The following is a 46,787-nucleotide window of genomic DNA, read 5'->3' as shown; positions in this document are numbered from 1 at the left end:
CCGATCTTCGAACTCGTCGACTTCGGTGTCGTCGGCGACCTCTTCGACGTCGTGCCCCAGCTCACCGAGGAGATCAACACCCGCAAGAACTGAACCCACCGCCCCGGCTGCGGACACGCGGGGACGGCACGACGGCCACGGGCCGGGACCACGCGGACACCCCCGCACGGCCCCGGCCCGTCGCCGTCCCACGGCTCTGGATGCCGCTTCGGGCGGCGGTGCCCGCGACTGGTCGGCCCTCGTGCACGGTGCGTGTCCGACCGGGTCGCAGACGCCGCCACGCCTGGGGCTCAAAGTGGGGCGAGGCGCGTTCCGGCCGTATCCCCCGGTCCGATTCGCGCGTCATCCCTGCACCGGATCCTCCGTCAGAACGGCGGGGGAATCCGGCGGAATGCATTCCCGGCACCCCACGGGCCACTGGCCCAAGAGCCGGCCGCACGACGTCGTTCGCCTCGGCGGTCGGTGACGTCCGGGCTCCGAGAACCCTGCGGCCGCTGCCGTCGAAACGCTGTCGGACGCCGCACGCCCCGGGCCGTGGAGGACCCCCCGCACAGTGAGGTCCTCCACGGCCCGAACGGGAGCGGCGGAGCGGGAAGCCCAGGAAGGGGCACCCGCCCCTCCCTCAGCCCGCCGCGAGCGGCTCCGGCGGGGTGATGCCGAACCCGGCGGCGCGCTCGCCGAGTTCGCGCCAGACCTTCGGGGCCACCGGCAGGCCCTTCTCGCTCCGCTCGACGGCCAGGGCCGCGCTCCGCTCGCCGGGGTAGAACACGCCGGAGGCGTCGTCCGCCCGCGGCAGGCCCTTGAGGGCGGTCAAGGTGGTGTCGACAGCGGTGGTGAAGGCCGCCGGGTCACCGAATGCCGCCGGGTCCAGGGCGATGAGCAGCGCGTTCTGGCGGTGCTTGCGCCCCTTCGGGTCGTCCGAGTGGAAGGAGGCGAAGATCGGCGCGCCGACGAGCACGCTGGTGAGCAGTTCGAAGGTGATCGACATGCCGGAACCCTTGGCGCCACCCAACGGCAGGGGCATGACGGCCTGTTCGGGATCGGTGGTGGGGGTGCCGTCGGCGGTGGCCGCCGCCCCCTCGGGGAGCGGGATGCCGCTCGCCTTGGCCTGGCGGATCTTGCCGAGGGCGATGGTGGCGGTGGCCATGTCGAGGACGAGCGGCGCGTGGGCGTCGGCCGGTACGGCGATGGCGAGCGGGCTGGTCGCGACGGCGGCGCCCTTGACGCCGGTGTAGCCCATGTTGGGCATGCCGGAGACGAACCCGATGCCGATGAGGCCCTGTTCGGCGATCTTCGACACGTAGTAGCCGATGGCGCCGGTGTGGACGGTGCGGCGGACGGCGACGGCGGCGATGCCGCTGGTACGGGCCCGGCTCACCGCTTCGGCGGCGGCCGCGGTGAGGGCGACCGGGCCGGGCGCGTGGTCGGCGTCGATGACCGTGGCGGCCGGCGTCGAGGACTCGACGGTGAGCTCGGCCTTCGCGTTGGCCACGCCCTTGGCCAGCAGGTCGAGGTAGGCGGGGACCCGGGCGATGCCGTGCGAGTCGACGCCGCGCAGCGCGGCCCAGACGAACACGTCGGCGGTGGTGCGGGCGGCCTCGGCGGCGAGGCCGCCCTTCTCCAGGAGGGCGGCGGAGAAGGTGCGCAGGTCCTCGGCCGGAACGAGGACCTTGCCCGGCTTGGGGGTGGGGTGGTCGGTCATGGTGGCGGTGCCTCCTGGGTCAGCGGGTGACGAGTACGTCGACGACGGCGGTGGTCCCGTCCGCGACGGCCTTGAGCGCGCGCTCCAGCGCGGGCGCGAGGGCGTCGGTGGTGTCGACGGTCTCGGTGTGCATCCCGAACGGCTCGGCGAACGCGGCGAGCCGGGGCAGCCGGTGCAGGTCGGTGCCGAGCCATTCGCCGGTCTGAGCGGCGGCGCCTCCGGGATAGAACCTGCGGTGGTTGAGGTTCATCGACTTGTAGACACGGTTGTTGAACACCACGATGAGCAGCGGCAGTCCGTACGTCTTCGCGGCGTCGTACGACTGGATCACCGGGTTGTAGGTGAAGGCGCCGTCGCCGACCGTGAGGACCACCGGCTTGTCCCCGGCCGCGAGTTTGACGCCCAGGGCGACCGCGATGCCCTGCCCGAGTCCGCCCTGTACGTAGAAGTACGCGTCGGGCTCGGAGGTGCGCAGATGGCGCTTCACGACCCGGCTGTGGGTGATGGTCTCGTCCACGACGATCCCGCCGGTCCCGTCGAGCAGTCGGCGCAGGGTTGCGGCGACCAGGACCGGGTCCACGCCTTCACTCTCCTCCGCCTTCGCCTCGGCGGCGGCGACAGCCGCCCGCTCGTCGGCGTACCGCTCCTCCTGCGCGGCGCGGCGCAGGGCGACGGCGGCGCGCTGGACGTCGGTGAAGTCCGTCGCTCGCTTGGTGAGTTGGCGCAGGGTGTTGGCGACGTTGCCTTCGAGGTAGGCGTCCGCGAAGAGCACCTGGTAGACGATGTGCGGCCGCTGCGGCACCTCGTCGACGACGACGACCGTCGCCTTCGAGGGCCGACGGCTCGGCGGGTAGAAGGGGACGCGGCAGTTGACCAGGAGAATCAGGTCGGCTTCGTCCATCCAGGGGCCGATGTCGCTGCCGGCGTGCAGCGGGTGGGTGCGGGGGAAGTTGCCGCAGACGGCCGAGTCGGGTTCGACCACCGGGATGTTCCACGCTTCGGCGAAGGCGACGAGCGCCTCGAAGCCGCCCGCCTCGCGGCCCGCCGTCTCCGTGACGATCACCGGGTTCTTCGCGTCGCGGATCAGCTGCGCGACGGGGTCGACCTCTTCGGGCGAGCTGTGGGTGGAGCCGGGCGCCACGATCGGCTTGGCTCCCCGGCCGTCCCACTCCTCCAGGAGGATCTCCAGGGGGATGTTGAGATAGGCCGGGCCCGCCGGTGCCCGCCAGGAGAGTTCCGCCGCCCGGGTGATCATGGTGGGCAGGGTGTGCACGCTGGCGGCCTCGGTGGCCCACTTCGTGAAGGGCTGGGCGACGCCGTGCGGGCCGCCCACGATCGAGAGGTTGCGGTACCACTGGCCGCCGGGGTCCTGCCCGGGGCCGTCGCCGTAGGTGCTGGACTCCGAGGAGGTGACGACCATGGGGACGCCGGCGAGCAGCGCCCCGTGGATCGCCATGGAGCCCTGGAGCAGGCCGGGGGCCGCGTGCAGGAGGACTCCCTGCGGGCGGCGGGTGACGAGGCCGTAGCCGGTGGCCATGCCGACCGCGACCGTCTCGTGGGTGAGGTCGAGGTAGTGGGGGGCCGGGTCACCGTCGCGGTGACGCCGGGCCAGTGACTCCCACACCGGGGCCCATTCGGACCCCGATGAGCAGAAGAGGTAATCGGCGCCGACGGCGTTGAAGGCGGAGACGACGGCGTCACCGCCGTCGACGCCTGGCGTGTTGCTGCTGTCCGTCATCTCAGGTGTTCCCTCAGCCCTCGACCGGCCAGCCGAGGACCTCGCTGATACCGCGGCCCATCATCCATTCGAGCTCTTCGGGGGTGAAGTCCCAGTGCTTGGTGAACTGCTCGATGGTGTCGGTGTAGGTGATGCCGTGGCCGAGCAGGCGGGTGATGTCGGTGCCGTAGAAGCAGCGCTGCGGCCCCATCTTGTCGACCATCTCGCGGACGTACTTCTCGATGTTCTTGTTCGGGAAGGGCTCGGTGGAGTAGCCGGGCAGGGCCGAGACCTTGACGTAGATGTTGGGGTACTGGGCGAGGTCGGCGGTCTCGGAGACCCAGTAGCCGATGGAGTCGTCCACGCAACGGGCCATGATGCCCATGTGGTCGATGATGATCTTCAGCTCGGGGTGCTTGGCGGCGATCTGGCCGAGTTCGCGCTTCCAGATGGGCGCGTGGACCATCGTGGGAACGCGGAGCTCCTCGGCGATCGGCCAGTACCAGTCGTTGGTGCCGTCGATCATCCAGTTGCGGTCCTGCGGCCGGTGGAAGGTGAGGCGGGTGCCCTTGATGTGCGGGTTCTGCGCGAAGTCCCGCAGCATCGCGGTGCCTTCGGCCTCGTTGTCCTGGGGGACGCGGGCCATGATGCCGAAGCGGTCGGGGTGCGCCTCGCAGGCTTCGAGGGCGTAGTCGATGCGGTTGCCCTCCCACGACGGCGGGAGGATGAGGGCGCGGTTGACGCCGGCCTCGTCCATCAGCTCCAGCGCCTCTTCGTAACTGAAGGCTTCCTCGCGGTGGCCGTTGAGGCGGATGCGCTCGCGGGCTCCGGGAACCCAGGGGCGGTCCGGGGCCTCTTCCTTCCAGATGTGGATCTGGGTGTCGACGACGAACATGGGGAGCCTCTTCCGTTGCGGGGCGGGGTGGTGTGCGTCAGACGTTAGAGCTGGTGGAGACGTTTGCTAAGACCTCTGGAGCGCAAGCAGTTGTTGCGCGAACCGGCAGGTCGCAGACGGTCATGCCGGGCCGAACACGACCTCGGTGATGTGCTCGGCGATGGCCATGGAGGCCGTGGCGGCCGGCGAGGGTGCGTTGCGCACGGCGGTGACGCGGCCGACCCGGTGGATGCGGAAGTCGTCCACGAGCGAGCCGTCCGGGTCGAGTGCCTGGGCGCGTACGCCGGCTCCGCCGGGAACCACGTCGGCGGCGCCGACGCCGGGGACGTACGCCCCCGCGTCCTTCATGAAGGCCCTCGTGGAGAGCGAGCCCCGGTACTCCCTGATGCCGGTCCGCCAGTGCTGGGCGGCCATCCGCCAGGCGCCGGGGTAGGCGGCGAGCCGCGCGAGGTCCTTCACGGAGACGTCCGAGAGCCGGTACCCCTCCCTGGCCAGCGCCAGGACGGCATTGGGGCCGACCTCCACCGAACCGTCGACCCGGGGGGTGAAGTGCACCCCGAGGAAGGGGTAGCGCGGGTCGGGTACGGGATAGATCAGGCCGTGCACCAGACCGGCGCGCTCCGGTTTGAGCAGCATGTACTCGCCCCGGAAGGGGACGATCCTGGGCGCCTTGTCGTCCCGCGCCAGCCGGGCGACGGAGTCGGACTGGAGGCCCGCGCAGAGGATCAGCCGGTCGACGCGTACGTGTTCCTCGCCCGCGGCGACCTCGATGCCGCCGGTCACCTCGGTGAGCGAGTCCACCGCGAAGCCGAGCCGCACCTGGCCGCCCGCGGCCTCGATGTCCTCGGCGAACCGGCGGGCGATCGCCGGGTAGTCGGTGATCGCGGTCCGGGGCGAGTGGAGGGCCGCGATACCGCCGGCGTGCGGCTCGATCTCCTTGATCCCGTCCTGGGAGACCTTCCGCAGGTCGGGCACGTGGTTGTTCCTGGCCCGGTCGTACAGGTTCTCCATGCGGCCGAGTTCGTCCTCGCGCACGGCGACGACGAGCTTGCCGGTCTCCTGGTACGGCAGCTTGCGGTCCTGGCAGTACTCGCGCAGCAGGGCCACGCCCCGTACGCACAGATCGGCCTTGAGGCTGCCCGGGGCGTAGTAGATGCCGGCGTGCACCACGCCCGAGTTGTGTCCGGTCTGGTGGACCGCGACCTGGCTCTCCTTCTCGAAGACCACCACGCGGGTGCCCGGGCGGCGCAGCGCGATGTCGCGGCCCGTCGCCAGGCCCACGATGCCTGCTCCGACGATGCCGACCGTTTCGTCTGCCATCGGCATCCTCCTTTCTCAGTGGTGACGCTGGGTGGAACGGGGTGGAGTCCGATGATTCCGGGTGGCCGCGCGTCAGGGACCGAAATGGAAGGCGACGGTCTTGACACGGGTGTAGAAGCGCAGGGCCTCGGTGCCCTGCTCCTTGAACGCGGAACCCGAGTCGCGGAAGCCGCCGAAGGGGTGGTGCACGTCCCAGCCGGTCGTCGTGGTGTTGACGGCGACCTGCCCGCAGTCGGCCTCGTCGGCGAAGCGGTGGGCGGCGCGCAGGTCGCGGGTGAAGAGGGCTGCGGCGAGTCCGAAGTCGGAGTCGTTGACCTCCTCGACGGCCTCGTCGAAGCCGTCGACGGCGCGGACGACGACGACCGGGCCGAAGACCTCCTCGCGCCAGACGGTCATCTCCCGGGTCACGTCGCCGAGGACGGTCGGCAGGACCCAGCAGCCGTGGGCGTACGCGTCGTCCTTCGGGGTGTCGCCGCCGACGAGAACGGTCGCGCCCTCCTGGACCGCGCGCGCGATGTCGGCGAGGACGCTTCGGCGCTGGCCAATGCTGACGAGCGGGCCGACGGAGGGGGCGGCCGTCTCGCGGGAGCCGAGCCCCAGGGCGGCGACGGCATCCAGCAGCAGGCCGGTGAACTCCGCGTACACGGAGCGCTCGACGAGGACGCGGCTGGTGGCGGTGCAGCGTTGACCGGTCTGTCCGAACCCGGCGGCGATCACTGCCTTCACGGCGGCCGTCAGGTCGGCGTCGGCGAGGACGACGGTGGCGTTCTTGCCGCCCAGCTCGCCCTGGAAGCGGACGTTGCGGTCGGCGAGCGAGCGGCGGATGGACTCGCCGACCGCGTTGGAGCCGGTGAAGGTGACGGCGGCGACGCGCGGGTCGTCCAGCAGCGGGGCGGAGATGGAGCCGCCGCGGCCGGTGACCACGCCCAGCACTCCGGCGGGCAGGCCGGCGTCGTGCAGGGCGCGGGCCAGGTGGAGCGCGGACATCGGGGTCTCGGAAGCCGGCTTGAGGACGACCGCGTTTCCGGCGGCGAGGGCGGGGGCCAGCTTGCGGGCCGGGGTCAGCAGCGGGTCGTTCCACGGGGTGATCGCGAGGACGGTGCCGAGGGGCTCGCTGTGGAAACTGGTACGCGTCCCGGGCCGGGCGTCGTGGACGAGCGTGCCGTAACCGGTGCGGGCGAGTCCGGCGTAGTACTCGAAGAAGTCGGCGGCCTTCTGGACCTCGCCGCCCGCCTCCTGGAGGGTCTTGCCGTTCTCCGTGACCACCGCGTCGGCGATCCCGTCGGCCCGTTCGCGGAGCAGCCGCGCCGTCTCGTGGAACACCCGGGCCCGCTCGAAGGGGCTGGTGCGCCGCCAGAGCGCGAAGCCCTTTTCGGCCTCGTCGTACGCGCGGGTGACCTCGCGGGCACCGAGTGCGGGCACCCGGGCGACCGGGGTGCGGGTGTCGGACGGGTCGTGGACCTCCAGCCACGCGTCGGCCGCCACCCACTGTCCGCCGAGAAGGGTTTCCATGGTGCGCATCTGGATCATTGCTCCCGTCCGACCGCGGCTGCTGCGCGCGGTGTTACAGAGGTGTCGGCGTGGTCGTCACGACAACACCGCAAGTCCGCGGGGGTGACCAGGCCCGCGGCGGCAGACATTGCTTGCACTCCGCGCACGGGCCCCCGCGCGTCGGCTGTGCTGGAATCGGCACCGCCGAAGGCACTGACGAAGGCCCTGACGAAGAAGGAGGCCGCACCATGGCATTCGCCGTGATCGCCCACTACACCTGTGACCCCGCCGACGAGGACACGGTGCGCGCCGCGCTGCTGAAGATGCGCGCGCACACGCTGACGGAGCCGGGGAACCTCGGGTACGAGGTGCACGCGGAGGTCGACCGGCCGGGCGGGTTCGTGCTGTACGAGCGGTACGCCGACCGGGCCGGCTTCGACGCCCACGCGGCGGCGGACCACTTCGACGAGCTGATCGTCAGGACGGTGCGACCGCTGCTGACGGACCGCGTGGTGACGTTCGCGCAGGTGCTGTGACGACCCGCGGACGGGTGCGGCGGGGGCCGGGACGCGGAGGCGTTCACCGGCCCCCGCCGCCGTGGGCGTGTGCTGATCCCCCGCCGCCGTGCGCGGGTCAGAACTCGTTGCCCCAGCAGTAGCGGGCGAGGGTCTCCACCTGGACCAGCTTGCGGTGCTGGTCCCCCGCGCTCAGCAGGGGGCGGGAGGCCACGTCCGCGAAGCCCCGGGAGGGCGAGAGCGCCATGTCCTCCAGCTCCTTGACCTCGGCCGCCGCGTCGATGCGGGCCATCACCGCGTCGATCTCCTCCATCGCGGCGCTGGTCGCGTCCACCGCGCCGAGGCAGGCGTCGCGGTCCTCGGGGAGGGCGCGCAGCAGATCGAGTTCGGCGTCGGTACCCCGGTCGAGCGGCAGCACCCAGCGGTCGGCGGGGACCGCCGCGTACAGCCGCTCGGCGCGGGCGCGGTCCACCGCGCGGGGGGCGGCCCAGCCGGGCGCGACGGCGATCCGTACGCCTTCCGGGCGCTCGTCGAGCCGCACCGCGAGGGCCTCCACGGCGAGGGCGTCCTCGAAGGAGAGCGCGCCGGTGACGCCGGGTTCGGCGGCCGTGTGGGTGAGCAGCAGTGGGTTGTTCAGCTGGATCAGTCGCACCCCCTTGGCGACGAGCAGCCGGATCTCGGCCTGGATGATCTCCGCCAGGGCCTCGCCGAGTTCGCGGGCGGAGGCGGGTCCGCCCGAACCGGCCGCATCCCGGTCGAAGGTGGTGGCGGCGAGGTACGCCGGGGAGGGCAGCGCGACCTTGGGCGCGACGACCGTGAGCTCGCCGAGCAGTCCGGCCCACTCGGCGACCAGCGGGCCGTCGGCCTTGGGGTAGGTTTCGGCCACCCAGCGGGTGAGGCCGTCGCTCTCCTCGCCGGTCCGCCGGAATCCGGTGACGCGGTCGAGGACGGCGCTGCGGAAGTCCTCGCGGGGCAGGTCGCCGTCGGTGACGACGGTGGAGCGCAGCCGGCGCTGGAAGACCACCGCTTCCTTGACGGCGGCGCGTTCGGCCTCGCGCAGGCTCCCGGCGTCGGTCTCCGCGCGGGCGGCCAGCAGGGCGGGCGGACGGACCAGGCTGCCGTGGTGGTCGATGCGGTAGTTGAACGTGTCCGCCATGGTTCAGGCGTCCTTTCCGGCGTTCGGGACGGGTTTGCCGGAGACGCCCCAGGCGGCGAACTCCAGTTCGTAGCCGAGGGCGGCGAGCGTTTCGTCGGCGATCCGCTGGTCCTCGTCGGCGGTGCCGCCGGCGATGCCGAGGCCGCCGATGATCTCGCCGTCCTTCTTGATGGTGACGCTGCCCTCGGTGGCGAGGATCGGCATCGCGGCGCCGGGGAGCTGGGAGAGCTGGGAGAAGAAGACCGGCTGGCTCTCCTGCCACTTCTTCAGCATCTTCCCGGGGCGCTGCATGATGGCGGCGGTGTACGCCTTGGCCCGGGCGATGTCGGGGGTGAGGGGGCGGGCTCCGTCCGGGCGGCGGATGGCGACGGGGAAGCCTCCGGCGTCCACCACGGCCACGCTCACCGCCTTGCCGAGGGCCTGGGCCCGCTGGTGGGCCTCGGCGATGATCTCTTCGGCGGCGGCGAGGGTGAGGGCGCTCATGCGGCTTCCTTCGGGGCGGTGAGAGTGCGGCGCAGCCGGGCGACGGCGGCGTTGTACGGCTCCGGGGTCTCCCAGTACATGGAGTGCGGGGCACCTTGGACGATCTCCAGGTGCGAGCCCGCGACGAGTTCGTGGGCGCGGGTGACGGTCTTGACGCTGAGCACCGCGTCCTTCTCGCCCGCGAGGAAGGCGACGGTGACGCCCGAGTCCCGTATCTCGTCCAGGCCGGGGCCGTCGGTGTCGAGGTTGCGCAGATCCTGCATGGTGGCGGTGTTGAACGTGCCCATCTGCTGGAAGAGGAAGGTGAGGTCCTTCCGTTCCTGCTGGAACTCCTTGGTCAACAGCCGGTCGATGACGGGAAGTTTGACGGCCTCGGCGCGGTCGGCAGCGGCGAGTTCCGTCAGCTCGGGGTGGCTGATGCCGCCCAGCGAGTGGCCGAGGACGACCGCGCCGACGCGCTCGGGGCGTACCAGTCCGGCACGCAGGGCGGCGACGGAGCCGATGGACTGACCCACCAGCATGGCATCGGCCAGGTCCTCCTGGTCGAGGACGGCGACGACGTCTCCGTAGAAGGCCTGGCCGTCGAACTCGGTCTGCGGGGAAGCCAGTTCAGTTCTGCCGAAACCGCGCAGGTCGAGGGTGACGACGGTGAACCCGTCCCGCAGGGCGGACACTTGCTGCCACCAGGCGGCGTGGTGGCCGCCGGAGCCGTGGACGAACACGATCGCCGGGCCGCTGCCGTGGCGCTCGTAGTAGATGGACGCTCCGTCTGAATCGACGTAGGGCATGGAAGGGTCTCCTGGTCGTAGCGGTTCAGTGGGGGCGCTTGCCGTGGAAGACCAGCTCGATCATGGTGTGGTCGGGATCGTGGATGTAGCAGAACTTCGACTGGTTCTCGGGGCGTTCGATGGGGCGGGTGTGCCGGATACCCAGGTCGGCGAGGTGCCCCATGAAGTCGTCCCAGTCGTCGACCTCCACGGCGAAGTGGTAGGGCGCCATTCGGTCCATGTCCTCGACCGGGGTGAAGTGGAGGTCGAAGTTGCCGCGGGTCATCAGCACCACGCGGGTGTTGGACTTCGGCATGATCCGCTTCATCCCGAAGACCCGGGCGTACCACTCGGCGGTCCGGTCGGGGTCGGTGGTGGGGAAGTTGACGTGGTGGATGTAGCGGGGTTCCTTGCTCACGGGGTGCTGCCTTTCGGGTGTGTGTGCGAACTCCGTTCCGCCGGGGGGCGGTCGGGCTCGGCCAGGACGGTGTTCGACAGGACGCCGATGCCGCTGATCTCGACGTCGACCGTGTCGCCCGCCTCGATCTGGCCGGTGGACTCGGCGCCCATCCACAGCACGTCACCGGGGTGCATGGTGATGTGCCGGGTGATCTCGACCATGAAGTCGTAGGGGTCGAAGACCATGTCACCGGTCGGGAACAGGGCGCGGGTCTCGCCGTTGACGCGCAGCGTGGTGGTCTGTGCCAGCGCGTCGACGTCGGTCTCGATCCAGGGGCCCATCGGCTTGAAGGTGTCGCTGTTCTTGGCTCGCCAGAAGGTGCGGTCCTCGTGCTGCCAGGCGCGGGCGCTGACGTCGTTGCCGATGGTCCAGCCGAAGACGGCCTCCCGCGCCTGCTCGTACGTGGCGTGCCTCAGCGTCCTGCCGACGACCGCGACCAGCTCCGGTTCGGCCTCGAACCGGCCGCGCACTCCTGTGGGTTTCACGATCGCCGTTCCGTGGCCGGTCAGCGCGTTGTTGGCGCGGTAGCCGGCCTCGGGGCGCCCGGGCATGACTCCGGCCTTGTCCCCGAGCAGCCGGGCGTGCTCGATGTGGCGCGGGTAGTTCATGCCGGCGGCGTAGAAGACGGGCGGGACGACGGGCGGCAGCCAGTCGGCTTCGGCGAGCGGGATGGTGCCGATGACGGTGGGGACGCCGTCCAGCGGGGAGTCGGAGAGCAGGCGTACGGAGTCCTCCTCCACGCGGCCCCAGACGGCCCGGCCGCCCACCCGGACTCGGGTGTATCGCATGGCGGCTCAGTCCGTCAGGAGGTGGGAGACGCGCTTGGTGACCAGGTAGGCGTCCAGGCCCTCCGGGCCGCCCTCGCGCCCGTAGCCGCTGGCCTTGACCCCGCCGGACGGTGCCTCGTGGACGGATCCGCCGCAGTGGTTGATGGAGAGGATGCCGGCCTCGAACTCGCGGGTGAGGCGCTCGGCGGTGGCGGCGGAGCGGGTGAAGCCGTAGGCGGCGAGGCCGTAGGGGAGCGCGTTGGCGATCCGCAGGGCTTCGTCGAGCTCGCGGAACGCGACGATGGGCGCGAGCGGGCCGAAGGGCTCGTCGGACATGAGCGCGGCGTCCTCGGTGACGTCGGTGAGGACGGTGGGGGCGAAGAACCAGCCCGCACGGTCCAGACGTTCGCCGCCGGTGCGGATCTTCGCGCCCTTGGCCACGGCGTCGGCGGTGAGGGCCTCCATCGCCCGCAGTCGCCGCTCGTTGGCGAGGGGGCCCATGGTGACGCCCTCGTCGAGCCCGTCGCCGACGACGATCGCCTCGGCGGCGCGGACGAACTCCTCGGTGAACTCCTCGACCAGGCTCTCGTGGACGAGGAAGCGGCTGGGCGAGGTGCAGACCTGGCCGGCGTTGGCGAACTTGGCGGCGGCGGCACGGCGCGCGGCGGTGACCGGGTCGGCGTCGGCGCACACGATGACCGGGGCGTGGCCGCCCAGCTCCATGAGGGACGGCTTCATCTCGGCTCCCGCGGCGGCGGCGAGCAGCTTGCCGACCGGCACCGAGCCGGTGAAGGCGACGAGCCGGGTGGCGGGGTGCGCGATGAGGTGGGCGGAGACCTCGGCGGGCTCGCCGAAGACGAGGTTGAGCACGCCCGCGGGGAGCCCGGCGTCCTCGAAGCAGCGGACCAGCGCGACGGCGGTGCCCGGGGTCTCCTCGGAGGCCTTGATGACGAGGGAGCAGCCGGCCGAGAGCGCCGCGGCGATCTTCCGCATCGGTGAACCGGCGGGGAAGTTCCACGGGGTGAAGGCGGCGACCGGGCCGATGGGCCGGCGGCGGACGGAGAGCAGGGTGCCGTCCTCGGAGGGGATGATCCGGCCGTAGGCCCGGCGGGCGTCGTCGGCGTCCCAGCGCAGGGCTCCGGCGACCCGCTTCGCCTCCCCGGCAGCTTCGCGCAGCGGTTTGCCCTGTTCGCGGGTCATGATGCGGCCGACCTGGTCGGCGCGGGAGACGAGCAGGCCGGCGGCCTCGTGGAGGATCGCGGTGCGCTCGGCTATCGGGGTGTCGCGCCAGAGCGCGAAGCCGGTGGCCGCCGCTTCGGCGGCGCGGTCGAGGTCGGCGGTGGTGGCGAGCGGGACGTGTCCGATCACGGTCCCGGTGGCGGGGTTCACGACCGGTGCGGTCGCTCCGGCCCCGCCCTCGCACCATTCGCCTGCTATGTACATGCGGATGGCGGGGTAGTCGTCGTGGGTCGTCATGGGTGCGTGTGCCCTCTCACGCTCGGCGGTTGGGTGTCGGGAGGCGGTGGGGTTCTCGGGTGCCGGGAAGCGGTGGCTGCCGGGAGGCGGCGTCGCGGCCCCTCAGGAGGCGGGGGTCCCGGACCCGTCACGGGAGGTGCGCAGGGTCCAGATGTGGTGCGGCGGGGTGGTCTCGTGGACGCGGGTCCCGTACGAGGCGTCGACGCGGTCCATGTCCGCGGCGTACTCGACACGGCCGCCGCAGGGGGCGTGGACGAAGCGGAAGACGTTGGATCCGACGGTGTGCCGGCCGAGCCTGCGGGCTTCCTGCCAGCCCTGGGCGATCATGTGGTTGCCGCCCTCGATCACGTCGTCGAACCCGGGGACTTCGTAGCTGACGTGGTTGACGCCGGCCCGGTCCGGGCGGTGGCAGAGCAGGAAGTTGTGCTGGTCGTCGTCGCCCTCGCACTGCATGAAGGTGCCCATCGGCTTGACGACGTCGGTCGCCCGGAAGCCGAGCCGGTCGAGGTAGAAGGCGACGGCCTCCTCCTGTCCGGCCTTGGGGATGTTGAGGGCGACGTGGCACATGCGCAGCGGGCGGACCTGGCCGACCGGTTCCAGCGGGGTGTTCCAGCGGCGCACGCTGCCGGAGACGTTGGCCTCGCGCGGTCCGTCGGCCGTGCCGGGCGTCTTGGGGCGGGCGAGGGCGAGGCCGAGGCCGAAGCCGGTCTCGTCCCGGGTACGGTGCACCCCGTCCCCGGTACGGGTGACCTCTCGGTCGGCGGCGACCCGGGCGACGAGCTTCGCCAGTTCCGCCTCGGTGTCGACGCCCCAGACCACCTCGCGGAGGGTGGGCCCCTCTTCCAGGGCGGGCGGCAGGGAGGGATCGGGGACGGTGTCGAGATGGAGCGTCTGACCCGCCAGGGTCTCGAAGGTGGCGCGGGTGTCGGTGCGTGAGACCGGGGTCAGCCCGAAGTCCGTGTAGAAGCGGACGCATGTGTCGAGGTCGTCGATGCCGTAGGTGACCGACTCTATTCTCTGAATTCCCATGAACTCCTCGTTCCGCGGGCTGCGGGCGCCGGACGCGTGACACCGGCCCGGTCAGCCTAGAAATCGGGACGCACGGCCTCAATGCCCCGGCATTTCGGATGATGCAATCATTTCTTGCACGGACGGTCGCGTCGTCCGGTTGCCGCCGAGGGGGGTGGGCCTCACATGGCGGGAATCGGGTTCTCCGAGAACCACTTGGCCAGGAATTCGAGGAATACGGTCACCTTGCGCGGCGTCTCCTGGCCCGGGCCGTAGATCGCGTACAGCGGCCGGTCGGGCACCGCGAGTTCGGGCAGCAGCACCCGGAGCGCGCCGGAGACCAGGTCGTCGTAGGCCGGCCGCTGCGGGAGCAGGGCGATCCCCCGGCCGTGCACGGCCGCCTTCTGCAGCGCGATGTAGGAGTTGGACGAGAACGCCACGTTACGGATCTTGTGCAGGGTGCTCGCACGGCCGTGCCCGACGCGCCAGACGGGATCGTTGACGTGGACCAGGCAGTCGTGGACGGCGATGTCGTTCGGGTGGCTCAGCGTCCCGTGCTTCTCCAGGTACTTCTCCGACGCGCACAGCACGAAAGGCAGTGAGGCAATTTTCTTCAGCCGGACACTGGAGTCCCGCAAGTCGCGTGTATGGAAGGCGATGTCGAATCCGCCGTCCAGGAAATCGTAGGTGCGGTCGGAAATTCCGCCCAGCTCGAAACGGACGACGATTTTCGGATGGGCGACGGAGAACGCCGATATGGCGTCGCCGAGATCGAGGCTGCCTATCCACTTCGGACAGATGATGTTGAGCGACCCCTCCGGCCGGTCGTGGAGCTGCGCGATGTGCGAGTCCTCGGTGGAGATCTCCTCCAGGATCCGCGCCGCGAACTCCGCGTAACGGAGTCCGGGCTGGGTGAGGCTGACGGAGCGGGCCGTGCGGTTGACGAGGCGGACCCCGATCTGGCGTTCCAGTTCCGCGACGTGGCGTGAGATGAGTGATCCCGAGGAGCTCAGCGCTTTCGCCGCCCCGCTGAAGCTGCCGATGTTGGCGACGGTGACGAAGCTGCGCATGAGGAGCAGACGGTCCATGGTGGTACCTCCGGCCGTTCACGGCCCCGGTGGTGGCCGGGCCGTGTGTGGCGGGTTGTGCGGGTGGAGCCTCCGCGCGGCGCTCCGGAACGGGATCACTCAGTGGGTGCGCGGAATGGGGTGTGCCGGAACGGGGCGTCTCGGAACGAGGTGCGTCGGACGGTGTCGCGGGCTCCGGTGCCCGGAGTCCGCCGGTGGCCCTCGATCGCCCGATCGGAGGTCGCCCGGCGCGGACTCAGGGGCAGTACTGCGGAGCCTTGTCCAGGTTGTCCTTGGCGACCAGCAGGATCGGCGTCTTGTCGATCTTGCTGATCTTCTTTTTGTCGAGCAGTCCTATCGCATTGTTCACCGCGAGGGAACCCGTACTCATGGCCGAGTTCGCCACGGTTGCGGAGAGTTCGCCCTTCTCGACACCTTCGAGCCCCCGGTCGGTCCCGTTGACGGTGACGATCTTGACGTCCGCGCCGGCCGACGTGAAGGCCGTACGGGCGGCGAGCGCCATCTCCTCGTTGGCGACGAAGGCGTAACCGAGGTGCGGGTGCGCCTGGATCATGTTCTCGGCGACGTCCTTGGCCTTGGCCGCGTTGAACATGCCCGGCTGGTTCGCGACGACCTTCGCGGTGGCGGGCAGTGCCTTGGTGAATCCGGCGACCAGCATGTCGGAGGCGGCCCCGGGGGCACCGGCGATCACGCCGACCTCCACGGACGTGCCCGCGGCGTCCTTCTCGACCCAGCCCGCGTCCAGCGCGCCGACCGCGCCCAGGTCGACGACGACCGCGCCGAGGATCTGGGAGGGGTCGTCCGTGACGACGGAGGTGAGGAAGATCGGTATGCCGGCGCTCTTCGCCTTGGCGATGTCGCCCTTGAGCGCGTCGACGTTCACCGTCTGCACGATGAGCGCGTCGACGTTGCGCGAGATCATGTCCTCGATGTTGGACAGTTCGGTGCCGGGGTTCTGGTGCGAGTTGGCCGTGTAGATCTTCGCGTCGCCGTTCTTGGCCGTGTCCTCCACCGCCTTCTGGAGGCAGGTGTGGAACTCGGTGTCACCGCCGTTGACGAATCCGAGGGTGACGGAGTCGCCGCCCTGGCCGGACTGGCCGCTGCAGCCGCTGAGAGCCAGCGCGGCTCCCACGACGGTCGTGGCCAGCACTCTTCGCGGGTGGGTGGACAGGCTCATGGTGTATCGCCTTTCGTGGCGTGCGTGGGACATCGGTGGCCGTGCACGGAGGTGGGCCGCGGTACGGAAGTGCCGGACCGCGTCACCGAGTACGTCAGGGGTGGGACTTCTTGTGGAGCTGGTTGGCGATCGCCGCGATGAGCAGGACCGAACCGACCGAGATCTGCTGGAAGTAGCTGGACACCTGCAGCAGGTTCAGGGCGTTGGCGACGACGCCGAGCAGCACGACGCCGAGGGCGGTGCCGACGACGGTGCCGCTGCCGCCGGCGAGCGAGGTTCCGCCGATGACGACGGCGGCCACGGCGGTGAGTTGCAGGGTGAGGCCGCCCGTTCCGGGGCTGCTCGCGCCGAGCCGGGACAGCAGCATCAGCCCGGCGAGTCCGGCGAGGGTGCCGGCCAGCCCGTAGAGCAGGAGCTTGTTCCGGTTGACGCCGATGCCGCTGAGGCGGGCGACGTGTTCGTTGCCCCCGATGGCGAAGGCGTCGCGGCCGAAGACGGTGAACTTCATGACCAGACCGGCGACCACCAGCACCAGGAGCGCCACGAGCAGCAGGTACGGGATGCCGAGGATCTTGCCGTTGCCCAGCGAGGAGAGGTGGGTGCCGATCGACACGCTCAGACCGTCCAGGACGAGCAGCGCGACTCCGTCCAGCAGGGTGGCCGTGGCCAGCGTGGCGACGAACGGCGCCACGTTCGTGTAGGTGACCACGAGCCCGTTGACCAGGCCGATGAGGGTGGCCAGCACGAGGGAGACGACGACCGTCACCGCGGTGGACTCGCCGTGTGCCAGCATCTGGGCGGCCACCGCCGTGACGACGGCCGCGTTGCTGCCCATCGAGAAGTCCATGCCCCCGGCCGTCATGAGCAGGGTGAGACCGGCGGCGAGCACCGCGGACACGCTGACCTGGCGGAGGATGTTGATGAGGTTGGTCGAGGTGGCGAACGAGTCCGTCTCCAGGCTCGCGAACACCACGACGATGATCAGCACCGCGAAGAGGCCCGCGTGCGGGACACCGAGGAGGGACCGCAGCGAGGTGCGTGACCCGGAGACGGTGTCCGGGGCGCCTTTCTTCGCTCGGGGCTGTACCGGGGGCGCTTCGAGGCTCACGTGCTCTGTCCTCCGAGGGCGAGGGCGACGAGTTGGTCGCGGGTGATGGTGTTGACGTCGTGTTCGGCGACCGCCCGTCCCCCGCTGACGACGATCACCCGGTCGGCCAGCCGCATGACCTCCTCGGCGGAGGAGGAGGCGAGCAGCACGGCGACACCGCGGGCGGCGAGGTCGTCGACGAGGGTGTGGATGTCCGCGATGGCCGCGATGTCGACGCCGTTGGTGGGGTCTTCCAGGAAGCAGGCGACGGGCGCGGTCTCCAGCCACTTCGCCAGCAGGACCTTCTGCTGGTTGCCGCCCGAGAGGCGGCCGACGGCCGGGTTGCGGGTCAGGGAGACGACTCCGTAGCTCTCCCGCCGCGGTGCGGCCCGGCGGGTGAGCGCGGACCAGCGCTGGAGACGGCGCCGCTCCAGGCGGTCGCTGGCCAGCATCAGGTTCTCGTCCAGGGAGAGTTCCGGGATCAGGCCGAGGGCCCTGCGGTCGCCGGTGACGCAGCGCAGACCGCTGGCGAGCGACCGGGCTATCCGGCCGAAGGGGACCGCTCTGCCGTCCACGCTCATCTCGCCCGAGTCGGGGCGCCGGCGGCCGGAGAGCAGGTCGAAGAGGCGGGACTGCGCGTCGCCGGCGGGGCCGAGGACGGCCACGATCTCGCCCTTGCGTACCTCGACCGCGAAGTCCTCGATGGTGCGGCCGTGCGTGAGTCCCCGGACCGCCAGCCCGGTCTCTCCCGAGGGCGCGGGGCGTTCGGGGCGGGTGGAGACGACGTCCCGGCCCACCATGTCGCGTACCAGCCCCGCGGCGTCGGTGCCGGCGGCCGGCCCGCTGTGCACCACCGCACCGTCCCGCAGGACGGTGACGTGGTCGGCGACGGAGAGCACCTCGTCGATGTAGTGCGAGATGTAGACGACGGCCATGCCCTCGTCCCGCAGGGTCCGTACCAGCGCCCTGATCCGGTCGGCGGCCTCGGCGCCCAGACAGGCGGTCGGCTCGTCGAGGATGAGGACCTTGCCGCCGCGCCGGACCTCGCGGGCGACCTCGACCATGGTCTGCTCCGCGACGGTGAGCCCGCCCGCGGTCCGCTCCACGTCGATGGCGATGCCGAGATCGGCGAGGGCCTTGCGGGCCTGTTCCCGGACCGACTTCCAGGCGACGAACGCGCGGGGGGCGGGCAGGTCGCCGAGGAGGATGTTCTCGGCGACGGTCAGCTCCATGACCAGTTCGCGGCGCTGGGGCACGGTCGAGATGCCGAGCCGCCGGGCCTGCCGCGTCGACAGGCCGGGCTGCGGCCGGCCGTCGATCTCGACGGTGCCGCCGTCCGCCTGGTGGACTCCGGCCAGCACCTGGACGAGGGTGGACTTGCCGGCCCCGTTCATCCCCATCAGGGCGTGGATCTCGCCCGGCCTGATGTCGAGGGAGACTCCTTTGAGGGCGGCGGCGCCGCCGAAGCTCTTCCTGAGGTCGCGGATGCGGACCACCGGCTCCCGGGGCGCCTCGACGGAGGTGGTGGTGCGGTGCAGCGCGGTACCGGGTGTCACGTCACAGCTCCCCTCGGTACGTCGGTCGGCGGGCGGAGTCACGACTGTGACCGCTCCCCGTCACCGGCGACGCGGGCGAAACCGCGGATGTCGGGGAACGGCGGCTCGCGGTCGGCCTGGAGATCCACCTGGAAGGTGTTCAGGCACATGCCGAGCATCGTGAAGTTGCCCAGCGAGCCGATGGCGTCGACCAGGCCCTGGGAGCCGAAGTGCTCGTGGGCGGCGGCGAAGGTCTCGTCGGAGACGAAGTGCTTCTCCAGCACCTCGTGGCAGAAGGTGTAGAAGGCGGTGTCCGCCTCGTCGTCGAACTCCGGGGTGCGCCGCTCGGCGATCGCGTCCACGGCGGCGGCCGGTACGCCGGCCTCGATCGCCGCCTTGACGTGGGCGTTCCAGGAGTACTGGGCGTCCCAGTTGCGGGCGGCCATCAGGAGGGTCAACTCCCGCAGATGCTTGGGCAGGTCCGAGTCGAAACGGACGAACGCCCCGAGGGACTCCACGCGTTCGCAGAGTTCGGGGCTCTGGAGCCAGACCCGGAACGGTCCGCGCACCCCGCCACGACGAGCGGTGATGCGGGCGTGGAGCTCCTGCTGGTGCTCGTTCATCTCTTCGGTACGGAGAACGGGGAGGCGCATGGCCGGTCCCTGCCTTTCGATCTGCGACACAAACTCGAAATGTGCGATGGCAGCAGACCGTACATCCGGCTGGTAGAGGCTCACCCTTCTCGGAACGCAAGGTAAAGGTGCGCATCCGGGGGCTCTCGGCGGGGCCCGTTTCCCATAACGTCGGACGACGCCTCTCGCCGTCGAAAGGGTTTGCGCATGAGCGTCATCATCAAGGCAGCCTCCGTCCCGCTGCTGGACCGGGGAGGTTCGATCGTGACGACCCCGCTGGTCACGACCGTCTCGGCGGCCGGCGAGAATCTGATCACCAGCGGAATGAGCGTTTATCCGGTCGGCTCCGGGGCGCCGATGCACTCGCACAACTGCGACGAGCACGTGACGATTCTCGAAGGAGAGGCGGAAGTGGTGGTCGAGGGCTCCGTGACGCGTTTGGAGCGCTACGACACCACGTACGTCCCCTCTCCCGTCCCCCACCTCTTCCGGAATGTCGGGGACACTCCGCTGCGCATCCTGTGGGTGTATACCTCCGGGACGGTGACACGCACGTTCACCGACACCGGGGTGACGGTCGAACACCTTTCGGCGGAGGACCAGATGGGGCGATGAGCGCGGGCGTCCAGCCGTGCGGGAGCGGGGCGGCCCGGTCGGGGGCCGCCCGTACTCCTCGCTCGCTCACGCCGAGGGCGGCTTCTCCTCCGCGTCCGCGCGCGAGAGCGCTTCGGAGATCAGCCGGGTGGCGAAGTCCGGGTCGTCGGTGATGCGGTTGATGTGCTCCGCGAGCAGGAACGCGGTGGCTTCCAGCGGGTTCATCTCCACCCGGGTCCACTCCCCGAACTGACCGCGCCACAGGCTGGGGCTCAGTCCGGTGGCTGCCGCGACCACCAGGCCCGCCATGGTGGGGATGGTCTCGGGCCGGATGCTGATGGGCATCATGCGCATCGTGGCCACGAGGTTGGGCACCACGTACTCGACGACGTCCTTCTCGTGCTCCTCGTGGGCCTTCCGCAGCCAGGTCATGAACATGTAAATCAGCGTGCACGCGCCGTCCAGTACGTCCCTGGCTCCGTCGGGCCCCAGGGAGGCGGCGAACTGGTCGCTCAGTTCCCGCTGTTCGGGATCGGTCTCACCGTCGCGGTCGTGGATGGTCCTCAGCCGCGAGTCGATCATCATGAGCGCCGCGCCCACGTCGCCGGCGGGGGCGTGCTCGGGGCCGTAGAGCGATGACACAGGGGTCCTCCTCGGGGGGTCGGCCCGCGGCCGGCATGTCCGTACGGCGGACGGCCGGGTGGTGTCCGGCCGCGATGCGCCGGACACCGCCCGGGGGAACGCGGCCCGCGGGTTTGCGGAGACCATCACCCGGCGGTGGCTCCTTCCGTCACCGCCGTGCGCGCCCGGGCGACCACGACGGGCGATGCGTCCACCGGTGCCCGAAGGACGTCGGCCTCCACCCCGTACAACTGGCGGACCAGGGAGGCGGTCACGGTGGCGCGCGGGTTTCCCCGGGCCACGACACTGCCGTCCCTCATCGCGACGATCAGGTCGGAGTAGCGGGCTGCGGCGGCCAGGTCGTGCTGGACCATGACGACCGTACGTCCGGCGCGCGCGACCTCGCGGACGAGTTCCAGAACCTCCACGACGTGCCCCAGGTCGAGGGCGCTGGTGGGTTCGTCGAGCAGGACCACGGGGGTCTGCTGTGCGAGCACCATGGCCAGCCAGCAGCGCTGACGCTGGCCTCCGGAGAGCCGGTCGAGCCGCTCACCGGCCAGGTCGGTGGTGCCGGTGGCCTCCAGCGCCCCGCGCACCGCGTTCTCGTCCTCGCGCGACCACTGCCGCAGCAGGCCCTGGTGGGGATGGCGGCCGTACCGTACGAGCCCCGCGACGGTCACCGCCTCGGGGGCGCGGGGCGACTGGGGCAGCAGGGCGACGCGGCGGGCGGCCGGGCGGCGGCCGAGCATCCAGATGTCCGCGCCGTCGGCGTGGACCGTACCCGACTCCGGCTGGTGGAGCCGGGCGACGGCACGCAACAGGGTCGATTTCCCACAGCCGTTGGGGCCCACGATCGAGGCGACCTGGCCTGCGGGCACGGTGAACCCCGCGTCCTTGACGACGGCACGGCCGGGGTACGAGACGTGGAGCCCGCGGACTTCGAGGCCACCGGACGCGTTCTCCGTGGAGGCGTTCGTGCCGGCGGTGTTCGCGCCGGCGGCGTTCGTGCTGGTGGTGTTCATTCGGGGGTGCTCATGCCTTTGCTTCCGTGCGGTCCGAGCGGAAGAGGACCCAGAGGAGGAAGGGCCCGCCGAGGACGCTGGTGACGACGCCGACGGGGAGTTCGACGGGGGCGGCGACACGGGCGAGCGCGTCGGCCGCGGTGACGAGGGCGGCTCCGGCCAGGCCCGCGCCGAGGACCGGTACCCGGGTGGGTCCGGCCAGCCGCTGCGCGAGGACGGGGGCGCCGAGCGCGATGAAGGCGACCGGCCCGCCGACGCCGACGGCGACCCCGGCGAGCAGGACGGCCAGGGCGAGCGCGGCGGCGCGCACCCGGCGCAGGTCGACGCCGAGCGTCGCGGCCGTGTCGTCGTCGAAGCGAAGCAGCTGAAGCCGGTGTCCGGCCGCGAGGGCGAGCGGGACGAGGAGGCAGAGGGCGATCAGCAGGGGCGTACCGGCTGCCCAGTCACGGCCGTTGAGGCTGCCGACGGCCCAGAGGAACACCCCGCCCGCCGAGTTGTCGTTCTCACGGGACATCACCAGATCGCTGACGGCCCCGACGAAGGTGGAGACACCGATGCCGGTGACCAGGACGCGGTAGCCGGCGCCGCCGGCTCCGCCCGCGCACAGCACGACGAGCGCGGCGGCGCCGACGGCGCCGACCGGGCCGAGCCACCACATGCCGACCATGCCGGTGGAGGTACCGGCGGCCGCGGCGACGACCGCCGCCGTGGCCCCTTCGTTGACGCCCACCAGGTCGGGAGTGGCGAGCCGGTTTCCGGCGAGGGTCTGGGTGAGGCAGCCGGAGATGCCGAGCGCGGCACCGACCATGATGCCGACGAGGACACGGGGCAGCCGGAATTCCCGGATGACCATCACGGTGCCCGCGTCGCCGGTGCCCAGCAGCCCGGAGAGGGTGCGCGTCGGGCTCATGCCGGAGGAACTGGCCAGCACGGCGAGCGCGACGAGCAGGGCGAGGACGGGAACGAGGAGCGCCGCGACGAGGGCGCTGCGGCGCGGGAAGAGCCAGGAGAGGCCGCCGGTGCGCAGCACGGTGGAGTCGGGCGGAGTGAGGTCCGGCGGGGCCGGTTTCCGCTCGGCGTTCATGCGGCAACCCCGGCGGTGGAGAGGCGGGACGAGCGGGCGATCCAGACGAGCAGGGGGCCGCCGACGAAGGCGAGGAGCACGCTGACCGGGGTCTCCCAGGGGCGGATGACGATCCGGGCGAGGATGTCGGCGAGGATCATGACGTCGGCGGCGATCAGTGCGGAGAGAAGGAGTTGGGCCCCCATGGACGCGCCGGCCACGGTGCGCGCGGCGTAGGGCGCCAGCAGTCCGAGAAAGGCGATGGGCCCCGCGACCGCGACCGCGCAGCCGGCGAGCAGGGACACGGCGACGGCCACCACGATGCGGATGCGCCCGGGGTGGTGGCCGAGCGAACGCGCTCCGTCGTCACCGAGGCCGAGGGCGGCGAGCGGTCGGACGCAGCAGCCCGCGGTGAGCAGGCCGAGCGCCACCAGCGGCACGAGGGGCGCCAGTTGGCCGGTCTCGACGCCGGCGAGCGATCCGATGGTCCAGTAGCGGTAGGTGTCGAAGGTGGACTGGGTACCCAGCAGGACGTACGAGGTGAGGCCGTGGAAGGTGGCGCTGAGCGCGGCACCGGCGAGCACCAGCCGCAGCGGTGAGCCCGCGGCCCGCCCGGAGGCGGCGAGCAGGAGGACGACCGCGCTCGCCGCCATGCCGCCGAGCAGTGCCCAGACCAGCAGGGCGCCGGAGGATTCGGCGTGGAAGAAGGTGAGTCCGAGGACGACGGCGAACGCGGCGCCGGAGTTGACGCCCAGCAGTCCGGTCTCCGCGAGGGGGTTACGGGTCGCTGCCTGGAGGAGGCAGCCCGCGGCGCCCAGGCAGAGGCCCACCAGGATCGCGGCGAGGGTGCGCGGGAGGCGTACGTCCATGACGGCGAGGCGCAGTTGGGCATCGGCGCGGGCCGACGGGTCGCCCCAGAGATAGTCCCAGGCCCGGGTGGGCGGGGTGGAGCCCGTGCCGGTCAGCAGGGATGCGAGGGCCAGGCCGAGCAGGGCGACGAAGGTCGCGGCGGCCCACCTGGCCGGATGACGACCCCCGGCCTCCGCTCCGGCGTTCCACCTGGAAGGACGCGGGTCTCCGGTCTCCCCTCCGGCGGCCGGGGCGGGGCGCGGGTCTCCGGTCTCCACTCCGGCAGCCGGGGCGGGATGCGGACCTCCCCCGTTCCCCATTCCGGCCCGATTCCCGCGAAAGGCCCTGGATGTCCGGGTTTTCACCCTCCCTGGAGGGCCCTCTTGCGCATTGAACATATGGTTAGCCTAACCTAAGTACCGATGACCGGGTCAGGACCCCCCACGCCGATCCGGCCGGTACTCGTCGTGCCCGCACGCGCCCGTCCCTCATGACGGGACATCAAGCACCAGCCCGCCCCACCCTTCCTACGGAGGTTTCCGGCCATGACGCCGAACCAGTCCCCCACTCCCCGCCGCACCGTCCGCCCGCTGGCCGCGGTCGCCGTTCTCGGCCTCTGCGCGCTCACGGCGACCGCCTGCGGCTCCTCGGACGCGGGGGCTGCGTCCGGTGGTTCCGGCAAAAAGGGCAGCACGACGGTCACCGACGCGGCGGGCACCGAGGTGACCGTCCCCGCCGATCCCTCGCGGGTCGTCGTCCTGAGCGAGATGGACCTCGACTCCTCGCTCACCCTCGGCGTGAAGCCGGTGGGCCTCACGGCGGGGCGCGGCCAGAAGGGTGCTCCGGCGTACCTGGCCGAGAAGGCCGAGGGCATCCCGGTGGTGGGCGCGGTCACCGGCCCGGACATCGAGAAGGTCGTCCAGGCGGACCCGGACGTGATCCTCGCCGGTCAGATGACGGACACTCAGGTGCTGTCCCAGCTGCGGAAGATCGCGCCCACGCTGATCACCATCGGCGACGACAAGGATTGGAAGAAGTCCCTGTCGCTCACCGGCGAGGCGCTCGGCAAGGCCAACGCGGCCGACGCCTTCCTCGCCGACTACGACACGAAGGTCGCCGCCCTCAAGAGCGACCTGGGGACGGAGGCCGGAGCCAAGGTCTCCGTGGCCCGCTACTCCCCGCAGGGCTCGGCCGTCATGCAGCAGGGCGTGTTCATCAGCGACGTGCTGAACGACCTCGGCTTCACCCGGCCGGGCATCCAGGCCGAGAAGGGAGAGGGCCACTCCACGCCGATCAGCGAAGAGAACCTCGCCGAGATCGACGGTGACTGGCTCTTCATCGGCACCCTGACCTCGACCGGCACCTCCGGCGTGGTCGGCCAGCTCTCCGCGAAGCCCGCGTACCAGCAGCTCGGCGCCGTCAAGGCCGGTCATGTGACCGAGATCGACGGCTCGATGTGGACGAGTCTCGGTGGCGCGGAGGCCGCCGTGAACGTCCTGGCCGACCTCCGGAAGGCCATGGTCAAGTGAGCACCGGGTTCGACGGAAGGCTCGCGCTCGTCACGGGCGCCGGGCGGGGCATCGGCGAGGCCGTCGTCACCACGCTCGTCGAGCGCGGCGCCCGGGTGGTGGCCACCGACGTCGCCTCCGACGGGATCGAGGCCCTCGCACGGAAGTACGGCTCACGGGTGGTCGCCCGCCCGCTCGACGTCACCGACGCCGAGGCCGTCGAGGCGGCGGTCGAGGAGGCCGAACAGGCTCTCGGCCCATTGGAGTTCGCGGTCAACGTGGCCGGTGTGCTGCGCAACGCCGACGTCCTCGACACCACCGACGCGCACTGGGCCGCCACCTTCGCCGTCAACGTCGACGGGGTGTTCCACGTCTCGCGTTCCGCCGCCCGGCGGATGGCCGCGCGCGGCCGGGGCGGCATCGTCACGGTCGCCTCCAACGCGGCGGGCATCCCGCGCGCCGGCATGGCCGCGTACGCCGCGTCCAAGGCGGCCTCGGCGATGTTCACCAAGTGTCTCGGTCTGGAGATGGCCGCGCACGGTGTCCGCTGCAACAGTGTCTGCCCCGGCTCGACCATGACCGACATGCAGCGTGCGATGTGGGCCGATCTCGACCCGGCCGACGTGGCGGCGGCAGCGGAACGCGTCGTCGCGGGCGACCTCGCCGCGTACCGGACGGGCATTCCGCTCGGCCGCATCGCGGACCCCGCCGACATCGCCGACGCCGTGACGTTCCTGCTGTCCGACCGCGCCCGCCACATCACCATGCAGGACCTGTACGTCGACGGCGGCGCCACCCTCCGGGCCTGACCCCGGCCCCGGTATCACCGCCCCCTGTCTCACCGCCCCGCCGCCGACCGCGGTGGGAGCCCTCCACCGCAGGAGACGCCCATGTCCACCTCCGTGCACACATCCCCCTCTCCCCCCGGCGCCGCCCCCGCCCTCACCCACCCCGACTCCGCGACCCCCGGTGCGGCGACCGCGCTGCTCGACGCCTACCGACCCGGCACCGACCGCTTCGTGGCCTCGCCGACGCGCACCCTGCTCGGCCGCGGGGTGCTCGCCGAAGTGCCGCACGGTACGGACCCGGTGGAGGAGCGCGTACGCGGCGCGCTGCACGCTCAGCGGCAGGCCGGGAACCCCGCCCCCGTCGTCGTCGGCTCCATACCCTTCGACGCGGACGCCCCCGCCGCGCTGGTGATCCCCGAGTCCGTCGCGTGGGCGCCCGCGCTGCGCCAGGACCCGCTGGTGGCGCTGCCCGCTCCCGCCGCCGAGGACGGCGGCTCGTGGCAGGTGCGCGAGGTCCCGGCCGCCGCCGAGTACGCCGAGGCCGTCGCCTCCGCCGTACGCCGCATGCGTGACGGGGAGTTCGCCAAGGTGGTGCTGGCCCGCACCCTGGAGCTCACCGCTCCCGCCGAGCCGGACCTGCCCGCGATGCTGAGCCGGCTCGCCCGCCGCGATCCCGGCGGCTATACCTTCGCGGTGCCCACCGGCCCCGGTCGCACCCTGATCGGGGCGAGCCCCGAGCTGCTGGTCGCCCGTCAGGAGGGGCGGCTCGTCGCCAACCCGCTGGCCGGTTCCGCGCCGCGCAGCCCGGACCTGGCCGAGGACGTCCGCCGGGCCGCCGCGCTGCTGGAATCCCCCAAGGACCTGCACGAGCACGCGGTGGTGGTCGCCGCCGTCCGCGAGGCCCTCGCCCCGTTCTGCACCCGCCTCGACGTGCCCGAGCGCCCCACCCTCGTACGGACCGCCACCATGTGGCACCTGTCGACGACGCTCACCGGCGACCTCGCCGACCCGGACACCACCGCGCTGCGGCTCGCCGCCGCCCTGCATCCGACCCCGGCCGTGTGCGGCACGCCCACCCCGGCCGCCCGCGCGGTCATCGCCGAGTCCGAGCCGTTCGACCGGGGCGCCTACACCGGCATGGTCGGGTGGCAGGACGTGGACGGCGACGGCGAGTGGGTCGTCACCATCCGCTGCGCCGAGGCGGAGGGCCGCTCGCTGCGCCTGTTCGCCGGGGCCGGTGTGGTGGCCGACTCCTCGCCCGAGGCGGAGACCGCCGAGACCGGGGCGAAGTTCCGTACCTTCCTGAACGCCGTGGGAGCCCAGCTGTGACCGCCACCGAGCACGACCCGCTCACCCCCGGGAGCCCGGACGCGCCGAGCTGGCCCGCCGAGTTCGCCGCGCGCTACCGCGCCGCGGGGTACTGGCGCGGCGAGACCTTCGGCGGCTTCCTGCGCGAGCGCGCCGTCGCGCACCCCGACCGGACGGCGCTGGTCGACCCGGCACCGGTCCGCCGCACCTGGACGTACCGCGAACTCGACGAGAGCGCCGACCGGCTGGCCGCCGGGTTCGCCGCCCGGGGGATCGCCAAGGGCGACCGGGTCGTCCTCCAGCTGCCGAACATCGGCGAGTTCATCGAGGTCGTCTTCGCGCTCTTCCGGATCGGCGCGCTCCCCGTGTACGCCCTGCCGGCGCACCGGGAGACCGAGATCGAGCACTTCTGCGCGTTCTCCGAGGCCGTGGCGTACGTCGTTCCCGACCGCCACGCGGGTTACGACCACCGTGAACTCGCCTCGCACGTACGGAAGCTGACACCCACCCTGCGCGAGGTCTTCGTGGTGGGTGATCCGGGCGAGCACACCGCGCTCGCAGACGTGCCGATCGAGCCGACCGGTCCCATCGAGGGTCCCCGCTCGCACGAACCGGCCTTCCTCCAGCTCTCCGGCGGGACCACCGGCGTCTCCAAGCTCATCCCCCGCACCCATGACGACTACATCTACTCGCTGTGGGGGTCCAACGAGATCTGCGGGGTCGACGAGGGGACCAGGTTCCTCGTGGTCCTGCCGGCCGCGCACAACTTCCCGATGAGTTCGCCCGGTTGGCTGGGCGTTCTGTACGCGGGCGGCACCGTCGTACTGAGCCCCCGGCCTGACCCGGCGACGGCCTTCCCGCTCGTCGAGCAGGAGCGGATCACCATGACCGGCATGGTGCCCCCGCTCGCGCTGGTGTGGACGGAGGCGGGCCCGGCGGCGAAGGAGGACCTGTCGAGCCTGGAACTGGTCCTGGTCGGCGGCGCCAAGTACAGCGAGGAAGCGGCCCGGCGCCTCGGCCCGGCGCTGGGGTGCCGGTTGATGCAGGTCTTCGGCATGGCCGAGGGGCTGGTCAACTACACGCGGCTGGACGACGACGAGGAGACGATCGTCACCACCCAGGGCCTACCGATCTCGGCCGACGACGAGGTCCGCATCGTGGACGACGCCGACGAGGACGTCCCCGAGGGCGAGTTCGGACACCTGCTCACCCGGGGGCCGTACACGATCCGAGGTTACTGGCGGGCCCCCGACCACAACGCGCGGGCCTTCACCGAGGACGGCTTCTACCGGACCGGCGACATCGTGCGCCGCACCCCCTCCGGTCACCTCGTGGTCGAGGGCCGGGCGAAGGACCAGATCAACCGGGGCGGCGAGAAGATCGCCCCCGAGGAGGTCGAGAACATCGTCCTCGCCCACCCGGCCGTCCACGACGTCTCGGTCGTCGCCGTCCCCGACCCGTACCTCGGCGAACGCTCGCTCGCCTACGTCATCCTCCGCGAGGGCGCCGGACCGCTGAAGTCCGTCGAGATCAAGCGGTTCGTCCGCGGGCGCGGCATCGCCGCGTACAAGGTCCCCGATCTGGTCGAGTTCGTCGACGCGTTCCCGCAGACGGGGATCGGCAAGATCAGCAAGAAGAGCCTGCGGTCCGCCGCTCCGGCTCGGCACCACGAGGAAAGGCCCGTTTCCATGGCACTGCCCGCCATCGCCCCGTATCCACTGCCCACGGCGGAGGAACTGCCCGCCAACCGGGTGGCGTGGACGGTCGATCCGTCCCGTGCGGTGCTGCTCGTCCACGACCTGCAGAACCACTTCCTGAAGGCATTTCCGGCCGGCGAACAGCCGCTGACCGGCATGCTGGACAACACGGCCCGGGTGTTGGAGAAGTGCCGCGCCCTGGGCGTTCCGGTGGTGCACTCGGCGCAGCGCGGCGGCCAGACTCCCGAGGAGCGCGGTCTTCAACTCGACTTCTGGGGGCCCGGGGTGGCGGACGACCCGGCGGCCCTCTCCGGTCCGGAGCAGGTGGCGCCGGTCGAGGGCGAGCACACCGTCACCAAGTGGAAGTACAGCGCCTTCGTCCGCACCGAACTGGCCGCGCTCATGCGGGAGCAGGGCCGCGACCAGCTGATCGTCGTCGGCGTGTACGCGCACATCGGCGTGCTGATGAGCGCCGCGGACGCGTGGCAGCGCGACATCCAAGCGTTCGTCGTCGCGGACGCGGTCGCCGACTTCTCCCGGGAGGACCACGACATGGCCCTTCGGTACGCGGCCGGCCGTTGCGCCGTGGTGACCACCGCCGGCGCTCTCTTCCAGGAGGTCTGAACCGATGTCCCTCACCCTTGAGCTGATCCGCGCCGACATCGCCGACTCCCTCGGCGAGGATCCCGAGGACATCCCGGTCGACGAGAACCTCGTCGACTACGGGCTCGACTCGGTGCGCATCATGGCGTTGCTGGAGCGCTGGCGACGCGAGCACGGCGTGGAGGCCGCCTTCGCGGATCTCGCCGAACAGCCTGCCGTGGAGGCATGGCTGCCGCTGCTGGGGGCCTCATGAGCGCTCCGACGACGAGGCTCGACACCCCGGGCCCCGAAGCCGCGGGCGTCCCGGACACCGTACTGCCGTTGACCGCCGCCCAGTCGGGCATGTGGTACGCCCAGGCCCTCGACCCATTGAGCCCGGCGCTCAACACCGCGGAGTGCGTCGAGATCGCCGGTCCCGTCGACCCGGACCACTTCGCCGCCGCGCTGGCTCGGGTGGTCTCCGAGGCCGACGCACTGCGCATCCGGGTGGAGGAGGCGCCGGAGGGACCCCGGCAGCGAGTGCGCCAGTCCGTCGAACTCCCCTTGCACGTAGCGGACTTGCGGGCGGAGAAGAACCCGGACGAGGCCGCCGCAGTGTGGATGCGGGAGGATCTCGCCCGCCCCTGCGACCTGGCCGGGGGCCCGGTGTTCGGGCATGCCCTCTTCCGCGTGGGCGAGGAGCGGTGGCTGTGGTACCAGCGCATCCACCATCTCGCCATGGACGGTTTCGGCTACTCCCTGCTCGTCCGCCGTACCGCCGAGGTCTACACCGCGCTGTCCGCCGGCGAGGCGCCCGCGCCGACGCCGTTCCGGCCGCTCGCCGAACTCGTCGCGCAGGACACCGAGTACCGGGGCTCCGAGGCCCACCCGGCCGACCGGGCGCACTGGAGCGAGGCGTTCGCCGACCGCCCCGAGGCGCCCCGGCTCGCGGGGCGCGGGGCGCTGCCCTCCCGGACCTCGCTGCGCCGCACGGCCTCGCTCCCGGCGGAAACGGCCGAACGCGTGAGGGAGTTGGCGAACCGGCTGCGGGCGACCTGGCCCGAGGTGCTGATCGCCGCCCAGGCCGTGTACGCCTCCCGGGCCACCGGCCGCTCGGACGTCGTACTCGGACTGCCCATGATGGGCCGCATGGGTTCGGTCGCCCTGCGAGTGCCGGGCATGGTGATGAACGTCCTGCCGCTGCGCCTGGAGGTCTCCCCCGAGGCCGGCTTCGCACAGCTGGTGCGCCAGGTCGTCCTGGGCATCCGTACGGTGCGCCGCCATCAGCGCTACCGCTACGAGGACATCCGCCGCGACCTCGGTCTGCTCGGCGAGACCCGCGCCCTGGTCGGCCCGCTGGTGAACGTCATGCCCTTCGACTACGACGTGCGCTTCGCGGGCGCGCCGGTGCGGGCCCGCAACCTCTCGGCCGGCCAGGTCGAGGACCTCACGGTCAACATCTACGACCGGGCCGACGGCCGGGGGCTGCTCGTCGACTACGACGCCAACCCGGCCCTCTACACGGAGGGCGACCTCGCGGCCCACCAGGAGCGGTTCACCGGTCTCGTGGCGCGGCTCGCCGAGGCCGACCCCCACCTGCCGCTCGCCACGCACACCATCGCCACTCCGGGCGAAGTCTCTCTGGTCCTCGAAGAGTTCAACCGCACGGAGCGTGCGCTTCCGGCGACGAACCTGATCGGCCCCATCGAGGCGCAGGCCCGCAGGACGCCCGCCGCGACGGCCCTGGTGTACGCCGGGGAGTCGTTCACGTACGCGGAGCTGAACGCCCGCGCCAACCGGCTGGCCCGGCATCTGCGGACCCTTGGCGCCCGCCCGGACACGGTGGTGGCCCTCTCGGTCCCCCGGTCCGTCGAGCTGATCGTGACGCTGCTGGCGATCCTGAAGACGGGCGCGGCCTATCTGCCGCTCGACCCGGACTATCCGGAGCAGCGTCTGCTGGACATGCTGGAGGACGCGGCGCCGGTCTGCGCGGTGACCGACCGGGCGGGCAGGCTGCCGGACGGCGGCGCCACCCCGCTCGTCGTACTGGCGGGTCTCGACGTCTCGGACCGGCTGCCGACCGACCTGTGCCGCCCCCTCACGCCCACCCACCCGGCGTACGTCATCTACACCTCGGGCTCCACCGGCCGCCCCAAGGGGGTCGTCGTCTCGCACGGCGCGATCGACAACCGGCTGCGGTGGATGCAGGACACCTACCGGCTGTCGGCCGAGGACCGGGTGCTGCAGAAGACCCCGTCCTCGTTCGACGTGTCGGTGTGGGAGTTCTTCTGGCCGCTGCGCGAGGGTGCGACCCTCGTCGTGGCCGAGCCCGGCGGGCACCGCGATCCGACGTATCTGGCCCGTCTCGTCCGCGAACAGGCCGTCACCACCCTGCACTTCGTGCCGTCGATGCTCCAGGTCTTCCTCGCCGAGCCGGAGGCCGCACGGTGCACCGGTCTCAGCCGGGTGTTCTGCAGCGGCGAGGCGCTGGCCCGCGAGACCGCGAACCTCTTCGTGCGTACGCTGCCGGGCGCCGGGCTGCACAACCTGTACGGTCCGACCGAGGCCGCCGTCGACGTCACCCACCACACCTGTGCGGCCGAGGGCAGTGGCCCGGTGCCCATCGGACGCCCGGTGTGGAACACCCGGCTGTACGTGCTGGATGCGGCGCTCCAGCTCTGCCCGCCCGGAGTTCCCGGCGAACTCTTCCTCGCCGGGCGGCAGTTGGCCGACGGCTATCTGGACCGCCCCGGACTGACGGCGACCCGTTTCGTGGCCGACCCCTTCGGCCGGTCCGGCAGCCGCATGTACCGGACCGGCGACCTGGCGCGGTGGACCGCGGAGGGCGAGGTCGAGTACCTCGGGCGCACCGACCACCAGGTGAAGCTGCGCGGCCAGCGCATCGAACTCGGCGAGATCGAGGCGGCCCTGGCCGCGCGGCCCGGCGTGCAGGGCGCCTGCGCCCTGGTCCGCGAGGACGACGGCGAACAGCGCCTCGTCGGTTACGTCCAGGGGCAGGCGGACCCGGCCGAGGTGCGGGCCGCGCTGACGCGCGTACTGCCGGACCACATGGTCCCGGCGGCGGTGGTCGTCCTCCCGGCGTTCCCGCTGAGCCCGGCCGGCAAGCTGGACCCACGCGCCCTGCCCGCACCGGTGTTCGCCGGCGGCAAGGGGCACCGGCGCCCGTCCGGGGCGCTGGAGGAGAAGCTGACCCGGCTCTTCGCCGACGTCCTCGGTGTCGAGGGGGCCGGTCCCGACGACGCGTTCTTCGATCTCGGCGGCACCTCGCTGCTCGCGATGAGGCTGGTGGCGCGGGTACGGGAGGAGTGCGCGGCGGAGCTGACGATCGGCTCGCTCTTCGGGACACCGACCCCGGCCGCCCTCGCGGCCCGCCTCGCGGGCCCGGGCGCGGGCGCCGACGACGCGCTGGACGTCCTGCTGCCGCTGCGCGGCGGGAGTGGCCGGCCCCCGGTCTTCGCGTTCCACCCGGCGGGCGGCATCGCGTGGTGCTACGCGGGCCTCTCGGCCCGCCTCGGCGCGGGACAGCCGCTGTACGCCGTCCAGGTGCGCGGGCTGACCGGCGACGAACCGCCGGCGGCGACGCTGCGGGACCAGGCCGTCGACTACGCCGAGCGACTGCGCGCCGTCCAGCCCCACGGGCCGTACCGGCTGGTGGGCTGGTCGGTGGGCGGTGTTCTCGCGCAGGCCGTCGCGGTGCTGCTCCAGGAGGCGGGCGAGGAGGTCGAACTCCTCGCGCTGCTCGACGCGTTCCCGTCCGAGATGTGGCGCGCGCGCCCGGCCCCCGAGGAGGGCGACGCGCTCACGGCGGTGCTGCGGATGGCCGGCTTCGAGCGCACGGACGAACAGACCCGTGACGACGTCCTGGCCACCCTGCGCAGGGCGGGCAGCCCGCTCGCCGGGCTCAGCGACCGCACCCTGTCCAGGATCGTCGACATCGTGCCGCACCACGCGCGGCTGATGCGCGAGCACCGGCACGACACCTTCCGGGGCGAGGTGCTGTTCTTCACTGCCGCCGCACCGAGGGCGGAGGACTGGCTCACCCGGGACGCCTGGCGCGCCCATGTGACGGGTGAGATCGTCAACCACGATCTCGACTGCACCCACGCGCGGCTCCTCCAGGGCGATAACCTCGACACCGTCGCGACCGTCCTCGCGGCCCGGCTGAAGGAGCTCGACGGATGACCGCCCCGACCCACCCGTTCGGCCTCGCGCGCGTGTCCGGATCCGCCCGGTGGTGAGTACGCAGGCGACGACGCGATCCTGGACGCCGGGAGACCGGCCTCCGGGGCCGTCCGCGCTGGACGGCGGAGGCCCGCTGCTGTGGTCCGTGCGCCCCTGGGGCCCGGACGCCTCGGCCCCCACCCTTCCGGTCGTTCTCGACGAGGAGGAGCGGCGCCGGGCCGCGGCATTCCGGCGCCCGGAGGACCGGGCGATGTACACGGCCTCGCACACGGCGCTGCGCGTGCTCCTTGGCGGAGTACTGGAAGTCCCGCCCGCCCGGGTGACGCTGGTCCGGCTGGCGTGTCCGGGGTGCGGCGCCCTCCACGGCAGGCCCGCGGTCGCGGGGCCCGTCGGTGAGCGGGTGCACTTCTCGCTGTCCCACACGGACGGCCTGGCGGTGGTGGCGCTGGCCGCCCGGCCGGTCGGCGTGGACGTCGAGCGGCCACCCCCGGCACGGACGGCCGCGGACGTGGCGAGTTCCCTGCACCCCGCCGAACAGGCGGAGTTGGCGGGCATGACGGCGGCGGAACGGCCGGCCGCCTTCGCCCGGTGCTGGACCCGCAAGGAGGCGTACCTCAAGGGAACCGGCGAGGGGCTCACCGGCGATGCACTGGGGGGCGCCTACCTCGGCACGGGGCCCTCCCCGGCCGCACCTCCGGTCGGCTGGACACTCACCGACGTCGAGGTACCGGCCGGATTCGTCGCGGCGTGCGCGGTGGCGGTGCCGGGGTAGGCAGGTACCCCTACCGGGGTGGGCCGGTACCACCGCCGGGCCCCGGTTCTCGGCGGCCGAGGTCCGTGGCCCGGCGGGGTGGATCCGCCGTACGGGTCAGGCTCCGGGACCCAGCAGCCCGGTCAACCCGTCGGCCATTTCCGTACGCCACCACAGGTAGTCGTGGCCGCCGTTGAACTCGCGGTAGTGGTAGTCGTATCCGGCCTGTTCGAGGACGTCACGCAGCCGCCGTGCGGCGGGCAGCGCCACCCACTCCTGCTCGCCGAAGGAGAGCCGGAACCGCACGGGGCGGCGCGGGGCGGCGGCGATCCGGCCGGTGAGCCACTCCGGTTCCGGCCCGTTCGGCCACCAGTAGGAGGCCGACTGGACCAGGGCGTTGCCGAAGCGGTGCGGGGCCGTCAGCGCCGTGTACGTCGCGGACAGACCGCCCAGGCTCTGCCCGGCGATCACGGTGCGCCCGGGATCGTCCGTGAGCGGCAGCCTCCGCGCGGCCCAAGGCAGCAACTCATCCGCCAGAAAGGCCGCGTGGGAGGGTCGGCAGGCGAGGTCGCGCCAACGGGTGCCGGAGTCCACGGAGTCCACCAGGATCGCGGCCGTCGGCGGTATCCGGCCGTCCGCGACGAGGTTGTCGAGCAGGTTCGCGAGTCCCAGCTCCGGCTGCCAGTGTTCGCCGTCCAGCACGACCAGTACGGGGAGTTCGGCCGGTCCGGTGGTCCCGCCGGCCGGGGCGGGCGGCTCGTACAGCCACACCCGGCGCTCCTCCCGCAGGTGCTCGCTGGGAACGCCGTGCTCGGTCACCTTGCCCCGGGGCGTACCGGGGCGAGGCTCCCAGTCCGAGGCGGAGGGGAACGCGCCGGTCTCCGCCCAGGACACCGCTTCGCCGCCCCAGCGTCGTGGCAGGCGGCGGGAGTTGTACGGGTCGAAGTGGCGCCGGGTCCGCAGCCACTGCCAGTAGCCGGGGCCTCCGGGCTCGGGGCCGTCGCCCTCGTCCACGTGGAAGTCGTAGGTGCCGCGCCAGTCGCGGCGCAGCCGGAGCGTCCAGTGCCAGATGTCCGTGCCGGGGTGGCGCTCCATCAGGTTGCCCTCGGGGGCGCGCGGGTCGCCGAGCTTGTTGGGCATCACCTGGACCGCCCGCGTCGCTTCCGTGCCGCGCCAGAGGAAGGTGACGGCCGTGTGTTCGGGACTGCCCTGCGGATCGGGGGCGATCAGCGGCGTTCCCCGCTCGCGCACCCGCTCCCAGAACCTCTCGACCCCTTCCGGGCGCGGCAGTTCGACGCCGGGCGCCGCGAGAAGCGGAACCGCGTCGGGGCGTGCCGTCCTGGGCGGATGGAGGGGAGCCCCCTCGGGCGGTGCGGACGCGAACATGCGGGCGAACTCCGAAGTACGGTGACAAGTAAGGCTTACCTTACCTCGTCGGGCCCCCGACCGGCACCGGCCCACCCCGCCCGCCGCGAACCCGGCCCTGCCCCCCGGAGGCCTCCGTGAGCCGTTCAAGATTGGTTAGGCTAACCTAACTCCCTGTTGGCGACATCCTGCCGTACCGGCCCGTGGACGCCGCATCTCCCCCATGCACTTTTTCCTGCCTTTTTCTTGCCTGCCAGGAGCACGCCATGAGCGCAGACAGACCCCTCCGCACCTCCATATCCCCCCTGCGCGGCCCCCGGGGCCGAGTGGCGCGGGTGGCCGCGCTCACCGCCGGGGCAACCCTGGGCCTCGGCGTGCTGTCGATGCCGCTCGCCGAAGCGAGCGACTCGGGGGCTACCGGAACGGTGGCGTCGGCGGCCGACGAAGCGTCGGCCCCCGCCGTCACCCTCGGATCGACTTCGGTGCAGCCGGGCGGAGAGGTGTCGTTCACCGCGACCGGCTTCCCGGCGGACAGCAAGGTCAGCGTCAAGCTCGACGACACCGCACTCCTCGCCCAGTTCACCAGCGGCTCCGACGGCAGCGTCTCCGGCACCGTCACCATCCCCGCCGGCACCGCCCCCGGCACCGCGCACTGGCTCCGCTTCCTCGCCCCCCTGACCAGCGTCAAGAGCGCCGGATTCACCGTCGCCGCGGCCACCCCCGCGCCGGCCACCCCGAAGATCCAGCTCGGCGCTACCAAGGTCGCTGCGGGCGGCGCGATCTCCTTCGCACTGTCCGGCTTCGTCCAGGGCCAGGACATCACGGTCAAGCTCGACGACCAGACGATCCTCAAGCAGTGGACCGCCGCGGTGAAGGCGGACGGCACGTTCTCGGGTACGGTCACCGTCCCCGCGACCGCGTCCAAGGGCGCGCACTGGCTGCGCGTCCTCGCCCCGGAGCCCTCCACCAGCCTGAAGGCCGACTTCACCGTCAGCTCCTCGTCCTCCACGGGCGGTTCGAGCAGCGGTGGTTCGAGCAGCGGCGGTTCGAGCAGCGGCGGTTCCAGCGGCGGCAGCAGCACGGGAGGCGGCTCGACCGGCGGCACGAGCACGGGCGGTACGAGCACCGGCGGCAGCACCGGCGGCAGTTCCGGGGGCAGCACCGGCGGCAGCTCCGGGGGCTCGTCCACAGGCGGCAGCGCCACTTCCGCCACGTCCGCCACCATCACCGCCGGTTCGAGCGTCTCCGCGGGCGGCAAGGTGTCCTTCCGGCTGACGGGTTACCCCGCCGGCCAGCAGATCACCGTGAAGTTCGACGACGCCGAGATCATCGGCCAGTGGCCCGACGGCATCGCGGCGGACGGCACGTTCTCGGGCACGGTCACCGTCCCCGCGACCGCGGCCAAGGGCGCGCACTGGCTGCGCTTCCTCGCCCCCAACCCGTCCACCAGCACGAAGGCCGGTTTCACCGTCACCTCCGGCGCGGACGCCTCGGCCGCCACCGCCGGCACGGGCGGCACGAGCGCGACGGCGGGCACCGGCACCACCGCCGCGGACGGCTCGGCCGCGGCGATCCCAGCCGCCACGGGGGCACCCGCCAGCGCCGCCAACGCGAGTGGGGCGAAGGCGGAGATCACCGCCAGCGAGGTCCAGCCGGGCGGGAAACTGCACGTCAAGGTCGTGAACTTCCCGGCCTCACAGGTCGTCACCATCAAGCTCGACGACGACGCCATCCTCGGCCAGTGGGACATCGACGCCGAGGGATCGTTCGAGGGAGACGTCGGCATCCCGGCCGAAGTGACGCCCGGTGCGCACTGGCTGCGCTTCCTCGCCCCGAGCCCCGCAACGACGCTCAAGGTCGACTTCACCGTGCTGGCAGCCGATGCCACCGCAGCCGCCTCGTCGCCTTCGTCGTCCTCGCCCTCCCCTTCCTCCTCGGAAGCGGCGACCACCGACGCGACGGTCAACGCCGCCTCGGTCCAGAGCGTCGGCACCGGGGTCTCGTACGCGACGATCGCCTGGGCGGCCGGGGCCGCAGCCGTCGGCGGTGCCGCCGGAGCCGCAGGCGCCACGACCTTCATCCTGCGCCGTCGCAAGCCGCAGCAGACCGACGCGGCCTGATGCCCCGCCACATCTGAGCATCCCGCGCACAGGCGCATGGCAGCGGACTTGAACAACTTCTCCGCCTCAGCGGGGCGTTGTGCGCATCACCGCGCACGACGCCCCGCGACGCATGTCACGCCCCACAGTCCTACCGCTACGGGAACTGTGATGCACACCACCCCGGGACGGGCCTAACTTAGGTAAGCCTAAGCTAACCTCATAGGTAACACCTCGCCACAAGAGGCGTACCAGTCAAGGAGATTGACGCAGCATGACGTCTGTTACCCGCCGCTCCATCAGCACCGCCATCGTTCTCGCCGTCGGCGGTTCGCTGGCTCTGGCCGGCACGGCGACCGCCAGTGCCACGGGCCACAAGGGTGGATCCGCCTCCATCGTCACGTCCGCCTCGCTGGCGACGGGCCTGTACCAGTCCTCGTACTCCGAGCGGAACCACGTGCTGTGGACGACCACGGCCGTGGGCCGCCCGCCGGTCACCAACTCCAGCCTGCTGAAGGTGGACCCGCGCACCCTGAAGGTCGAGAAGACCATCGTGCCGCCGGTCACGGACGCGGCGACGGGCGCGGTCGAGGCCGTCTACGGTGTCGCGGTGGACGACGAGCACAACACCGTGTGGACGACCAACACCCGGAGCAACACGGTCTCGGTCTACAGCCAGAAGACCGGCGCGCACCTCGCCACCCTGCCGGACGTTGCGCACGGCCGCGACATCGTCGTCGACGAGAAGCACGACACGGTGTGGGCGAGCAGCTTCGCCGGTGCGAGCCTCGTCGCGTTCGACTCCAAGACCCTCAAGGAGAAGGGCCGGGTCACCATCGAGGGCTCCAGCCCGACCGGTCTCACACTGAACGAGAAGACCGGCACGGTCTACACCGCGGACATGAACAACGACCGCGTCATCGAGGTCGCCCCGCACAAGGCGCCGCGCTTCATCCCGGCGGGCGACGGCGCGATCTCGGTCGCCCTGTCCGCCAACGGCAAGACCGCGTACACCGCGAACCAGACCGCCGGCACCCTCTCGGTCATCGACCTGAAGAAGGGCGCCGTCACGTCGACCGTCGCCACCGGCAACGGCCCGCTGGCCGTCGCCACCGACACGGAGTCGGGCCGCGTGCTGGTCGTCAACCGCACCGACGCCGACGTGACGGTCGTCGACCCGAAGAAGGGCGCCGTCGTCGAGACCCTCGCCACGGGCGCCAACCCGAACCACGTCACGGTCGCGGACGGTGTCGCGTACGTCGTGGACAAGTCCGGTTCGGGCACGGACGGCAAGGACCTGATCCACCGCATCGTCCTGGGTCACTGACCATCGGTCCCGGCACCGGCCCGGTACGCCGGCGGGCCGGGACCTGCCACGGCCGAACGGCCGACGGCCCGCGCCCTACCGCTCCGGCGGAGGGAGCGGGCCGTCGGCCGTCGTAGGCCGTGGGGGAACACGGACCTCCGCCCGGCACGGCTCCGGCCGGGTTCCCCGGCGAAGACCAGGGAGTCGTCGTCAGGCCACGCCGGCCTCGACCGGGAACGGGCTCGGTACGGACGAGTGCGTCCAGTTCGACGTCCTCCGCGGGAGGGCGCCGTGGAGGTCCGGGCCGCTGCCGTGCAGGGCGGAGCGGTATCCCAGCAGCGTCTCGTTGCGGTCGCCGTCCTCCAGCTCGGCGAAGGCACGGCCGACGAGCAAGGCCGTGGACCAGCTGAGGATCCCGTGGGTACTGCGGTAGTTCTTCCGCGTCTTCGTCGAGCGGCCCGCGATGCCTGACCGACCTGGGCACGGCGCTGATCACCATCGGGGAACTGCCCGAGGCGGCCCCGGTGATGGAGAACGCGCTGCGCATCCGGCGGTCACTCGGAAACCAGCGCGCGATGGCCATCTCGCTGGTCCGGCTCGGTGACCTGCTGATGGCACAGGGTAACCCGGAGGCAGCAGAACAGAGGTACCGGGAGAGCCTGGCGCTGAGAGCCTCGGCCGACCGGCAGACCATCGGGTTCGCCTTGGACGGTCCGGCGAAGGTGGCACTGCTACTGGGGCGGGTGGACTCCGCCCTGGCCACCTTCGACGAGGCGGCCAGGGCTCATGGCGACTCCGGCCATCCGTACGGTCGGGCGATCGCCCTGCGGTCCCGTGCGCGCTGCCTCCGGGATCTCGGGCGCGCGGACGAGGCGTACGCGACGACGGCGACCGCGCCGGCCCTCCTGCGGGCCGCGGACTACCCGGAGGCCGACGAGGTGCAGCGGGAACTCGGGGAGTTCGGCACCGCCCCGGACGGAGAGTCAGGTCCATAACCGTCTCGGACGCGAGCGCCCCCGCGTCCGAAAGTCGCGCGCAGGCCGGCCGTCCCCACACCGGACAGGGTCTGCCCCCTCGAAGCTGCGCGGCGGGTCTGCCCCCTCGAAGCTGCGAGGCCGCCCGCCGCGAGCATTAAAGTGCGATACGGAGCATGTGCGCGCTTTCGGGGACTCCGGAGCAACAGGCTCACGGACCACGGCGCGCACCGAGGGGAGCGAAGCCGTGCATGGTGAGTACAAGGTGCCCGGCGGCAAGCTGGTCGTCGTGGACCTGGACGTCGAAGGGGGCGCCCTGCGCGACGTACGGGTCGCCGGGGACTTCTTCCTGGAGCCCGACGAGGCCATCACGGCCGTGGATGCCGCGCTGGAGGGAGCACCCTCCGACACCGATGCCGCCGGGCTGGCCGCGCGCGTGGAGGCGGCTCTGCCCGAGGGCACGGTGATGTACGGGATCACCACCGAGGGCATCGCGGTGGCGGTGCGGCGTGCGCTCGCCCACGCCACGGACTGGACCGACTACGACTGGCAGTTCATCCACGAGGGCCCCCAGTCCCCCGAACTCCACATGGCGCTCGACGAGGTACTCACGGAGGAGGTGGCCGCCGGGCGCCGCGCCCCGACACTCCGCGTCTGGGAGTGGGGCGCCCCGGCGGTGATCATCGGCAGCTTCCAGTCCCTCCGGAACGAGGTCGACCCCGAGGGCGCCGCCCGTCACGGCGTGCGGGTGGTGCGCCGGATCTCCGGGGGCGGCGCCATGTTCGTGGAGGCGGGGAACACGATCACGTACTCCCTGTCCGTGCCTGCCTCGCTCGTCTCGGGGCTCTCGTTCGCGGACTCGTACGCGTATCTCGACGACTGGGTCCTGGCGGCCCTCGGCGACATGGGCATCAAGGCCTGGTACCAGCCGCTCAACGACATCGCGACCGAGGTCGGGAAGATCGCGGGCGCCGCCCAGAAGCGGGTGACCGGGCCGAAGGGCGGTCCCGGAGCGGTGCTGCACCACGTCACCATGAGCTACGACATCGACGCGGACAAGATGCTGGAGGTGCTCCGCATCGGCAAGGAGAAGATGTCCGACAAGGGCACGAAGTCGGCCAAGAAGCGGGTCGATCCGCTCCGGCGCCAGACCGGGCTGCCGCGCGAGACGGTCATCGAACGCATGGTGGACTCCTTCCGTCACCGTTACGGGCTCACCGACGGCAGCGTCACGGCTGACGAGCTCGCCCGCGCGGAGGAGCTGGCCGCCACCAAGTACAGCGGCGACGAGTGGACCGCCCGCGTGCCGTAGTCGCGGACGCCGGACCGCCCGCCCGGAGCCGGCACGGTCCGCCCGGCCTGCGGCGGCGGGCGGTAACCGCGTGCTCCGTCCGCGCTTGCGTCCACGGGGAACGGGAACCTACGGTGACGCCCATGCAGTCCTACACGATCGGCCAGGCGGCCCGCCTTCTGGGCGTGAGCCCGGACACCGCACGGCGGTGGGCCGACGCGGGCCGGGTGGCCACGCACCGCGACAAGAGTGGGCGCCGGCTCATCGACGGCGGGGATCTGGCGGCCTTCTCCGTCGAGGTCGCCGGGAGCGCGGGCGGCGGGGGCGAGGACGAGGTTCCGTACACCTCCGTCCGCAACGCCTTCGCGGGCATCGTCACGGCGGTGAAGCTCGGTGATGTCGCCGCGCAGGTCGAGATCCAGGCCGGGCCGCACCGGCTGGTCTCCCTGCTGACGCGCGAGGCGGTGGAGGAACTGGGCCTGGAGGTCGGCATGGAGGCCACCGCCCGCGTGAAGTCGACCAACGTGCACATCGACCGCGTCTGATCCGGGTCACCCCGCACCCCAGCCCCGGGACCACGTGGTTCCGGGGCTGACGCATGTCCGAAAACGGGCCGCCCCGCGACATTCCCGAACCGCACATACCCCATGCGAAGCATCAGTACCTCAGCTATTGCCAGGTAATTGACGTCTTCCCCCTCGCATCTGCGCCGGTATGATCGGTCCGTGCATGTGCGCCGACCAGAGGGAGCAGACCCCGTGATGACCCGTTCCGCGCGCCGGACCCGTAGGACCCTGCAGTGGACGGGTGTGGCAGTCGCCGCGCTGCTGGCGCTGAGCGCCTGCTCCTCCTCCGACGACTCCTCGTCGGACGCAGCGACCGCCTCGGCCTCCGCGCCGGGCGACGCCGCACCGGAGCTCTCCGGCACGGTGACCGTGTTCGCCGCCGCATCGCTCAAGGAGAGCTTCACGGCCCTGGGCGCCACGTTCGAGAAGGCCCATCCGGGGACGAAGGTCACCTTCAACTTCGGGGGCAGCGACAGCCTGGCCGCCGGGATCACCGGTGGCGCCCCGGCCGACGTTTTCGCCGCCGCCAGCGCCAAGACGATGGCGATCGTCACCGACGCGAAGGACGCGGCCGGCACGCCGGCCACGTTCGTGCGCAACCAGCTGGAGATCGCGACCCTGCCCGGCAACCCGGACGGGGTCGCCACCCTCAAGGACCTCACGGACTCGGATCTGAAGGTCGTGCTGTGCGACAGGACCGTGCCCTGCGGCGCCGCCGCGCAGAAGGCTCTGGACGCCGCCGGGCTTGAGCTCACCCCCGTCAGTTACGAGCAGGACGTGAAGAGCGCGCTCACCAAGGTGGAGCTCAAGGAAGCCGACGCGGCCGTGGTCTACAAGACCGATGTGAAGGCCGCGGGTGACAAGGTGGAGGGCGTGGAGTTCCCCGAGTCCGCCGACGCCGTCAACGACTACCCGATCACGCTGCTGAAGAACGCCCCCAACGCCGAAGCGGCGAAGGCGTTCATCGAGCTGGTGCGGTCCGCCGAGGGCCGGCGGGTCCTGACGGGGGCGGGGTTCATCAAGCCGTGAAGCGGCGCACCGCGTCCGACGCCGTGACGGGACCTTCGGCGGGCCGGTCACGGCTTCGCCGCGTCCGGGGCCGCGACACGGGCCGGCGCGGTGGTACGGGCCGGCGCAGCCGGGTTCCGCTGCCGCTGCTGTTGCCCGCCGTGCTCGGCCTGGTGTTCCTGCTGCTGCCGATGGTCGCCCTGCTCGTGCGGGCCCCCTGGCGGAGCATGCCGGAGCAGCTGTCCAGTACGGAGGTCTGGCAGGCACTCCAGCTGTCGCTCGTCTCGGCCACCGCCGCCACCGCGGTGAGTCTGGTGCTGGGCGTTCCCCTCGCCTGGGTGCTGGCGCGCACCGACTTCCCCGGGCGCGGGTTCGTACGGGCCCTGGTGACCCTGCCGTTGGTGCTGCCGCCGGTGGTGGGTGGTGTGGCGCTCCTGCTGGCGCTCGGCCGCAACGGTGTGGTGGGGCAGTGGCTGGACTCCTGGTTCGGCATCACGCTGCCGTTCACCACGGCGGGGGTGATCGTGGCCGAGGCGTTCGTGGCCATGCCGTTCCTCGTCATCAGCGTGGAGGGCACCCTGCGGGCCGCCGACCCGCGGTACGAGGAGGCGGCCACCACTCTGGGCGCCTCCCGTTTCACGGCGTTCCGGCGGGTCACCCTGCCGCTGATCGCACCGGGCATCGCGGCGGGTGCCGTACTGGCCTGGGCCCGCGCGCTGGGCGAGTTCGGGGCGACGATCACCTTCGCGGGCAACTTCCCCGGCCGTACGCAGACCATGCCGCTGGCCGTCTACCTCGCCCTGCAGGACGACCCGGAGGCCGCCGTCGCGTTGAGCCTGGTGCTGCTGGCTGTGTCGATCGCGGTGCTGGCGGGGCTGCGCGACCGCTGGATGACGGCGTCATGACGGTCGCCTCAGCCTCCGCCGAGGGACCCGCGCCGAGGCCCGCCGATGGTTCGGCCGAGGGGCTCGACGCCCGGCTCGTCGTGGACCGGGGTGCCTTCCGCCTGGACGTGGAGCTGAGCGCCCGGCCCGGCGAGGTCGTCGCCCTGCTGGGGCCGAACGGCGCCGGGAAGACCACGGCGCTGCGCGCGCTCGCGGGCCTCACCCCGCTCTCCGAGGGGCATCTGCGGCTGGACGGGGTCGCGTTGACCGGCACACCGCCGGAGTCCCGGCCAGTGGGAGTCGTCTTCCAGGACTATCTGCTCTTCCCTCATCTGTCGGCCCTGGACAACGTGGCTTTCGGGCCGCGCTGTCGGGGCGTACGGAAGTCCGAGGCGCGGGCCCAGGCCGCCGCACTGCTGGACCGCATGGGGCTGGCCGACCGGGCCGGAGCGAAGCCGCGCCGGCTCTCCGGCGGCCAGGCGCAGCGCGTCGCGCTCGCCCGCGCCCTGGCCACCCGCCCCCGGCTGTTGCTGCTCGACGAGCCGCTGGCCGCGCTCGACGCACGCACCCGCCTCGATGTCCGGTCCCAGCTCCGTCGCCATCTGGCCGAGTTCGAGGCGGTCGCCGTGCTGGTCACGCACGACCCGCTGGACGCGATGGTCCTCGCCGGCCGGCTGGTCGTGATCGAGCACGGCCAGGTGGTGCAGGAGGGCGCACCGTCGGACATCGCCCGCCGGCCGCGTACCGACTACATCGCGCAGCTCGTCGGGCTCAATCTCTACCGGGGGCAGGCCGAGGGCCACACCGTCCGGCTCGACGCCGGTCCGGCGATCACCACCACCGAGGAGCTCACCGGACCGGTGTTCGTCGCGTTCCCCCCGGACGCGGTCACCCTGTACCGGGAGCGTCCCACCGGCTCCAGCGCCCGCAACATCTGGCGGTGCGAGGTCGACGGGCTGGAGACGCACGGCGACCAGATCCGCGCGGACCTCGCGGGCGAGCTCTCCCTCGCCGCCGACCTCACCACGGTCGCCGCCGCCGAGCTCGACCTGCACCCGGGCGCCACGGTCTGGGCCACGGTCAAGGCCGCGCAGACCCACGCGTATCCGGCCTGAGCCACACCGGACTCCGCGTGACACCACCAGATGCCCCGTGGTGCCATGGGGTGCCACCTGACACCACCCAGCCCGCCCACGACACCACATGGCACCACCCGCACGGCCACCCCCCTCTCACTGTTCCCGCAGCTCAGAGCATCAGCCCCCCGAAGACACCCAGCAATGGCGCACCCTTGCTTGCCAAGGGCGCCACGATGGTGCCACTATGGCGTCATGGACCTCACCCCGTATGTGGACATCCTCCGCCGCGAACTCGCGGTGGCCGCCGAGGCGGGTGGCGACGAAGCCCGCGAGCTGGCCGAGAGGCTCACCGCCCCCCTGGAGTCGGCGACCCGCCTGACCCTGCTCAACGTGCTCTCGGCCGCGATGGACGAGGTCACCCGTGAGCTCGCCCCGGGCTCGGTCGACGTACGGCTGCGCGGGATCGACCCGGACTTCGTGGTGACCCGGCCGCCCGCCGACTCCGCCGCGGAGCCGGCCACCCCCGCCGAACCGCCCTTCCCCCATGCGCCTGCCGACGGCGACGAGGGCGGCACCGCCCGTATCAACCTGCGCCTGCCGGCCCACCTCAAGACCCGCGCCGAGGAGGCCGCGAGCCGCGAAGGCCTGTCGGTCAACGCGTGGCTCGTACGCGCCGTGTCGGCCGCCGTCGACGGCGGCCGGCCGCGCACGACGGAGAAGGCACAGGCGCTGGGGCAGAGCTTCACCGGCTGGGTCCGCTGACGACCGTCCCGACCTGCCACCGCACGGGCGGCCAGCAGCAGCACATCCCTCATCCATGACCACGTCCCACCAGCAGGGACGATCCCACGACCCCCGAGGACGGGACAGCCATGCCTTCTTTCGACACCCCTGAAGCGATCTCGGTCACCGCACGCGTGGAGGCCGGCTCCATCCAGTTCACGGCGGACGACCGCCTCGACACCGTCGTCGCGGTGCGCCCCCGCGACCCGAAGCGGGACATGGACGTGCGGGCGGCCGGTCAGACCGAGGCGACGTACGCGAACGGCACGCTGACCATCAGGACGCCCAAGTCCGGTCTGTTCGGTCGCACCGGCATCGTCGACGTCACTGTCGAACTGCCGTCGGACTCTCGCATCGACATGACCGGCGCCTGGACCCAGGTGCTCGGCGAGGGGCGCCTCGGCGAGGTCCGCGTGAAGACCTCGTCCGGCGATGTCCGCCTCGACACGACCGGCCCCCTCCACCTGACCGCGTCGCACGGCTCGATCACCGTGGACCGGATCGAAGGCAAGGCCGAGATCACCACCAGCTCAGGGAGCCTGCGCGTCGGGGTCATCGACGGGCCGGGCGTACTGAAGAACTCTCACGGCACGACCACCGTCCGGGCCGCGAACGGCGAACTGCGGGTGAGCGGCGCCCACGGCGACATCGAGATCCACCGCGCGGAGGACTCCGTCACCGCCACCACCGCCTACGGCACCGTGCGCGTGGGCGAAGTGGTCCGTGGCACGCTCCAGCTGGAGACGAACTACGGGGCCATCGAGATCGGCATCCGGGAGGGCTCGGCCGCCTGGCTCGACGCGAGTTCGGGCTCGGGCCAGGTACGCAACACGCTCGCCGCGACCGAGGCTCCGACCGATTCCGGCAGCGCCGACAGCACGGTCAAGGTCCGCGCACGCACCCGGCACGGCAACATCGACGTCCGCCGCGCCACGGCCTGACCCACGCGGACGGCCGACCCCGGCCGCCCTCCCCGCCTCTCCCCCTTTCGACCCTGAGGACCCTCGTGCCCATATCTGTCATGCCCACATCCAAAACGGGTGCCCACCCGCCCCCGGCCGCGGTCTCCGCCATCGGTCTGCGCAAGTCCTACGGCGACAAGACCGTCCTCGACGGCATCGATCTGGCCGTCCCGGCCGGCACGATCTTCTCCCTGCTCGGTCCGAACGG

41 protein-coding genes and 3 pseudogenes are annotated in these 46,787 nt (G+C 72.1%); 21 read left to right on the top strand and 23 right to left on the bottom strand.

All coding sequences use genetic code 11. From position 1 onward, the window contains the following. Positions 1–622 precede the first annotated feature (622 nt). The 5 genes from ACFZAX_RS33475 to ACFZAX_RS33455 all read right to left on the bottom strand — a co-directional run bounded on the left by ACFZAX_RS33475 (position 623) and on the right by ACFZAX_RS33455 (position 7,155). Positions 623–1,702 (bottom strand): Ldh family oxidoreductase, encoded by a 1,080-nt coding sequence (locus tag ACFZAX_RS33475; RefSeq protein ID WP_390966440.1) that lies wholly within the window; start codon positions 1,700–1,702, stop codon positions 623–625. 19 nt (positions 1,703–1,721) lie between these two features. Then, complete coding sequence (locus ACFZAX_RS33470; RefSeq protein ID WP_390966438.1) at positions 1,722–3,440, bottom strand: thiamine pyrophosphate-dependent enzyme; 1,719 nt, start codon at positions 3,438–3,440, stop codon at positions 1,722–1,724. A gap of 13 nt (positions 3,441–3,453) precedes the next feature. Beyond that, on the bottom strand, positions 3,454–4,314 hold the full coding sequence (locus ACFZAX_RS33465) for an amidohydrolase family protein (protein WP_390966436.1): 861 nt from the start codon (positions 4,312–4,314) through the stop codon (positions 3,454–3,456). Between the two features lie 120 nt (positions 4,315–4,434). Beyond that, a complete protein-coding gene (gene lhgO / locus ACFZAX_RS33460) occupies positions 4,435–5,634 on the bottom strand; it encodes an L-2-hydroxyglutarate oxidase (RefSeq protein ID WP_390966434.1) in 1,200 nt (399 codons plus the stop codon). 72 nt (positions 5,635–5,706) lie between these two features. Then, entirely contained in the window at positions 5,707–7,155 is a 1,449-nt protein-coding gene (locus tag ACFZAX_RS33455) for an aldehyde dehydrogenase family protein (protein WP_390966432.1), read from the bottom strand. A 218-nt stretch (positions 7,156–7,373) separates the two neighbouring features. Here ACFZAX_RS33455 and ACFZAX_RS33450 point away from each other — a divergent pair, with 218 nt between their 5' ends. Further along, a complete protein-coding gene (locus ACFZAX_RS33450) occupies positions 7,374–7,661 on the top strand; it encodes an antibiotic biosynthesis monooxygenase (protein WP_390966430.1) in 288 nt (95 codons plus the stop codon). A 97-nt stretch (positions 7,662–7,758) separates the two neighbouring features. On the opposite strand, the gene ACFZAX_RS33445 is transcribed toward ACFZAX_RS33450, so the two are convergent. From ACFZAX_RS33445 to ACFZAX_RS33390, 12 genes are all read right to left on the bottom strand, one after another. Further along, positions 7,759–8,796 (bottom strand): methionine synthase II (cobalamin-independent)-like protein, encoded by a 1,038-nt coding sequence (locus ACFZAX_RS33445; RefSeq protein ID WP_390966428.1) that lies wholly within the window; start codon positions 8,794–8,796, stop codon positions 7,759–7,761. A 3-nt stretch (positions 8,797–8,799) separates the two neighbouring features. Next, positions 8,800–9,279, bottom strand: coding sequence for a heme-binding protein (locus ACFZAX_RS33440; protein WP_390966426.1), 480 nt, complete (start codon positions 9,277–9,279; stop codon positions 8,800–8,802). After that, the gene (locus ACFZAX_RS33435; RefSeq protein ID WP_390966424.1) at positions 9,276–10,067 is read right to left on the bottom strand and encodes an alpha/beta fold hydrolase; all 792 of its coding nucleotides are present in this window, start codon (positions 10,065–10,067) and stop codon (positions 9,276–9,278) included. Before ACFZAX_RS33435 ends, ACFZAX_RS33440 begins: the two co-directional genes overlap by 4 nt. A gap of 25 nt (positions 10,068–10,092) precedes the next feature. Then, positions 10,093–10,464, bottom strand: a complete 372-nt coding sequence (locus tag ACFZAX_RS33430) for a VOC family protein (protein ID WP_390966422.1) — start codon at positions 10,462–10,464, stop codon at positions 10,093–10,095. Continuing rightward, complete coding sequence (locus ACFZAX_RS33425) at positions 10,461–11,294, bottom strand: fumarylacetoacetate hydrolase family protein (RefSeq protein WP_390966420.1); 834 nt, start codon at positions 11,292–11,294, stop codon at positions 10,461–10,463. The genes ACFZAX_RS33430 and ACFZAX_RS33425 overlap by 4 nt, the downstream gene beginning before the upstream one ends. A gap of 6 nt (positions 11,295–11,300) precedes the next feature. After that, positions 11,301–12,749: an aldehyde dehydrogenase family protein gene (locus ACFZAX_RS33420; protein ID WP_390966418.1), complete on the bottom strand. Its 1,449-nt coding sequence runs from the start codon at positions 12,747–12,749 to the stop codon at positions 11,301–11,303. Positions 12,750–12,851: 102 nt separating this feature from the next. Continuing rightward, a complete protein-coding gene (locus ACFZAX_RS33415; RefSeq protein ID WP_390966416.1) occupies positions 12,852–13,778 on the bottom strand; it encodes a VOC family protein in 927 nt (308 codons plus the stop codon). Between the two features lie 161 nt (positions 13,779–13,939). Next, positions 13,940–14,845 (bottom strand): LysR substrate-binding domain-containing protein, encoded by a 906-nt coding sequence (locus ACFZAX_RS33410; RefSeq protein WP_390966414.1) that lies wholly within the window; start codon positions 14,843–14,845, stop codon positions 13,940–13,942. A 235-nt stretch (positions 14,846–15,080) separates the two neighbouring features. Then, positions 15,081–16,022, bottom strand: a complete 942-nt coding sequence (locus tag ACFZAX_RS33405) for a substrate-binding domain-containing protein (RefSeq protein WP_390966412.1) — start codon at positions 16,020–16,022, stop codon at positions 15,081–15,083. Between the two features lie 94 nt (positions 16,023–16,116). Continuing rightward, positions 16,117–17,130: an ABC transporter permease gene (locus ACFZAX_RS33400; RefSeq protein WP_390966410.1), complete on the bottom strand. Its 1,014-nt coding sequence runs from the start codon at positions 17,128–17,130 to the stop codon at positions 16,117–16,119. Further along, positions 17,127–18,665 (bottom strand): ATP-binding cassette domain-containing protein, encoded by a 1,539-nt coding sequence (locus ACFZAX_RS33395; protein ID WP_390966409.1) that lies wholly within the window; start codon positions 18,663–18,665, stop codon positions 17,127–17,129. The genes ACFZAX_RS33400 and ACFZAX_RS33395 overlap by 4 nt, the downstream gene beginning before the upstream one ends. Positions 18,666–18,703: 38 nt before the next feature. Then, positions 18,704–19,297 carry a carboxymuconolactone decarboxylase family protein gene (locus tag ACFZAX_RS33390; protein ID WP_390966408.1) on the bottom strand — a complete coding sequence of 198 codons (594 nt, stop codon included), beginning with the start codon at positions 19,295–19,297 and terminating at the stop codon, positions 18,704–18,706. A 186-nt stretch (positions 19,298–19,483) separates the two neighbouring features. Between ACFZAX_RS33390 and ACFZAX_RS33385 the strand changes: the two genes are divergently transcribed. Further along, on the top strand, positions 19,484–19,891 hold the full coding sequence (locus tag ACFZAX_RS33385) for a cupin domain-containing protein (protein WP_390966406.1): 408 nt from the start codon (positions 19,484–19,486) through the stop codon (positions 19,889–19,891). A gap of 66 nt (positions 19,892–19,957) precedes the next feature. Here ACFZAX_RS33385 and ACFZAX_RS33380 read toward each other — a convergent pair whose 3' ends face one another. The 4 genes from ACFZAX_RS33380 to ACFZAX_RS33365 form a co-directional block, all read right to left on the bottom strand. Further along, positions 19,958–20,512: a hypothetical protein gene (locus ACFZAX_RS33380; protein ID WP_390966404.1), complete on the bottom strand. Its 555-nt coding sequence runs from the start codon at positions 20,510–20,512 to the stop codon at positions 19,958–19,960. Between the two features lie 125 nt (positions 20,513–20,637). Next, a complete protein-coding gene (locus ACFZAX_RS33375) occupies positions 20,638–21,513 on the bottom strand; it encodes an ATP-binding cassette domain-containing protein (RefSeq protein WP_390966402.1) in 876 nt (291 codons plus the stop codon). A gap of 10 nt (positions 21,514–21,523) precedes the next feature. Further along, the gene (locus ACFZAX_RS33370) at positions 21,524–22,597 is read right to left on the bottom strand and encodes an iron chelate uptake ABC transporter family permease subunit (RefSeq protein WP_390966401.1); all 1,074 of its coding nucleotides are present in this window, start codon (positions 22,595–22,597) and stop codon (positions 21,524–21,526) included. Further along, on the bottom strand, positions 22,594–23,568 hold the full coding sequence (locus ACFZAX_RS33365) for an iron chelate uptake ABC transporter family permease subunit (protein ID WP_390966444.1): 975 nt from the start codon (positions 23,566–23,568) through the stop codon (positions 22,594–22,596). Before ACFZAX_RS33365 ends, ACFZAX_RS33370 begins: the two co-directional genes overlap by 4 nt. A 402-nt stretch (positions 23,569–23,970) precedes the next feature. On the opposite strand from ACFZAX_RS33365, the gene ACFZAX_RS33360 reads away from it, so the two are divergent. The 8 genes and pseudogenes from ACFZAX_RS33360 (at position 23,971) to ACFZAX_RS33325 (ending at position 34,283) form a co-directional block, all read left to right on the top strand. After that, positions 23,971–24,954: an ABC transporter substrate-binding protein gene (locus ACFZAX_RS33360; protein ID WP_390966399.1), complete on the top strand. Its 984-nt coding sequence runs from the start codon at positions 23,971–23,973 to the stop codon at positions 24,952–24,954. Then, positions 24,951–25,742: a 2,3-dihydro-2,3-dihydroxybenzoate dehydrogenase gene (locus ACFZAX_RS33355; RefSeq protein WP_390966398.1), complete on the top strand. Its 792-nt coding sequence runs from the start codon at positions 24,951–24,953 to the stop codon at positions 25,740–25,742. The genes ACFZAX_RS33360 and ACFZAX_RS33355 overlap by 4 nt, the downstream gene beginning before the upstream one ends. An 81-nt stretch (positions 25,743–25,823) precedes the next feature. After that, a complete protein-coding gene (locus ACFZAX_RS33350; RefSeq protein WP_390966396.1) occupies positions 25,824–27,050 on the top strand; it encodes an isochorismate synthase in 1,227 nt (408 codons plus the stop codon). Then, positions 27,047–28,693, top strand: a pseudogene (locus tag ACFZAX_RS33345) ((2,3-dihydroxybenzoyl)adenylate synthase); the annotation flags it as partial. The gene ACFZAX_RS33350 and the pseudogene ACFZAX_RS33345, both read left to right, overlap by 4 nt. 24 nt (positions 28,694–28,717) lie before the next feature. Then, positions 28,718–29,350: an isochorismatase family protein gene (locus tag ACFZAX_RS33340; protein WP_390966443.1), complete on the top strand. Its 633-nt coding sequence runs from the start codon at positions 28,718–28,720 to the stop codon at positions 29,348–29,350. Positions 29,351–29,354: 4 nt separating this feature from the next. Next, complete coding sequence (locus ACFZAX_RS33335; RefSeq protein WP_390966394.1) at positions 29,355–29,582, top strand: phosphopantetheine-binding protein; 228 nt, start codon at positions 29,355–29,357, stop codon at positions 29,580–29,582. Beyond that, positions 29,579–33,511, top strand: a complete 3,933-nt coding sequence (locus ACFZAX_RS33330; protein WP_390966392.1) for an amino acid adenylation domain-containing protein — start codon at positions 29,579–29,581, stop codon at positions 33,509–33,511. The genes ACFZAX_RS33335 and ACFZAX_RS33330 overlap by 4 nt, the downstream gene beginning before the upstream one ends. Before the next feature lie 49 nt (positions 33,512–33,560). Continuing rightward, positions 33,561–34,283 (top strand): 4'-phosphopantetheinyl transferase superfamily protein, encoded by a 723-nt coding sequence (locus tag ACFZAX_RS33325; RefSeq protein WP_390966390.1) that lies wholly within the window; start codon positions 33,561–33,563, stop codon positions 34,281–34,283. Positions 34,284–34,379: 96 nt separating this feature from the next. Here the strand turns inward: ACFZAX_RS33325 and fes are convergent, their stop codons facing one another. Next, positions 34,380–35,648, bottom strand: coding sequence for an enterochelin esterase (gene fes, locus ACFZAX_RS33320; RefSeq protein ID WP_390966388.1), 1,269 nt, complete (start codon positions 35,646–35,648; stop codon positions 34,380–34,382). A gap of 245 nt (positions 35,649–35,893) precedes the next feature. Here fes and ACFZAX_RS33315 point away from each other — a divergent pair, with 245 nt between their 5' ends. Both ACFZAX_RS33315 and ACFZAX_RS33310 read left to right on the top strand, forming a co-directional pair. After that, positions 35,894–37,747, top strand: a complete 1,854-nt coding sequence (locus tag ACFZAX_RS33315) for a hypothetical protein (protein WP_390966386.1) — start codon at positions 35,894–35,896, stop codon at positions 37,745–37,747. Between the two features lie 253 nt (positions 37,748–38,000). Beyond that, complete coding sequence (locus ACFZAX_RS33310; RefSeq protein ID WP_390966384.1) at positions 38,001–39,053, top strand: YncE family protein; 1,053 nt, start codon at positions 38,001–38,003, stop codon at positions 39,051–39,053. A gap of 229 nt (positions 39,054–39,282) precedes the next feature. On the opposite strand, the pseudogene ACFZAX_RS33305 reads toward ACFZAX_RS33310, so the two are convergent. Continuing rightward, positions 39,283–39,497: pseudogene (locus tag ACFZAX_RS33305) on the bottom strand (DNA helicase UvrD); the annotation flags it as partial. 2 nt (positions 39,498–39,499) lie between these two features. Between ACFZAX_RS33305 and ACFZAX_RS33300 the strand changes: the two are divergent. From ACFZAX_RS33300 to ACFZAX_RS33260, 9 genes and pseudogenes are all read left to right on the top strand, one after another. Next, positions 39,500–40,027, top strand: a complete 528-nt coding sequence (locus ACFZAX_RS33300) for a tetratricopeptide repeat protein (RefSeq protein ID WP_390966441.1) — start codon at positions 39,500–39,502, stop codon at positions 40,025–40,027. A gap of 226 nt (positions 40,028–40,253) precedes the next feature. Next, positions 40,254–41,318 (top strand): biotin/lipoate A/B protein ligase family protein, encoded by a 1,065-nt coding sequence (locus tag ACFZAX_RS33295; RefSeq protein WP_390966382.1) that lies wholly within the window; start codon positions 40,254–40,256, stop codon positions 41,316–41,318. Positions 41,319–41,440: 122 nt separating this feature from the next. Further along, the gene (locus ACFZAX_RS33290; RefSeq protein WP_390966380.1) at positions 41,441–41,842 is read left to right on the top strand and encodes a TOBE domain-containing protein; all 402 of its coding nucleotides are present in this window, start codon (positions 41,441–41,443) and stop codon (positions 41,840–41,842) included. A 216-nt stretch (positions 41,843–42,058) separates the two neighbouring features. Beyond that, positions 42,059–42,892: a molybdate ABC transporter substrate-binding protein gene (gene modA / locus ACFZAX_RS33285; protein WP_390966378.1), complete on the top strand. Its 834-nt coding sequence runs from the start codon at positions 42,059–42,061 to the stop codon at positions 42,890–42,892. Continuing rightward, positions 42,889–43,776, top strand: coding sequence for a molybdate ABC transporter permease subunit (modB, locus tag ACFZAX_RS33280; protein ID WP_390966376.1), 888 nt, complete (start codon positions 42,889–42,891; stop codon positions 43,774–43,776). Before modA ends, modB begins: the two co-directional genes overlap by 4 nt. Beyond that, positions 43,773–44,870, top strand: a complete 1,098-nt coding sequence (locus ACFZAX_RS33275; RefSeq protein ID WP_390966374.1) for an ATP-binding cassette domain-containing protein — start codon at positions 43,773–43,775, stop codon at positions 44,868–44,870. The genes modB and ACFZAX_RS33275 overlap by 4 nt, the downstream gene beginning before the upstream one ends. 216 nt (positions 44,871–45,086) lie before the next feature. Further along, positions 45,087–45,596: a toxin-antitoxin system HicB family antitoxin gene (locus ACFZAX_RS33270; protein WP_390966373.1), complete on the top strand. Its 510-nt coding sequence runs from the start codon at positions 45,087–45,089 to the stop codon at positions 45,594–45,596. Positions 45,597–45,706: 110 nt separating this feature from the next. Continuing rightward, positions 45,707–46,558, top strand: a complete 852-nt coding sequence (locus ACFZAX_RS33265; RefSeq protein WP_390966372.1) for a DUF4097 family beta strand repeat-containing protein — start codon at positions 45,707–45,709, stop codon at positions 46,556–46,558. Between the two features lie 80 nt (positions 46,559–46,638). After that, positions 46,639–46,787 (top strand): annotated as a pseudogene (locus ACFZAX_RS33260) (ABC transporter); the annotation flags it as partial.

It is taken from the genome of Streptomyces sp. NPDC008125, assembly GCF_042957125.1.
GTDB lineage: Bacteria > Actinomycetota > Actinomycetes > Streptomycetales > Streptomycetaceae > Streptomyces.
Note: the sequence above shows the minus strand (reverse complement) of the source record. Positions and strands in the feature narration are given on the sequence as shown.

Bases quoted from the DNA above. Each gene is read 5' to 3' on its own strand.
- ACFZAX_RS33275 (WP_390966374.1), top strand. From the start codon at position 43,773: ATGACGGTCGCCTCAGCCTCCGCCGAGGGACCCGCGCCGAGGCCCGCC.
- ACFZAX_RS33390 (WP_390966408.1), bottom strand. From the start codon at position 19,297: ATGCGCCTCCCCGTTCTCCGTACCGAAGAGATGAACGAGCACCAGCAG.
- ACFZAX_RS33335 (WP_390966394.1), top strand. From the start codon at position 29,355: ATGTCCCTCACCCTTGAGCTGATCCGCGCCGACATCGCCGACTCCCTC.
- ACFZAX_RS33360 (WP_390966399.1), top strand. From the start codon at position 23,971: ATGACGCCGAACCAGTCCCCCACTCCCCGCCGCACCGTCCGCCCGCTG.
- ACFZAX_RS33475 (WP_390966440.1), bottom strand. From the start codon at position 1,702: ATGACCGACCACCCCACCCCCAAGCCGGGCAAGGTCCTCGTTCCGGCC.
- ACFZAX_RS33450 (WP_390966430.1), top strand. From the start codon at position 7,374: ATGGCATTCGCCGTGATCGCCCACTACACCTGTGACCCCGCCGACGAG.
- ACFZAX_RS33370 (WP_390966401.1), bottom strand. From the start codon at position 22,597: ATGAACGCCGAGCGGAAACCGGCCCCGCCGGACCTCACTCCGCCCGAC.
- ACFZAX_RS33445 (WP_390966428.1), bottom strand. From the start codon at position 8,796: ATGGCGGACACGTTCAACTACCGCATCGACCACCACGGCAGCCTGGTC.
- ACFZAX_RS33470 (WP_390966438.1), bottom strand. From the start codon at position 3,440: ATGACGGACAGCAGCAACACGCCAGGCGTCGACGGCGGTGACGCCGTC.
- ACFZAX_RS33455 (WP_390966432.1), bottom strand. From the start codon at position 7,155: ATGCGCACCATGGAAACCCTTCTCGGCGGACAGTGGGTGGCGGCCGAC.
- ACFZAX_RS33270 (WP_390966373.1), top strand. From the start codon at position 45,087: ATGGACCTCACCCCGTATGTGGACATCCTCCGCCGCGAACTCGCGGTG.
- ACFZAX_RS33440 (WP_390966426.1), bottom strand. From the start codon at position 9,279: ATGAGCGCCCTCACCCTCGCCGCCGCCGAAGAGATCATCGCCGAGGCC.
- ACFZAX_RS33405 (WP_390966412.1), bottom strand. From the start codon at position 16,022: ATGAGCCTGTCCACCCACCCGCGAAGAGTGCTGGCCACGACCGTCGTG.
- ACFZAX_RS33350 (WP_390966396.1), top strand. From the start codon at position 25,824: ATGTCCACCTCCGTGCACACATCCCCCTCTCCCCCCGGCGCCGCCCCC.
- fes (WP_390966388.1), bottom strand. From the start codon at position 35,648: ATGTTCGCGTCCGCACCGCCCGAGGGGGCTCCCCTCCATCCGCCCAGG.
- ACFZAX_RS33465 (WP_390966436.1), bottom strand. From the start codon at position 4,314: ATGTTCGTCGTCGACACCCAGATCCACATCTGGAAGGAAGAGGCCCCG.
- ACFZAX_RS33375 (WP_390966402.1), bottom strand. From the start codon at position 21,513: ATGAACACCACCAGCACGAACGCCGCCGGCGCGAACACCGCCGGCACG.
- ACFZAX_RS33425 (WP_390966420.1), bottom strand. From the start codon at position 11,294: ATGCGATACACCCGAGTCCGGGTGGGCGGCCGGGCCGTCTGGGGCCGC.
- ACFZAX_RS33330 (WP_390966392.1), top strand. From the start codon at position 29,579: ATGAGCGCTCCGACGACGAGGCTCGACACCCCGGGCCCCGAAGCCGCG.
- ACFZAX_RS33265 (WP_390966372.1), top strand. From the start codon at position 45,707: ATGCCTTCTTTCGACACCCCTGAAGCGATCTCGGTCACCGCACGCGTG.
- ACFZAX_RS33385 (WP_390966406.1), top strand. From the start codon at position 19,484: ATGAGCGTCATCATCAAGGCAGCCTCCGTCCCGCTGCTGGACCGGGGA.
- ACFZAX_RS33410 (WP_390966414.1), bottom strand. From the start codon at position 14,845: ATGGACCGTCTGCTCCTCATGCGCAGCTTCGTCACCGTCGCCAACATC.
- lhgO (WP_390966434.1), bottom strand. From the start codon at position 5,634: ATGGCAGACGAAACGGTCGGCATCGTCGGAGCAGGCATCGTGGGCCTG.
- ACFZAX_RS33415 (WP_390966416.1), bottom strand. From the start codon at position 13,778: ATGGGAATTCAGAGAATAGAGTCGGTCACCTACGGCATCGACGACCTC.
- ACFZAX_RS33290 (WP_390966380.1), top strand. From the start codon at position 41,441: ATGCAGTCCTACACGATCGGCCAGGCGGCCCGCCTTCTGGGCGTGAGC.
- ACFZAX_RS33315 (WP_390966386.1), top strand. From the start codon at position 35,894: ATGAGCGCAGACAGACCCCTCCGCACCTCCATATCCCCCCTGCGCGGC.
- ACFZAX_RS33310 (WP_390966384.1), top strand. From the start codon at position 38,001: ATGACGTCTGTTACCCGCCGCTCCATCAGCACCGCCATCGTTCTCGCC.
- modA (WP_390966378.1), top strand. From the start codon at position 42,059: ATGACCCGTTCCGCGCGCCGGACCCGTAGGACCCTGCAGTGGACGGGT.
- ACFZAX_RS33340 (WP_390966443.1), top strand. From the start codon at position 28,718: ATGGCACTGCCCGCCATCGCCCCGTATCCACTGCCCACGGCGGAGGAA.
- ACFZAX_RS33435 (WP_390966424.1), bottom strand. From the start codon at position 10,067: ATGCCCTACGTCGATTCAGACGGAGCGTCCATCTACTACGAGCGCCAC.
- ACFZAX_RS33420 (WP_390966418.1), bottom strand. From the start codon at position 12,749: ATGACGACCCACGACGACTACCCCGCCATCCGCATGTACATAGCAGGC.